Annotated in this window: 20 protein-coding genes (2 of these 20 cut by a window edge); 19 read left to right on the top strand and 1 reads right to left on the bottom strand. The window is 64.2% G+C overall.

What is annotated here, in order from left to right; translation table 11 throughout:
• The 5 genes from AABA84_RS32705 to AABA84_RS32685 all read left to right on the top strand — a co-directional run.
• On the top strand, positions 1-4,533 hold the 3' portion of the coding sequence (locus AABA84_RS32705; RefSeq protein ID WP_338314189.1) for a LuxR C-terminal-related transcriptional regulator. 63 nt of this gene lie to the left of the window's left edge; the window shows 4,533 of its 4,596 coding nt (coding positions 64-4,596); the start codon falls outside the window, past its left edge; it ends in the stop codon at positions 4,531-4,533.
• A gap of 1,259 nt (positions 4,534-5,792) precedes the next feature.
• Positions 5,793-7,937, top strand: coding sequence for a type I secretion system permease/ATPase (locus AABA84_RS32700; protein ID WP_212246908.1), 2,145 nt, complete (start codon positions 5,793-5,795; stop codon positions 7,935-7,937).
• A complete protein-coding gene (locus AABA84_RS32695) occupies positions 7,934-9,397 on the top strand; it encodes an HlyD family type I secretion periplasmic adaptor subunit (RefSeq protein WP_338309354.1) in 1,464 nt (487 codons plus the stop codon). The genes AABA84_RS32700 and AABA84_RS32695 overlap by 4 nt, the downstream gene beginning before the upstream one ends.
• Positions 9,398-9,406: 9 nt before the next feature.
• A complete protein-coding gene (locus AABA84_RS32690; RefSeq protein ID WP_212246857.1) occupies positions 9,407-9,814 on the top strand; it encodes a hypothetical protein in 408 nt (135 codons plus the stop codon).
• Entirely contained in the window at positions 9,811-10,182 is a 372-nt protein-coding gene (locus AABA84_RS32685) for a toxin-activating lysine-acyltransferase (RefSeq protein ID WP_338314188.1), read from the top strand. Before AABA84_RS32690 ends, AABA84_RS32685 begins: the two co-directional genes overlap by 4 nt.
• Positions 10,183-10,326: 144 nt before the next feature.
• On the opposite strand, the gene AABA84_RS32680 is transcribed toward AABA84_RS32685, so the two are convergent.
• Positions 10,327-10,725 (bottom strand): AHH domain-containing protein, encoded by a 399-nt coding sequence (locus tag AABA84_RS32680; protein ID WP_338314187.1) that lies wholly within the window; start codon positions 10,723-10,725, stop codon positions 10,327-10,329.
• Between the two features lie 283 nt (positions 10,726-11,008).
• Here AABA84_RS32680 and AABA84_RS32675 point away from each other — a divergent pair, with 283 nt between their 5' ends.
• The 14 genes from AABA84_RS32675 to AABA84_RS32610 all read left to right on the top strand — a co-directional run.
• Positions 11,009-11,623 carry a toxin-activating lysine-acyltransferase gene (locus AABA84_RS32675; RefSeq protein WP_338314186.1) on the top strand — a complete coding sequence of 205 codons (615 nt, stop codon included), beginning with the start codon at positions 11,009-11,011 and terminating at the stop codon, positions 11,621-11,623.
• A gap of 101 nt (positions 11,624-11,724) precedes the next feature.
• Positions 11,725-12,243, top strand: coding sequence for a hypothetical protein (locus AABA84_RS32670; RefSeq protein WP_212246851.1), 519 nt, complete (start codon positions 11,725-11,727; stop codon positions 12,241-12,243).
• Positions 12,244-12,841: 598 nt separating this feature from the next.
• Positions 12,842-45,208 carry a tandem-95 repeat protein gene (locus AABA84_RS32665; protein ID WP_338314185.1) on the top strand — a complete coding sequence of 10,789 codons (32,367 nt, stop codon included), beginning with the start codon at positions 12,842-12,844 and terminating at the stop codon, positions 45,206-45,208.
• A 1,029-nt stretch (positions 45,209-46,237) separates the two neighbouring features.
• Complete coding sequence (locus AABA84_RS32660; protein WP_152103146.1) at positions 46,238-47,122, top strand: AraC family transcriptional regulator; 885 nt, start codon at positions 46,238-46,240, stop codon at positions 47,120-47,122.
• Positions 47,123-47,322: 200 nt separating this feature from the next.
• Complete coding sequence (locus AABA84_RS32655; RefSeq protein WP_212246904.1) at positions 47,323-48,396, top strand: ABC transporter substrate-binding protein; 1,074 nt, start codon at positions 47,323-47,325, stop codon at positions 48,394-48,396.
• Between the two features lie 60 nt (positions 48,397-48,456).
• A complete protein-coding gene (locus AABA84_RS32650; RefSeq protein ID WP_212246849.1) occupies positions 48,457-49,281 on the top strand; it encodes an ATP-binding cassette domain-containing protein in 825 nt (274 codons plus the stop codon).
• A complete protein-coding gene (locus tag AABA84_RS32645) occupies positions 49,278-50,534 on the top strand; it encodes a sugar ABC transporter permease (protein ID WP_338314184.1) in 1,257 nt (418 codons plus the stop codon). The genes AABA84_RS32650 and AABA84_RS32645 overlap by 4 nt, the downstream gene beginning before the upstream one ends.
• Positions 50,535-50,561: 27 nt before the next feature.
• Entirely contained in the window at positions 50,562-51,290 is a 729-nt protein-coding gene (locus AABA84_RS32640) for an SDR family oxidoreductase (protein ID WP_212246845.1), read from the top strand.
• Positions 51,291-51,312: 22 nt separating this feature from the next.
• Positions 51,313-52,938 (top strand): FGGY-family carbohydrate kinase, encoded by a 1,626-nt coding sequence (locus AABA84_RS32635; RefSeq protein ID WP_212246902.1) that lies wholly within the window; start codon positions 51,313-51,315, stop codon positions 52,936-52,938.
• 166 nt (positions 52,939-53,104) lie between these two features.
• Positions 53,105-54,436 carry an extracellular solute-binding protein gene (locus AABA84_RS32630; RefSeq protein WP_212246843.1) on the top strand — a complete coding sequence of 444 codons (1,332 nt, stop codon included), beginning with the start codon at positions 53,105-53,107 and terminating at the stop codon, positions 54,434-54,436.
• On the top strand, positions 54,433-55,473 hold the full coding sequence (locus AABA84_RS32625) for an ABC transporter permease subunit (protein ID WP_212246840.1): 1,041 nt from the start codon (positions 54,433-54,435) through the stop codon (positions 55,471-55,473). Before AABA84_RS32630 ends, AABA84_RS32625 begins: the two co-directional genes overlap by 4 nt.
• Positions 55,474-55,477: 4 nt before the next feature.
• Positions 55,478-56,398 (top strand): ABC transporter permease subunit, encoded by a 921-nt coding sequence (locus tag AABA84_RS32620; protein WP_212246838.1) that lies wholly within the window; start codon positions 55,478-55,480, stop codon positions 56,396-56,398.
• A 9-nt stretch (positions 56,399-56,407) separates the two neighbouring features.
• Positions 56,408-57,169, top strand: coding sequence for a glycerophosphodiester phosphodiesterase family protein (locus AABA84_RS32615; protein ID WP_212246836.1), 762 nt, complete (start codon positions 56,408-56,410; stop codon positions 57,167-57,169).
• Positions 57,166-57,671, top strand: partial view of an alkaline phosphatase D family protein gene (locus tag AABA84_RS32610; protein WP_212246834.1) — the 5' end (the start) only. Its footprint extends 1,024 nt past the window's final position; 506 of the gene's 1,530 nt are visible here — the first part of the coding sequence; it begins with the start codon at positions 57,166-57,168; the stop codon falls past the right edge of the window. The genes AABA84_RS32615 and AABA84_RS32610 overlap by 4 nt, the downstream gene beginning before the upstream one ends.

Raw genomic sequence — 57,671 nt, 5'->3', positions numbered from 1 at the left:
AGACGGATCCGGCTTCTGATCGTAGATCGACAACCGATCGTTCTACAGGGGCTGAAGTCGGTACTCGGGGTACAGCAGGACTTCGACGTTGTCGCATCGTGCAGCGATGGGACAAGCTGCCTCGAAGCAATTCGGAATTTGACACCCGACGTCACGCTTGTTGCTGACAACCTGCCGGATCTGACGGTACCCGAGATCCTCGCGATTGCGAAAGCTGAGAATCTCTCCACGCGCTTGGTGCTGTTTACCGAATCCGAGGCAGATCGCGATCTAGCCGCCGCTATTGCTGCCGGCGCCTCCAGCGTAATCTCGAAGCACGCTTCCTCGGACACTATGCTGCGATTACTGCGCCTGATGACAGAGCGCAGCGTGTCGCGCGAGCAATCCGATCTCTTGCCAGCCGGCGAGGGAGCCGACCGCGGCGGCAAAGTTGAAACGATGCTGGAGCTGTTGACGCACCGGGAACGTCAAATTGTACGACTAGTCTCAGAAGGAATGTCAAACAAGGAGATTGCGCGCCAGCTAAACGTTTCCCCGGGGACAGTCAAAGTACACCTATACAACATATTTCAGAAGCTTGAAATTACCAATAGGACCGTGCTCGCTACCCTCGCGTTGTTGCAGCGACCGTCCGGCTTCGGCCTGCTTGCGCTGGCGTTTCTGGCGTTCGCAATTGCGGACGAACTCAAGGCGTCGGAAGCGAACGACGTGGATCCGGATGACGACAGCGTCGGTCGCGCGGGAGAGCATGCCGAATATGAGCCCTGGAAAAGAGCCATTCTCCGACACCTCGTGGTCTGGGAATCCGGCGAGACGCCCCCGCTCATCCAGAGGGACCTCTTTGCCAAGGCGAGCCTGGTCCCGAACCCGGCGGCGGCGATAGAAGCGCTCCGCACGGCTGAGCAATCCGTAGGCTCGAAACCGTGGAAAGACTACGGCCCAGTTGGATCGAGCACGCCCAATCCTCCTACGCCGTTGCTGCGGGGAACCAGCGACGCACAGATCGTTGGAGAACCGACCGCGGAACATCAATTCCCGCGGCTTGCTTCCACTCCGACGTTGATTCACGGAGGGTATGGCACCTTCGCCACTCTGACCGGTGCGTTGATCTACGCACTGAACGACCCCCATCTTGCCGTGCAATCGCATGAGCCAGGCAAGGCGCCGATCGACAGCCTCGTGGTGGTCACTGGCGAGAATGCGACCACAAAACTGGCCGCGATAACTGATGCTGATACCAATGGTGTGGACGGCTCGCCCCCGACCTTCCCTTTGCACGATTTGCGCCTGCCTGCCGCGCTTGTGACCACCGGCAACGAACGCGTCGCTGGAGAGGGCGCTTCGAACCAAATGAGTCATGGCGCTGCGGATGACAACCTGCAAGAACCTCTTGGCTCAATGGACCTTGGTCGCGATGCCGGTATTGGCGGAGATCGCCGCGATCAACCGATGGGCGGCAACGTTGGCGAAGACGTTGTTTATCGCTCCCCGATCGATTCCAATTCGACCTCTTCCCACTCTGGCTTCGATTTCGCATCTGGATCGAGCCGGATCAATCTTGCGGCTTTCGGAGCGCTTGCCTGGCTCCATATGACAGCAGCAAGCAAGTCTATACCGCCGCATACCCTCGCCTGGATCTACAATCCCGCAACCAACGAAACGATCGTCTACGTGAATCCGACCGATCGGATTCTTGATGTCGGCGACCGGGGCCTGCTGGAAATCCATCTGCAGGGGATTGTCTCCATTGCGGAGTCGGATTTCGTCGGCCAGCCGGAAGGCGCGGCTGTCGCGATCACCCTGGAGCAGCTCGAGGAAGCGCTGACATCGGCGACCGCAAGCGAAGCTGTTCTGAGTGCGGACGGTGCCCATACGGTTGTCGGGACGAGCGAGAGCGCGCTCGGGAGCGCGGCAGTTTGGAGCACTCTGACCGACAACGGCTTGACGTTCGGATTCGGGCAGGCTCGGACCGGCTCAGGGGGAGCGACCAGGTCCAGAACCTTCACTAGCGATTCGGTAGCTACAACGGATGAGAGCGATGTTGGGTCCGGCGGGTCGGCTCATGTATCACCGATCGCGCTTGCTCATAGCGCGACGGTCACGGCAGTTGAAAATCTCACATCGAAGAATGAACCGATCAATGGGGGTTCTGGCTCCAGCATCGCAGCGGGCGATAACTCACAGCACGCTTCGGAGCCAGAGTCTGCAAAGGCGGCAGCGGAGTTGACCGAAGCCGGCTTCGTACGGGGGAATGGCGTCGGCAATGACAATGAGCATCATCCCCCCGCTTCGGAGGCTTCGCGAGGGGCAGCGAAGACGGCAGACCCGGATGGCGTGGAACACGGTAATTCGGGGCACTCAGCCTCTGCAAAGCCGTCGGAAGTAGCCGACCCTGATGAGCCAGGCGTCGCAAAGGCCGGTAGCGCGGGCGGCGGTAAATCACAGCACGCTTCTGAGAAAGGGTCTGCAAAGGCGGCAGCGGAGTTGACCGAAGCTGGCTTGGTACGGGGGAATGGCGTCGGCAATGACAATGAGCATCATCCCCCCGCTTCGGAGGCTTCGCGAGGGGCAGCGAAGACGGCAGACCCGGATGGCGTGGAACACGGTAATTCGGGGCACTCAGCCTCTGCAAAGCCGTCGGAAGTAGCCGACCCTGGCGAGCCAGGCATCGCAAAGGCCGGTAGCCCGGGCGGCGGTAACTCACAGCACGCTTCGGAGAAAGGATCTGCAAAGGCGGCAGCCGATTTGACCGAAGCCGGCTTCGTACGGGGGAATGGCGTCGGCAATGACAACGAGCATCATCCTCCTGCTTCGGAGGCTTCGCGAGGGGCAGCGAAGACGGCAGAAGCGGATGGCGTGGAACACGGTAATTCGGGGCACTCAGCCTCTGCAAAGCCGTCGGAAGTAGCCGACCCTGGCGAGCCAGGCATCGCAAAGGCCGGTAGCCCGGGCGGCGGTAACTCACAGCACGCTTCGGAGAAAGGATCTGCAAAGGCGGCAGCAGACTTGACCGAAGCTGGCTTGGTACGGGGGAATGGCGTCGGCAATGACAACGAGCATCATCCCCACGCTTCGGAGGCTTCGCGAGGGGCAGCGAAGACGGCAGACGCGGATGGCGTGGAAAACGGTAATTCGGGGCACTCAACCTCTGCAAAGCCACCGGAAGTAGCCGAGCCTGGTGAGCCAGGCATCGCAAAGGCCGGTAGTGCGGGCGGCGGTAACTCACAGCACGCTTCTGAGAAAGGGTCTGCAAAGGCGGTCACGGCGTTGGCTGAAGCTGGTTCTATGCAAGAGCACAGTTTCGGCAACGACAACGAGCATCATTTCCCGGCTCCGGATGCTTCGCCAGGTTCAGCGAAGACGGCAGACGCGGAGGGCGTGGAACACGGCAATTCGGGGCACTCAACCTCTGCAAAGCCACCGGAAGTAGCCGAGCCTGGTGAGCCAGGCATCGCAACAGCCGGTAGCGAGGGCCGCGGTGACTCACAGCACGGGCCTCCAAAGGAGGCAGCCACAGAGCTGACTGAAGCCGGTTCTATGCAAGCGCACAGTTTCGGCAACGACAACGAGCATCATTTCCCGGCTCCGGATGCTTCGCCAGCTTCAGCGAAGACGGCAGAAGCCGATGGCGTGGAACGCGGCCATTCGGAGCACTCAACTCTTGCAGACGCACCTGAAGCAGCTGAGCTCGCTGAGCCGAACATCGCAACGGCCGGTAGCGAGGGCCGCGGTGACTCACAGCACGGGCCTCCAAAGGCGGCAGCCACAGAGCTGGCTGAAGCTGGTGCTATGCAAGAGCACAGTCTTGGCAACGACAACGAGCATCATTTCCCGGCTCCGGATGCCTCGCCAGCTTCAGCGAAGACGGCAGAAGCCGATGGCGTGGAACGCGGCCATTCGGGGCACTCAACTCTTGCAGACGCACCTGAAGCAGCTGAGGTCGATGAGCCGAGCATCGCAACGGCCGGTAGCGAGGGCCGCGGTGACTCACAGCACGTTTCAGAACCGGGGCCTGCAAAGGGGGTAGCCACAGAGTTGACTGAGGCTGGCCTCGCGCCGGGAAATGGCGCCGAGCATCACGTTCCGGTCTTGGATGTTGCGGGAGCGTCCGCCGGGGAAGAACCGGCCGTCGTGGAGCATGGCAACTCCGAGCACGATTTACATGGCTCTAAAGACGCACCCGAAGCAGCTGAGATGGTCGAACCGAGCGTCCCAAATGGCAGTGACTCCGGAAACTGGCCGCAGGCTGCGCAATCTGCTGCAACCGCGTTGGACCCCGTACACCCGGCCAAAGTTGCCTCCGAGATTGGCGGCGCGGAATTGGTGTTTCGCTTCGATAACAATGCGACTCCTCCCACATTCGGCGCGGTAGCTGAGGTTCCGCCCAGTCCGCACGTTTCGCCCGGTCAGGAAGAGGACCTCCACATCATCGGCAAATTGATCCCTAATGCACTGGACGAACACGCGGTCGCCCCTGTTCATAACGTTCCGCATCACGCCGTTGTACCCGCGCCTCATGACTTGCTGATTTGAAGCGTCCCATCGTTACAGATGTGGGAGCCCTCCGCGTCCACCGTCCTTGCGGCTCCGCTAATTTCGAATAGCGGCCCGGGAATCGATAGGGATCACATCAGCGGCTTCTTCGAGCCGTTCTTTACGACTAAGCAGATCGGCGAGGGCAGCACGGGGCTTGGCCTGGATCGGCTATGGCATCGTCCGCGAAGATGGCGGTGAGTTCCCTTGCAACGCACGAGCCGGAAGGCGGCGCGACCTTCTGACGTCAATTCTTACGCGCCGTTACCCCCTTGAGTCTCGGATCAATGGTTGAACGGACCGTTCTGCTGGGGCGATGGATGTTTATCTTTAGCCGGATAGCTGAGAGAGGCCGCTTCTTATGCTCACTCCATCGGATACTTGGGGCGAAGCCGTTGAATCTTAGGGGTCTTTGTTTTTCGTGGCCCCCATGATGGATTGGAGCGAGAGTTCATTTTTTTCAATTGGTTAGGAGGCCGCGTGTGCACGATGTGCGCACCGGGAGATCAAAGAAGATCTCGTTGCGGATCACGTGAGCAGGTGGCTCCCCGGCGGACCCCTGAGCACAATCGATGTTTCCAAAGCCGGGAGGAGAATGCTGGCGACCAGCAGTTGCAGAAGGTTGAAGGCGTCATCCTTCGTCGCGCATGCGCGTGGCTCTGCTGATCGAGCAAGAAGGAAAAGGTCTTTCAGTGTGGGGTGGCTTCCGTCGCGTTCTCGATTTCGCCAGCGTTGTGTCGGTGGCGGAGATCTGAGGGTGGTCGACGGGTTTCATCGTGTGTGTCGCGACCCCATTGACGAAAGGCACGGCGCACTTGGATAGGCAAGCTGACTCATAAATCAGCGACTGCCACGTTCGAGTCCTGGCGCGCTCGTCATCGCCAACGCATTCTACTTCCCTGCGAATACTCCCGACCTCAACGTCAATCGCGGGGCAGGCTCGTCCGACCTGACCGGCCGCGTTCGCTCGGCTGCGCCTCCACCATGCCGCTGGGATCGATCATATGGTTACCTCGACCTTCGTCGGGAGCCACGAACGAGGGCTTGGCTTGCCCATTGAACAACGTTAGATGTATGTAATTGTATCATCCGTGGTTAAGTTGTTGTCTCGATCTGCTGCGCATGTCGATGAATAGCCGAGGGACCAAGCAAGCTCTGCATAATGGTTCCAGGTTGGGATCCCGACTGTTCTGGCTGGGTGTGAAGTCTGGGTCATGACCATCGCAGTTGCGAAAGCGCCTAACGAGGCCGCCGACATAATGGGCGGCAATGAGCCTGATCTTCCGGCGTCGCTGCTTTCCTTCATTCTGGTAGCTAAATTCCTTGGTGTCCCGGCCGACGCTGGCCAGATCGCTCATGACCATGGCTCGCCGGGCGTGCGATATCAGCTTGAAGACCTCGCCCGGATCGCCAAGCGGCTGAAGATCGTCGCCAAGGTGAAGCCTGCGGCACCCGAGGAGCTTCACAAGGTTCCTTTGCCTGCGCTGGCCGAACTGGAGGGCGGCGAGGCCGTCGTTCTGCTTAAGGTCGACCAGCAGCCGGCCGGATCGCGCTTCCTGATCCAGCGCGGCGATGGCGGACGTCCCGAAGTGTTGTCGGCGGACGATTTCTGCGGTCGGTACGCCGGGCGGCTGCTCCTCATGACGACGCGTGAGCTGATGGCGGGGGCGACGCGGCCCTTCGACATCAGCTGGTTCATTCCTGCGCTGGTGAAATATCGCGGGCCGCTGCGCGACGTGCTGATCGGGTCCTTCTTCCTGCAGCTGATGGGACTGATTTCGCCCATCTTCTTCCAGCTCGTCATCGACAAGGTGCTCGTCCATCAATCGCTGACGACGCTCGACGTGCTGGCGGTGGGGCTCTCGGCGGTGCTGATCTTCGAGACCGGATTGTCGGCGCTGCGCAACTGGCTGTTTGCTCACACCACCAATCGCGTCGACAGCGAGCTTTCGGCGCAGCTGTTCCGGCACCTGCTCAACCTGCCGCTGTCGTATTTCGAGGCACGCCGCGTCGGCGACAGCGTTGCCCGCGTGCGCGAGCTCGATCGTATCAGGGAATTCCTGACCTCGAACGCCGTCACCGTCGTGATCGATCTCTTCTTCACCATCGTCTTCTTCGGCGTCATGTACGCCTATAGTCCGCTCTTGACCCTGATCGTCACGCTGTCGATTCCTCTCTATGTCGCGATCTCGGTAATCGTGACGCCGGCGCTGCGCGCCCGTCTCGACGAGAAGTTCAAGCGCGGCGCGGAGAACCAGTCCTTCCTCGTCGAAAGCGTCACGGGCATCGGCACGCTGAAGGCGATGGCGGTCGAGCCGCAGATGCGGGCGAAATGGGAGAAGCAGTTCGCGGGCTACACCAGCACCGGATTTCAGGTCGCAACGCTCGCCAACTGGGGCAGCCATCTGATCCAGCTGGTGTCCAAGCTGACCACGGTTGCGATCCTGTTCTTCGGCGCCAAGGCGGTCATCGCCGGCGACCTCTCGGTCGGATCGCTGGTTGCCTTCAACATGCTCTCCGGGCGCGTCGCGCAACCGATCCTGCGCCTGTCCCAGCTCTGGCAGGATTTTCAGCAGGTGCGCATCTCGGTCGACCGGCTCGGCGACGTCTTGAACGCGCCGGCCGAGCCCGATCACAATCCCAACCGGGCGAGCCTTCCGCCGATCAAGGGCGCGGTGAACTTCGACCGGGTTCGTTTCCGCTATCGTCCCGATGCGCCGGAGGCTTTGCGGGGCGTCACGCTCGCGATCGAGCCGGGCGAGATGATCGGCATCGTCGGCCCCTCCGGCTCGGGCAAGTCGACGCTGACCAAGCTGGTGCAGCGCCTTTACGTTCCGGAGCAGGGCAGGGTGCTGGTCGACGGCGTCGATCTCGCGCTGGTCGACCCCGCATGGCTGCGCCGGCAGATCGGCGTCGTGCTGCAGGAGAACATCCTGTTCAACCGCTCGGTACGCGAGAACATTGCGCTGGCCGATACCACGATGCCGATGGAGCGGGTCATCGCCGCCGCTCAGCTCGCCGGCGCTCACGAGTTCGTCCTCGGGCTCTCGCACGGCTACGACACGGTGATCGACGAGCGGGGCGGCAATCTCTCGGGCGGGCAGCGCCAGCGGCTCGCGATCGCAAGGGCGCTGATCGGAAATCCGCGCATCCTGATCCTCGACGAGGCGACCAGCGCGCTGGATGCCGAGAGCGAGGAGATTATCCAGCACAATCTCGCCGGCATCGCCCGCGGCCGCACCGTCATCATCATCGCGCACCGCCTCTCCGCGGTGCGGCAGTGCGACCGGATCGTCACCGTCGAGGCCGGCGAGATCACCGAAACCGGCGACCACCAGACGCTGCTGCGCTCGGGCGGCCGCTATGCCCAGCTCTACACAAAGCAGATGGGGCGCAGCACGTGACGGCATGGGTCGCCGCGCGCTTTCCGACGGTCGCCAGGCACTGGGCCGTGCTGCGGGCGAGCTGGAGCATGCAGAACGAGGCCGACCGCAACCGGCGGCCGCTGTCCGATCACGAGTTCCTGCCGGCCGCCCTCGAGATCATGGAGAAGCCGCCGAGCCCGGGGCTGCGCATGCTGCTGCTGATGACCTGCGGCTTCTTCACGGCCGCGCTGGTCTGGTCCGTCATCGGCACGGTCGACGTCGTGGCGGTGGCGAGCGGGAAGATCATTCCGTCGAGCAAGGTCAAGACCATCCAGCCGATGGAGATCGGCTCGGTGCGCGCCATCCACGTCTCCAACGGCCAGCACGTCGAGGAGGGGCAGCTTCTGGTCGAGCTCGACCCGACGCTCGCGACCGCCGACGAGGCGCAGGCGCGCCAGAACCTGCAGGCTTCGAGGCTGATCCAGGCCCGCAACGCGGCCCTGCTCGCTTATCTCGATGGCCGGCCGACCGGCTTCGTCGCGCCGGACGAGGCGCCGGCGGCGATGGTCGCGGTGGAGGAGCAATATGTCCGCGCCAGCATCGCCGAATACGAGGCGCAGGTCGCCAGCCTCCAGCAGCAGATCGCGCAGCGCGCGGCCGAGCTGACCTCCGCCGAGGTCGAGATCAACAAGCTGCGCCTCACGCTCCCGCTCGTCGATCAATCGCTCGAGGCGCGCCGGCAGCTCACCGAGCAGGGCAATTTCGCGCGGCTGCGGCTGCTCGAATACGAGCAGCAACGCATCGAGCACGTCCAGAACGTCGACGTGCAACTCGCCAATGTGACGCGGGCGCGCGCCGCGATGACGGCGCTCGAAGCCGAGATCCGCAAGCTGCGCGAGACGTTCGGCAAGACCGCCGTCACCGAGATGGTCCAGGCCCGCGACAAGGCGCAGCTCGCCGCCGAGGATCTGCGCAAGACCACGCGGCGGCGTGAGTTGCTGGCGTTGCGTGCGCCCGTCGCCGGGACGGTGCAGCAGCTCGTGGTCGCGACGATCGGTGGCGTGGTGCAGCCGGCCCAGCCCTTGATGACGGTGGTGCCCGACGGCGCCGAGATCGAGGTCGAAGCCCAGGTCCTCAACAAGGACATCGGCTTCGTCCGCGAGGGCCAGCCGGTCCGGGTCAAGCTGGAGGCGTTTCCCTTCACCGATTACGGCCTGGTGCCGGGTATCGTCGAGAGCATCAGCCGCGATGCGATCGACCTGTCGCAATCGAACGGCCAGCCGCAGCGCGACGACAAGGGCCGGCCGGTCCAGCCCGGCCTCGTCTACGCAGCGCGCATCCGCCTGCTGCAGACCAGCATCCGCATCCGCGACCGCCAGCAGACGCTCGGCCCCGGCCTGTCCGTGCAGGCCGAGATCAAGACCGGCGAGCGGCGCATCATCCAATATCTGCTGTCGCCGATCACGCAATCACTCGATGAGGCCGGGAGGGAGCGGTGAGGGGACTGCATGATGATCAGATTTGATCGGGACCTACGACGTGCGACGCATTTGGAAAGTGGTCTGGCGGTTCAGTGGGTGCGCGACGAGCCTCCTATGGAGCGCTCGACCCACTTCAAGTTGATTGTCGACGGGATCGAAGTGCCGTTTGTCGCTTCCTACGACTACGGCGAGGACAAGATCAAGAAGGCACATCCGGATATTGGCGCGCTGGAGCTCGACCGCCTTTCCACATCGCTGTGGGAGAAGAATTACAGGGCAACCAGTATCAACGCTAACTTTAACAAGCAGATATTCGTTGAGGTCTGGCGAGACTTGGTTTCGCAAGGCCACAGCAGCTATCGCATCTCGACCTATTACACCGAGATTCGGTTGGCCGGTTCCAACGGCAAAACCGAATGGGAGTGTCAAGGATGAGACGTCGAGGGCAAGGTCGAGGAGACCGCCGGCATCGCGATCTGGGCAGTGTCTCCGACGAGGTCGACGCCAAGATCCGCGAGCTTATCCAGGCTCGCGTGTTTCCGGTGCGCCTCAAGGCCGAGGACTGGGCCAGCGGCGAGACCACCTGGCTGCTCGACGTCATCGCTCCCTCGCAGAAAGTCGCCACCGCCGTGCTCGCGAATTTCAAGCAGGTGGTGAAGGACAAGCCGGTGCGGATCCACCCGATCGTGAGCCAACTGTCTGTCCGTTGCGATTGGTATCTATTGACAAGTGTGGAGAAGGGAACTCGGAGGCTTTCAAGAGTTCGCCCGGGGTCGCTCAGCGCAAAGTGGCGAGGCCCGTAGCAAGCGAGCGACGGCCGCAAACGAAGCTGTGGCGTCACCGTTTCGTCGTACGACAAGGCTCGGCGGCCCGCCGTTGATGAGCCGGTCGAGCCATTCGATCACCGCGCATATTCAGCGACGGATACAAGGCCGCCATGCTCATGCTCAACGGGAGTTGTGTGCACTGTCACCCGCAATTCTTGCAATTCGTTCTGGATCGTTGACTCCGAGGAGCTCGTTGTTTAGGCGGCGCTCCAGAACATTCAAATACTTGTTGGATTGTGGCGCGTTCTGATCGTAGAACAGTCCATCGAAAGCATCGACATGATTTCCGAAGTGCTCTGCCGTGCCGAGTACTGCGCCACCACGATTGCCCTCCGGCAAAAGAACGCCGTTGAGGCTGCTATTCTGATTGAAGTCCGCGCCTAGGTTTTGCGTAATCCAGCCGAGAGCCCTGGTCCAAAACTTATCACCTATAATGTGTGCCCCTTGAAATCCGTTGGTGTTGTTCGGATTGCGCGGAGTTATCAGGTCTTGAGACCTGTTGGACGCTGAATGTAACATTTTTTGGGCATATCGCGATTTCGTCTTGAAGTTGTATGCGGGTTAACGTTCTATGAACGCCGAAGGAGGGCAGTGGGGCTGCTTCCGATGATCTGCGACAGAATTATACATCCGATTTCCGTGCCGATCGTTGGTGCAGCCGGAGCGGGTGGTGTGCAGGTGACCGGTCTTTTTGCGTCGGCAGACACGCGGCCCGGACAGGGCTGCGGGCCGCCACGGCAGGCTCACTTCCTCATGATCGCAATACGCCCATTGGGCGGATCGAAATTTGGGAGCGAGACCTATGGCAAAGAGCGCGAACGAGACGGCGGCCGCCGGCAAGCCGGCATTGAACGGGATCAAGGGCGGGGCTGCGGCCGGGCCGACTGAAGAGAAAGAGCGCGCGCTCGATCCGCAAGTGCTGGCGCAGATCGCCGCGTTCAAGATGCGGATCCAGGCCGGCGTCGGCGAGGTCGTCCTCGCCATGCTCAACCTGCCGCGCTACCGCAACCAGACCCTGGCCGACGTCATGCACCTCGTCGTTGAGCCGATGACCCGCGACCGCATCGCCATCGCCAAGGCCGGTGGCGAGGGCAAGGTGGAGGAGACTGCCGGCATCGCGATCTGGGCCAGCGTCTCCGACGAGGTCGACGCCAAGATCCGCGAGCAGATCCAGGCGCGCGTATTCCCGGTCCGCCTCAAGGCCGAGGACTGGAACAGCGGCGAGACCACCTGGCTGCTCGACGTCATCGCCCCCTCGCAGAAGGTCGCCACCGCCGTGCTCGCCAATTTCAAGCAGGTGGTGAAGGACAAGCCGGTGCGGATCCATCCGATCGTGAGCCAGCTGGTCGATCCCGGCGTGCTGGAAAAGATGAAGGTACGGCCGGTGGGGGAGACTGATAAGGCCAAAGGCGAATGAACCTCGGCCGGAGCCCCGGTGCGATGGAACAAGCAACGAAATATTCTAGAACAAGAAGTGGCAAGCGGTTGTGCCCACGATCGCTCCTTCGGAGAAACGTAATGCGGCTCGCCTTTCCTCGCATCAACAGTTTCCAGACCGACGACGGCACGGCGTCAATCACGTTTTTGAAAGTCAACATGGATCGAGAGACGGGGGGCCTTGACTACCTGTTCAGGTTCAAGACGCCGACCGGCGATTTTGAAGTGCATGCGACGGTTGCAATTACAACGAGCTTTGCAGCTGCGGATGAGTTTGCCAAAGGCGGAGCCAGCCTTTGGTCCTTGGACCCAACGGAGGTGAGAGAGTACGTCGAGAAATACGCCGGCGAGCACGGAAACTCGTTTGTAGTACGTATTTTCGAGGTGCCCTCCGACACGAGCGACAGCACCATCCGGATTCTGAGGGACGAGTTTTGCAGGCTGTTCCTCGACTACTGGTCTTCATACAAATACAGCAACTCAGATGAGACGAGTGATCCCGTCGGGTTCTATCCTGACAAGATTCAATTTGTGCCGTACGACCTCGACGAAAAATTCCGCGTGACTTTGCTTGCCGGAAAAGGGGGGCGCCATGACTGACATTCGTGGTTATCCCAATCCCCTTTTGCAAGCCTTTTCGGATAAGTATGGTCTAGGCGTTACCTTCGACGCGAACGGTGTTCCTTCCTTTAACGGAACCAAGGTCTCGCTCGCTACTTTTGAAGATTTTTTCAAGAGCGCTCTAACTGACGAGAAGAATCTCTATCGCCTGAATGCAGATGGAAGCCTGACGCGACCAACACTTAAAGTCTTCTACGACGGACGAACCAATGGAGTGTTCAATAGCGTAATTGCGAATGACTTTGTGGAACGCGCTGGATCGGGCGCTGTTTCGCTTGATCGCACAAAGCTCGGTCAGTTTCTCTTTCGTTCTAATCTCCAAAATGTCATTGACGGTCCATTCGACTCTCTGACCTACAATCAACAATTGTCGGCAAAGTACGCTAGTACCCTTCCGGTTCAGAAGAACGTGATGTTCCTGCCGGAACGGACCGACATGTCGGTGCCGTCCATTGCGCGGGATATCGAGCTGCCTGCTGCCCTTGAGGCGTCTGCAGACAACGCAACGTTTGACGGTGTGACGAAGAAGCAAATTCTCGATGCCTCGGCGGGAGCCCCGGAGGGAGTCGCCAAGAGGTTGGCGAACTTCAGTTCGGTCGCCGATTCCTATTACAATTCGGTCCGGCAGTTCGAGCCGCGTCTCTACACCTCCGACATTCTTGATCCGATAACGGGCCGAAAGATTCTTGGCGGCTTCGTGGCGGAGCCGCTGTTCTACGACAAGCTCGCCGGCGGCAGCGTAAATCTTGCGTCGATCGACTCGAATTTGATTTCGCTGGGCAAGGTACTGAAGGAATTTGCAGCAGGAGAACAGGGCTTCTGGAAGACGATGCGGTCGCTCGCAACGACTGCGTTCGACAAGCTTGGAACCGACCTCACGGCGTTCTATAACAAGGCGAATCCGGTATTCGAAAAATCGGTCCAGCTCCTTGCCGATGCGATCCTCGGCGCGGCAGAAAAATCGACCGCAGCCATCGACTTCGCAACCACGACCGTCGCGCAAACCTGGAGCAAGGCGCTCGAGATCGCTTCCACGGCAGCTGAAGGCGCGCAGGCTGCGGCCGAAACGGTCACCAAAAATCTCGCGCGTTGGCAGAACGCGTTCTTCGACGTCTTTTCGACTTATTTCGATGGGCTTCCCGAAGAACTTGTCAGGGTGGGCAAGTCGGTTCTGGGATATTACAAGGCGGCATGGAACGATGTCGTCGGGCTGATCCACTACGACGGCAACCCCGCAAGCTACGCGATGAGGCTGACGGGAGTTGCTGCCGGTGCGCTGCTCGCGGTTTTTGACGGCATTGCCGAGTACAAGAAAGCTGGCGGGTTCACGGCTCCGTTCTTTGCCTGGGCGGCGAAGACGGCTCTTATCACGGCGGTTGCGATTCCCGTCATTGGCGCGCTGTCGAGCCTGGCGATCTCGACCGCACCGGTTTGGGGCACCGTTGGCGTCGTCGCGTTCACAGGCGCTGGCCTTTATCTGGGCGTGCGGGCCGTCGCGACCAATCTCGTCGAGGCGTACGCCGACCAGCCGAATTCGATCCTCTATAAATCCGCCTCGACGGTCCTCGGCTATATGAAGACCTTCGAGGGGACCGCGGCCTCCTATTTGAAGCAGGCGGTGAGTTCTCTGCCATCGGCGACCCAAGCCCAGGAGCTTCTGGCCGGCATCACTAAGATCGCCATGGATACCTTTCAGATCGTCGGTACTGGCGGTGCGGGCTACACATACAACGAGAAGAACGCCGCGCTATGGGGATATGACGACGCTGTTCTGCTCGGCGGCGATCCCAATGACTGGCTCTTTCACTCCGGCTTCGGGTTCGCATCCGGAGGAAAAGGCGACGATGTCCTTGTCGGCGTATTCCCGAAGGTTCTCAATGCCGGAGAGAAGATTGGATCCCCTCTGGCAGATGGCCAGCCGGACACGCGGAAGGTTGCGCAAAGCGAATTGACCCTTGTCCTTGACGGTGGGGAAGGAAAGGATTGGGTTATCGCTGCAGGTGGACAGAAGGCGACGACTGCCGGCGGTCTTGGCCGCGACTGGATCTACAACACCTCAAACGGCGGCATCATCTGGGGCGACACCGTCGGCGGGACTTACGAAAAGCCCGTTCTCGATGCTCAGGGCAATCCCATCCTCAATCCGGACGGAACGCCCAAGACGACACCGTCCAAGGTCGAGGACACCGCCGCCAACGCCGACAACATCTGGTACTCGGCGAACACCATCGTCAAGGACGCGCAGCACCATGACGTGCTCAAGTTCTATGGTCTGACCCTAACCGGTGGCAATGCCGAAGGCGGCATTGCGGGTCTCGCGGCATTCGGCGGCGTCGGTGCCGTCGTCGGCTACACCAACTTTCTGACAACGGCTGCTGCAAACGGCGGCAAATACGATCCGGCGAAGTCGATCTATTTCGATCATTTGCTGCCGTGGATGACCTATGCGTTCCGACCCAATGCCCGCGGCGGGTTGGACATGTACGTCACCAACCAGTTCGATCAGTTGTTCACGGCGGTGTTCGGCGGCACCGCGAGCGACGCCTACAAGGCGCAGCAGGCGCTGGATGCGCAAGGCATCCTGAAGGGCTGGATGAAGATCGAGAACTTCGATCTCGTCGGCAGTTACATCGGATTCCAGCAGGCAGAGCTCACCGGCCAGGGCACTTTCGGCATGGTGTTTAAGGCGCCCAATCCGATCGCCGATCTGATGACGCTGCTCGAGCCGCTGCTCGGGGTGTACGGCATTGCCATTGCCGCTCAATATGGCGGCAATACCCTGATCGATCAGGCCGTGACCCTTGGCGCCGCCGCGGCGCGGTTCGCGAAGGGCATGAAATGGGCGGACGGTGCCGATCCGCTGGTGATCGATCTCAATGGCAACGGTATCGAGACAACCGACCTCGGAGTCAGCCAGGTCTATTTCGACGTTGACCACGACCTGTTCGCCGAGCGCACCGGCTGGCTCAGCGGGAACGACGGCTTCCTGGTCCGCGACCTCAACGGCAATGGCGGGATCGACGACGTCTCGGAGATGTTCGGCGGGGTCGGGCAGTCCGGCTTTGCGCAGCTCGCCACTCTGGATTCTAACGGCGACGGCAAGATCACGGCCGCTGATGTGTTGTGGTCCGAACTCAGGGTATGGCAGGACCTCGATGGCGACGGCATCACCGACGCCGGCGAGCTGAAGACGCTCGATCAGCTCGGCATCATCAGCATCGATCTCGGCGCCACCGCGATCGACATCACCACGCCCGACGGCGCGCACCTGACCGGCGTCGGCGACATCACCTTCCAGAGCGGTGCCGTCAGGCACATGTACGACGCCATCCTGGCCTCGAACGACACCGACACCAAATATGCCGGCGAGGCCGGCCATGCGGCCTGGCAGTCGGGCTCGACGCTCGACGTCAAGGGCTTTGGGCGGGTGACCAACCTCGCGGTCGCCGCCGCCAACGACATCGCGTTCGGCGAGCTCGTGACCTCGACGGCGGCGGCGATGACGATTCCAAAGCTGCGCACGCTGGTGGCGCAGGTCGGCGACGTGCTTGGCGCCTGGGGCGAGGCGCTGGAGCAGACGCGCGAGCTGACGCCGGTGCTGGTCGGCACGGATGCCGCCGGCAAGGCCGTGCTGCTCGACCGCGGCGTCTATGTCGAGGACGCCCAGGGCGGCTACTGGACGCTCGCCTCCGGCGCGCCGGTGCTGAACGCGCAGGGCCAGCCGGTCGCGCGCGCCACCATGCAGGACGTGCTGGCGCAGGCGGCCGCGTCCGGCGCGACCTGGCGCGTGGAGCAGACCTGGTCGCCGTCCGACCGCGACGCTGCGCTGACGGATCGCGATGCCGCGCCCTATCTGATGAGCGTCGTCAACGGGCGCGCCGTCATCCTCGACTACGGCATCAAGCAGGCCGACGGCAGCTGGAAGCTCGCTTCCGATGCCGCCACCAGCTACGCCAGCAAGGACGCCATCCTCGCGCTCGCCCATCCCACCGGCACCGAGTGGCGGACCGAGCAACTCGGCTTCAACCCCTACGCCAACCTTCCCGTCGACAAGATCGGCGTGCGCTTCACCGACGGCATCGCCGTCGACTACACCGTCAAGGTGACCGACCAGGACGGCACCTTCTATGTCTGGGCGCGCAATCTCGACCGTGCGCTGCAGCTGGAGTGGAAGACCGGCGATTCCCGGGAATTCAACCTGCGCAACTACGCGATCGACTTCGCCACGCTCGACGAGGTGAATTCGACCGACGATTCCACCTACCGCGTCGAGATGCTGACGCCGGCGCAATTCCACTTCGCGACCTCGCTCAGTGGCATCGACTTCCGCCCGGAAATGCTGACGGCGCAGCTCGACAATGCGACCGGGCACATCGCCTATGCGGTCGGCCCCGGCGGCAGCGCCAATCTGTCGACCGATCCGGCGCATTACGTCTCCGGCATCGCGACCATGATCGACATGCTGCAGCCGGTCATGACCGAGTACATCGCGACCTCGCGCCGCTATGCGGTCCGCATCGCGATGCAGGGCGGCCTGAAGGACTTCTTCCGGGGGCTCACCTACGATCTCGCCTCCGACAGCTACAAGCCGACCACCAACCGCGAGCTCGTCCCGATGTTCGAGGCGATCTTCGCCGGCGCGCCGGCGGCCAACACGGATGATGCCGTGTTCGACTACCTCGCGCAGTGGAACGGCATCCTGGCGCAGGTCTATCCGGACTATCATCCCTCCGGCGAAGGCAATCTCGGCGGCTCTACGCTCGCGGTCAACCAGGCCTTCATCATGCAGATGATGCTACCGGCGTTCGAGACCGTCGGTGTCGATCTCGACATCCGCGGCGTCGCGCACGCGCTCGGGATCAGCGACGAGCGCATCATCACCCACACGGCCGGCGACACCATCGTCAACGGCACCGATTCCACCGACTATTTCTACATGACCGCGGGGAACCAGACCCTGCGCGGCGGCAAAGGCGCCGACTACTATTTCGTCGGGCGCAATTCCGGCGACGATGTCATCGACGACAAGGATTTTGGCGACAGCGACGAGCTGCGTCTCACCGACGTGCTGTCGACCGACGTCAAGGCGATCCGCGACGGCGAAGATTTGATCCTGCAGATCCGCGGCCGCACCAACACCATCCGCCTGACCGACCAGTTCCTCGGCGAGAACAACGCGCTGCTGAGCAACGGCAAGCGGGCCGATTCCGGCGTCAGCGCCATCGTGTTCGCCGACGGCGTGGCCTGGGACCGCTTCCGCATGTCGATGGAGGTGCTCGACCGGGAGCGTGCCGCGGGCCAGTTCAACGACAGCCTGATGGGCTCGGGCTCGGCCGACATCCTCTGGGGCGGCAAGGGCAACGACTACATGAGCGGCGGCGCCGGCGGGGACATCTACGTCTTCCAGGCCGGCGACGGGCAGGACGTCATCGACGACCTCGGCAATTTCTCCTTCGGGCCGGTCAAGGCCGGCGTCGACGTGCTCAGCTTCAAGGGCGGCATCAAGCTCGAGAATTTGAAGCTGATCCGCGACGGCGAAAGCCCCGATCTGCAGATCGTCTTCCTCGACGATAACGGCAATCCGACCGGCGACACGCTGGTCATCAAGGGCCAGTTCGCCGGCATCAGGACCGGCCTCGGCCTGTTCTCCGACGCGCTCGGCAGCAGCGACGGGCTCGACTATGTCGCGCCGAACCTGATCGAGCGTTTCGTCTTCGACGACGGCTCCAGCCTCGATTTCACGCAGATTGTGCAGAAGGTGCTGGAGAACGCCAAGACCGCGAACGACGATGCGATCTACGGCATGATCAATGCCAACACGCTCGACGGCGGCGCCGGCAACGACTTCCTGTCCGGCAAGGAGGGCGACGACACCTACATCTTCGGCCGCGGCTACGGCCGCGACGTCGTCCTCGACAACGCCATTCCCGGCCTGTTCGATCCGCCGCAGCACGACAAGCTGCAATTCGTCGACGAGATCCGCTGGACCGACCTCGACTTCCTGCGCGACGGCGCGAGCGACACGCTGCGCATGCGCATCAAGGGCACGACCGACGAAATCGTGCTGCAGGACTTCCTCGCCACCGTTCCGATCCTCGGCTTCATCAACGTCATCGAGGACATCAAGTTCGGCGACGGCACGGTCTGGACCGGCTTCAAGCTGGCCCAGCACTACATCGACATCGCCAAGACCGCCGGCAACGACACCATCTACGGCTATGACGAACTGTCCGACTCGATCGACGGCGGCGCCGGCGACGACCGTCTCGTCGGCTTCGGCGGCAACGACGTCTATTACGTCGCGCTCGGGGAGGGTAACGACACCATCCTCGACAGCTCGGGCAACGATCAGCTCGTGCTCTCCGGCATCGCCTCGACCGACGTCGACTTCTCCCGCACCGCGCTCGACCTGATCATCACCGTCCGCGCCACCGGCCAGCGCTTCGTGCTGGAGAACCAGTATGTCCGCGACGACGGCCAGACCTACGCGGTCGAGAGCCTGGTCTTCACCGACCGCACGGTGTCGTTCCTCGACGTCAATCCGGAGGACATCGATCTTGTCGGCACCAACGGCGACGAGACCATCACCGGCTCGAATTTCGCCGAAACGCTCGACGGACGCGGCGGCAACGACACGCTGGTCGGCGGCGACGGCGGCGACACCTACAAGTTCGACGCCGGCTACGGCCAGGACGTCATCGTCGACCGCCGCGTGCGCGCGAGCTGGTCGGACCGGCGCGGCGTGCACGTGCCGGTGGACGACGTCGTCCAGTTCGGCGGCGGCATCACCCGCGACAACGTCGTCTTCACCAAGGACGGCGACGACCTCCTGATCTCGATCACGGGCCGCACCGACACGCTGCGCATCCGGAACCAGTTCCGCGACGCCGAGGACGGCGTCGAGCTGTTCCGCTTCTTCGACGGCTCGACCATCAAGATCTCGGACGTCGAGCAATTGCTCCAGATCGCCGGGGGCAACCGGGGCGACAACATCATCACGGGCCTGCTCGAGCAGGAGAACGTGCTGGACGGGCGGCAGGGCGACGACACGCTCTACGGCGGCAACCGCGCCGACGCCTATGCGTTCTCCGCCGGTTACGGTTTCGATCGCATCATCGAGCGGCCGGACACGGCGGGCATCGTCGATCGCGTGGTGTTCGGCGCCTCCGTGCGTTTCGAGGACATCGTGGTCAGCCGCAACGGCAACGATCTCGTCATCGATCTCGGCAGCGGCCTCGATGTCCTGACCATCGTCAACGGCCTGTCGACCAGCCGCGTCGAGCAGTTCGAGTTCGCCGACGGGCGGATTCTGTCCATTGAGGCCATCATCGACCGCATGCTGACCGGCACTGCCGGCGACGACCACCTGATCGGCTTCGACAACCGCAACGACACGCTGTCGGGCGGGGCCGGCCAGGACGCGCTCGAGGGCGGCTTCGGCAACGACACCTATAAATTCGGCATTGGTGACGGCAGCGACAGCGTTGACGACGCCGGCGGCGTCGACAAGGTCGTGTTCGGCGAAGGCATCACGCCCGACCTCGTCCATTTCAGCAACATCGACGGCGATCTGCTGATCTCGATCGGAGACGGCGTCGACCGGCTCGCCATCCTGTCCGGCTATAGCGCAAGGCCGGTCGAGAGCTTCGTCTTCGCCGACGGCACGACGCTGTCGATCGAGGACGTGCGCGGCATCATCCGCGACGGCCTGTCGAACGCCAGCCAGGACCTCGTCGACCTGCGCGAGTTGCCGGCCGCCAGCACGCTGCATCCCGGCGCCGGCCATGACCGCCTGATCCTGGCCCAGGATTCGCGCGTCGTCATCGGCGCCTCGGAAGGTATCGACAGCGTCGAGATGCCCCCCGGCGTGACCAGCGCGACCATCGTGCTCGAAGCGTACGCCTCGAGCGATGCCGTGGTCAGGCTCGTCGCGACCGACTCGACCGACCTCATCGTCTCCTTCTCGTCGGGAAGCCAGCTGATCGTCAGGGGCGCGCTCGGCAATGGCAGCCTGCCGAACATCGAATTCGCCAACGGCGTCACCTGGAACGGGACCGCGCTGGTGCAGGCGGCCATCGCCGGGCAGGCGAGCGCGGGAAGCGACATCATCATCGGCAGCGGCCGCGCGGACGTCATTGCCGGCGGCGCGGGAGACGACCTCCTGAGCGGCGGGGCAGGTGACGACACCTACAATTTCACGCGCGGCGACGGCCGCGACGTGATCGACGACAGCTCCGGCAATGACACGCTGGCCATCACCGGCTATCGACCCGACGAACTGCGCGTCTCCCAGATCGACCCGGCGCGCAACGAGCTGGTGCTGTCCTTTGCCGATTCGACCGACCAGATCGTGCTGCGCTACGTCTGGGGGTGGAACGGCGTCGACGCGGTCCGTTTCAGCGACGGCACATCGTTCACGCTCGACCAGCTCCGCGATATGGCGGCCGACGTCGGGACCTGGCAGGACGACCGCATCGTCGGCTCCGCGCGCAGCGAGACGTTCAGCGGCGGGACGGGCGACGACGTGATCGTCGGCGGCGGCGGTGACGACGTCTACCGGTTCGGACGCGGCGACGGGCAGGATCGTATCGAGAGCAACGGTTCGGCCGACGGCAAGGGAACGCTCGTGTTCGGCGCTGGTATCGCGCTGGAGGACATCGTCACCACGCGGGATGCCGACGGCAACATCGTGCTGTCGATCAGCGGCACCGACGACCGCGTCACGCTGGTCGATCCGGCCGGCGACATCGATCCGGTGGTTGCGAAGATCGTCTTTGCCGACGGCCGCAGCCTCAGCTACCGGGCGCTTGCCGCCGCGATCGCATCGACCGACGGTGACGACCACGTCATCGTTCCCTCCGATCTCGCCAATCCCGACATCGGCTCGGTGATCTCCGGCGGTCTCGGCAACGATCACCTCGAAGGCGGAAGGGGCGCCGACGTCATCACCGGCGGCAAGGGCGACGATCTGCTGGAGGGCGGCAGCGGCGCCGATCTCTATTATTTCGCGCGCGGCGACGGGCAGGACACGATCGCCGATGTCGAGATCACTGATGCGTCCAAGGTCGACAAGGTCCATTTCGCGGCCGGTATCCTGCCGAGCGATATCCGCTTCCTCTCGGTCGGTCCGAACGACCTCGTGATCGGCCTCGTCGGCAGCGACGACCGCCTGACGCTCAAGGACATGTTCCGCGCGGGGAACGGCGCGACCGACTATGGGGTCGAGCTGTTCGAATTCGCCGACGGCACGGTCTGGCAGCTCGCCGACATCGTCTCGCACGCCGCGGCATCGACCGGTGCAGGCGCCGACACGATTGATTTCGGTCCGCAGCTCGACGTCGCGATCACGCTCGATGGCGGCGCGGGGGACGATGTGCTCGCCGGTGGTATCGGCGACACCACCTACGTCTTCGGCCGCGGCTATGGCCGCGACACGATCCGCGAGGCGGCGAACGCAACCGGCTCCAGCGACACGCTGCGCCTGAACAGCGGGATCGTGCCGAGCGATGTCGTCGTCATCAGGGACGGCAACGACATCGTGCTGCGCTTCGTCGGCAGCGACGACCGGCTGACGATCGTCGGCCAAGCCACGGCGAGCGCGCCGCCGATCGACGTCGTACGGTTCAACGACGGCACGCAATGGAGTGCTGCGACGCTGCTCTCGCGCGCGCTCACGCCCGACGCGGCCGAGCACGTGCTGCATCCGAGCAATCCGTCGGCCGATCCGTTCGCCGACCCGGTCTTCGCCGGCGGGGGTTCGGGACCCGGGGGTGGAGGATCACAGGGATCCTCGACCATCGGCCTTGCCCGCTACGATTCCGTCTCGCGGCCCGTCACCGGCCTTGCCGCGGTCGGTTCGGCCACGGACCTCGGCAACGGCACCTATCAATTGACGCCGGAGGCCGGTAGCAGGGCCGGCGCCGTCTGGGGCAGCATCGACCTCTCGCAGAACGTGGTCTGGACCACGAAGATGTTCTTCGGTGCCAACGAGGGCGGTGCCGACGGCTTGTCCTTTGCCGTCCAGAACAAGAGCGCGGGCGAGCTGACGGGGTCTGGCGGCGGCGGGATGGGCACGCTGGTCTCCGGCTCGTTCGGCATCATTTTCGATACCTGGGGGCAGGCGACCGACTTCAGCCAGTTCGTCGTCAACGGCCAGACCGGCGACGACAATTTCGACCCGCGGCACGACTTCAGCCAGCTCGAGGACGCCGCCTGGCACGATGTCGTCATCAGCTGGGACGCAGCGAGCAAGACCTTCAGCTACAGCGTCGACGGAACGCCGATCGGGCGCAAGACCTATGATGTCGTCGGCAGCCTGTTCGGCGGCGATGGCGACGTCTGGTACGGCTTCGGCGCGGCCACGGGCGGGGCGACCAACGATCAGCGGGTCCAGATCCTCTCGGTGACCACCCTGCAAGGGGCCGGTGTCGACCCGTCGACGGTCGGGACCGTCGAGCAGATCGGCTCGGGCCTGTTCGCGCGCGAGCTCGCCGGTGCAGCCGCACAGAACAGATATGACGTTTTTGTGCCGCTTTCGCGTTGGGGCGATCGTGTCGACGTCGTCACCAACTTCAGGAGCGGCGATGCCGGCGACAGTCTCAACATCGCCATTGGCGAGGGATTGTCCGGGACGCTGCTGGCGCGTGCGGTCGGCTCCGACACGCTGATCTATTTCGCAGAGCAGGGAACGCAGCGTTTTGCCGACGCGCGGCTGCTGTTGCGACTGGACAACGTCTCGCCGGCGAGCCTCACCAGCGTCAATTTCGCCGGCGCCGCCTTCACGGTGGTTGCCAACCAGACATTGACCGCCACCGGCGCGGTCCCCGTTCAAGGCGGTTGGGGCGACGACACGCTCAACGGAGACAATTCGGCCAACACGCTGTCGGGCGGCGCGGGCAACGACACGGTCGCGGATGCTCGTGACGGCAACGATATCCTGACCGGCGGGACCGGCAATGACTGGCTGCGCGGCGGCGGCGGCAACGACACCTATGTGTTCAACCGGGGTGACGGTCAGGACATCATCAGCGATTGGAACTACGGGACCGACACGATCCAGTTCGGTGCCGGCATCACGGCCGCCGACGTCGTGGTGACGCAAGGCAACAGCGGCCAGGATCTCATCGTCACCATTGTGGGGACCGACGACAGGATCACGATCGAGCGCGGCCTCAGTGCCGATTTCAACAGGATCGAACAGCTGCGGTTTGCCGACGGCAGCACGCTCAGCTACACGCAGATGGTCGATCGCTCGCTGACGCCGACGATCGGCAACGACACGTTTGCGGGGGACCAGTTTGCCAACACGCTCTCGGGTGGGGTCGGCAACGACACGATCCTGGACGCTCGCGAAGGCGACGACACCCTCATTGGCGGGGCCGGTAACGATTGGCTGCGCGGCGGCAGCGGCAACGACACCTATATCTTCAACCGGGGTGACGGTCAGGACGTCATCAGCGATTGGAATTATGGGAATGACACCATTCAGCTCGGCGCCGGCATCACGGCCGCCGACGTGGTGGTGACGCAAGGCAATGGCGGTCAGGACCTCATCATCGCCATCGCGGGAACCGAAGACAGGATCACGATCGAGCGCGGCGTCAGCGCCGATTTCAACCGGATCGAACAGCTGCGCTTCGGCGACGGCAGCACCCTCAGCTACGCGCAGCTGCTCGACCGCTCGCTGACGCCGACCAGCGGCGACGACACGTTTGCCGGGGACCAGTTCGCCAATACGATATCAGGGGGGGCCGGCAACGATACGATCCTCGATGGTCGCGACGGCGACGATATCCTGATCGGCGGCACCGGCAACGACTGGCTGCGTGGCGGCAACGGCAACGACACCTATGTGTTCAACCGGGGCGACGGCCAGGACGTCATCAGCGACTGGAATTATGGCAACGACACGATTCTGTTCGGGGCCGGAATCACCGCCGCCGACCTCTCGTTGACGCGCGCCAGCAACGGCCAGGATCTGATCATTGCCATCGCGGGGACCGAGGACCGGATCACGATCCAGCGAGGCCTCGATACCGACTGGAGCCGGATCGAGCAGCTGCGCTTCGCCGACGGCAGCACGCTCAACTACACCGACATGCTCGCGTTGGCCGACGCCAATGACCGGAGCGGATTGACCCAGATCGGGGCGGTGCTCGGCAACGGCATCGTCGGGACCGATGCTGCCGAACTCCTCAACGCGTCAGCCTATGCGACTGGCGCCATATTGGATGGTCGCGGCGGCTACGATCAGTTGACGGGCAGCGCTTACAATGACGTCCTGACCGGCGGCGCCGGCAACGATTTGCTGACGGGCGGCGCCGGCGCGGACACCTACCGGTTCTCCGCGGGCTTCGGCCAGGACACGATCGAGGAATCGACCTCGAACGGCAGCAACAACGTCATCGTGTTCGATTCCTCGCTCTCGATCGATGATTTCGTGCTGGAAGCCTATGTTTCGACCGACGGCAACGGCAATTCCGATTTCGGTCAGGCCCGGCTGCGCTTCACCGGCAGCGACGACCGGATCACGATCGCCGATCTCGATACGATCCAGCAGATCCGTTTCGCCGACGGCACCGTGCTCGACAGGCAGCAGATGTTGGCCCGCGCGGTCAGCCTCTCCAGCAACGACAGATCCATCTCGCCGTCGGATATCCCGACTCCGATCCCGCTGAGCGGATCTGCGAAGGACGACCTGCTAGAAGGCCATGGCACCGACGATACGCTCCTCGGCGGCGCAGGTAACGACCGCCTCTATGGCGGCGACGGCGCTGACGTCCTGAGCGGCGGGACCGGCAATGATCTCCTGTCCGGTGGCGCTGGAGCCGACGTCTATCGGTTCTCGGCGGGCTTCGGTCACGACACGATCGACACCGGCGACACCGGGCTCGACTGGATCGAATTCGATTCCAGCCTGACGCCTGATGACATCGAGCTGCTGCGTCCCTATGACCGGTACGAGGGCGGCGGTCTCACCGACGACTTGCTCGTGCACGTGAAAGGCACCGAGGACGTCATCGAAGTCCGCTATACGCTGAGCACGGACCCCTACCAGAGCATTGCCGGCATCCGCTTCGCGGATGGGACGACCTGGACGCTGGCCGACATCATCAACGCCGCGGTGCCGGCGCCGGGCATCAACGTGCAGGGCGCGATCTCGGACGATACGCTGATCGGCACGGCGTACAACGATTCCCTCAATGGGGGTGGCGGCAACGATACGCTGATCGGCGGTGCCGGCGACGATTTCCTGTGGGGCGCGGAAGGCGACGACATCTTGGACGGCGGCGCAGGCAGCGATCTCCTGATCGGCGATGCCGGCTCGGACATTTATCGCTTCTCCAGCGGTTTCGGCAACGATGTCATCAATGATGTCCGCGACGCCGGCGCGACGAACGCGATCGTTTTCGATTCGACCGTCGCGGTCTCCGACATTGCCGTCTACTTCTCGCAGTACGGCGATTTGATCCTGAGATCAGTCAACTCGGACGATTCCATTACCATCGGCAGCGCCTATGCCGATGATACCGTTGGTGTCGATGAGGTCCGTTTCGACGACGGGACGATCTGGACCCGCGACCAGCTCGTTGCCGCCGCCGTGGCACTGCCGGGCAGCGTGATCCAGGGCGACGCGACCGATCAGACGCTGACCGGCACCTCCTTGGACGACCGTATCGACGGCGATGCCGGCAACGAAACCATCATCGGTGGCGTCGGCAACGATATCCTGAACGGTGGAGACGGCGCCGACATCCTGATCGGCGGTGCTGGCCACGACGAAATGGACGGAGGATACGGTAACGACGTCTATCGCTTCTCGGCCGGATTCGGCTCGGACACGGTTTACGTCACGCCGTACTATGCGGACGACACCGACGTCATCGAGTTCGACGCGACGATTGCGGCTGCGGATGTCCGTCTCACTTTCGAAGGAGATGGTTACCCGCCGAGCATGCTGCTGACGATCGACGGCAGCACCGACCAGATCATGCTGAACGGGCTGCATGCGTCCACGGAGATCCATTTCGCCGACGGCACGATCTGGACATATGACGACATGGCCGCGCTCGCCGCGCCGTGGCTGGGCGTCAACCTGCAGGGCGACCAGGGCACCGACGTTTTCGGAACCAGCGGCTCGGACAAGCTCGAGCCCAATTACGGCGTCGCGTCCACCCTCAAGGGCTTTGCCGGCGACGACATCCTCAACGGCTCCACCGGTGACGATATCCTGGACGGCGGCACCGGCGACGACCAGATGCAGGGCAACCAGGGAGCCGACACCTACCGCTTCTCGGCCGGTTTCGGCCAGGACCAGATCTACGAGTGGGGCGCCGAGGTCAACCACATCGTCTTCGACTCCTCTATCTCGTCCAGCGACATCATCATCGAGCACGAGTCCGGTTATAACGGCGACATTACCTATGCCGACGTGATCTTGCGCGTTGCGGGGACTGAAAACCGTATTACGTGGGGTGGCGGCTTCGGCTCCGGTGATTTCGACGTCCGGTTTGCCGACGGCACCGTCTGGAATTCCAACGATATCAGGGCGCGCTGGAGTCAGATCGAGCATCCGTATCAAGGCGGCACGCCGTTGGTCGGAGGCGCGACCAACGACAGCATGTACGGCTCGGTCGGCGCTGACATCATCGAAGGGCGCGGCGGCAACGACTATCTGGACGGCAATTCCGGTGGCGACATCCTGGTCGGAGGGACCGGGTCCGATCAGCTGTATGGCGGCGTCGGCAGCGATGTCTACCGCTTCTCTGCCGGCTTTGGCGAGGACTGGATCCACGACTCCGTGTACGGCGCGGACGTCAATGTCATCGAGTTCGACGCGACGATCGACCCGGCGCAGGTGAGCGTCCTGTCGGACGCCCCCGATCTCATGAGCAACTACTATCTGTCCATTGCCGGTACCGAGGATCGCGTCTGGGTCTCGCGCTACGCCCATGACGCCGTGATCTCGCAGGTCCGTTTTGCCAACGGCACGGTGTGGAGCGCCGCCGACATCGAGGCGCGGTTGACTTATTCGAACCGGCCGACGCTCGTGAGTTCGGCCGGTGGCGCGCAGATGGTCGGTACCGCCGGCAGCGACAACCTGACCGGCACGGCTGGCGCCGACGACATCAACGGCGGCGGATCGGTCCAATGGCAGCCGGTGGGCGCCAACCTGATCGTCAACGGCAGCTTCGAGCAGCTTGCCGCGGATGCCAGCCCGCAAAGCTGGGGCTATTCGGCAACGAATTTGCCGGGCTGGACCCGGATCAACAGCACGCAGCCGGGGACGACGCCGGGCATCGAGCAGATGACATCCGGCTACAATGGCGTCACTGCAACCAATGGCAGTTATTGGCTTGATCTCGACGGGACAGGCACTGGCGGCGGCAACAGTAACGTGCAGATCGCACAGGACGTGACGGGTCTCACCGAGGGCGAGACGCTCCTGGTGCAGTTCGACCACGCCAACCGCACCTGGGACTGGAACGGCTCGTTCGACGTGCTGTGGAACGGCACGGTGGTCGCCAGCTTCAACAATACCGGCACGGCGATGGTGCGCTCCAGCGTGCTGGTGACGGCAGCCGCCGGCACCAACCAACTCAGCTTCCGCGGCACCGGCAATCAGGACGGCGTCGGCGCCTCGCTCGACAATGTGAGCCTCACGCGTACGCAAGCCGTTCCGAGCTCGGCGATCGGCAACGACGTCCTGTCCGGCCTCGATGGCGACGATCTCGTCCGGGGCGGTGCCGGAGACGATGTGATCTCCGGAGGCAACGGCAACGACACACTCAACGGCAATGGCGGCAACGACACCATCAACGGCGATGCCGGCAATGACATCCTGATCGGCGGCAAGGGTATCGACAATCTGGTCGACGGCCAGGGCAACGACGTCTACCGCTTCGCAGCCGGCGACGGTCAGGACACCATCACCGACGCAAACGGAACCGACCGGATCGAATTCGGCGCCGGCATCAACCCGGCCGACGTCAAGGTCGCGCTGGTCGGCAATTCCTCGACGCTCGTCGTCACATTCCGCAACAGCGACGACCGCATCACCATCAACAACGGCTCGGCCAGCGACGGCAGGGCCATCGAGGCATTCACCTTTGCCGACGGCACCGTGTGGACCTTCGCCGACATCGCGGCGCGCTGGAAGACGCCGACTGCGGGTGCGGACCTTATTCTCGGCACCGCGAACGGCGAGACCCTCGCGGGCGGGGCGGGCAACGACAGCCTGATCGCCTTCGGCGCAGCCACGCTGCTCGGCGAAGCCGGCGACGACACCCTGACCGGAGCGAACGGCGCCGATATCCTGGTCGGCGGCACCGGCAACGACACGCTGAATGGCGGACAAGGCGACGACGTCTACCGTTGGGGCCGCGGCGACGGCAGCGACACGCTCACCGATACCGGCGGGACCGACCGCGTCGAGATCGGCGCCGGCGTCGCGCCTGGCGACATCAAGGTCACCTCGCCGGACGGACGCAGCTTCGTCCTGCGGATTCGCGACACCGGCGAGGAGCTCAAGCTCACCGATGTGATCGCGAATACGGGCAACGTCATCGAGAGCATTGCCTTCGCCGACGGCACCGTCTGGACGATGAACGATCTGAGGGATCAGTCGTACATCGGCGAGGACGCCGCCGACACCATGACCGGAACCAGCGACGCGAACCGCCTCGACGGGCGCGGCGGCAACGACAATCTCTCCGGCCTCGGCGGCAACGACGTGCTGCTCGGCGGCGCCGGCGACGACACGCTCAATGGCGGGACGGGAGACGATCGTCTGGTCGGCGGTCTCGGCAACGATGCGCTGTCGGGCGGCGCCGGTGCCGATACCTACGTGTTCGCCGCTGGTGACGGCAACGACACGATCACCGACGGCGGCGATGCAACGAGCGATACGTTGCGGATCGAAGGCTATAGCCTGTCGCAGATCCGCTTCGGCGCGGTCGGTCAGGATCTGATCATCCGCTTCGCCGGAAGCGCCGATCGCATCATCGTCCGCAACGGCCTCGGCAGCAGCGTCAGCGATCTCGTCGACGCCTTCGAGATTGCGGCCGACGGTGTCACGCTGTCGCTTGCCGACGTGCGCGGCCGTCTGGTCGAGGACGTCGCCGTCAGCGGCGAGTTCCTGGTCGGCGGTGCCGGCGATGACGTGCTCACCGGCGGCACCGGCGACGACTATCTCAAGGGCGGCGAGGGGGCCGACATCCTGTCGGGCGGTGCCGGCAACGATCAGTTCGGCGACATTTCCGCCGACAGCTCCGTCGACACGCTGACCGGCGGCGCCGGGCGCGACACCTATTACTACCTGCCGGTCCGGCAGGGTGCGGCGGCCATCGTCGCCGACGTCATCACCGATTTCCAGGCAGGCGCCGGCGGCGACGTCATCCGCCTGATGACCAGCAATCCCAATCCGTTCGAGGGCGGCAACATCTTCCTGACGCAATCGGGCAGCGATGCAGTCGTCATGATGCGGGCGACGTCGGGGCCCGACCAGGAGCTGGTACGCCTGCTCGGCGTCGACGCCACGACGCTGACCTCGGCCAATTTCGACGGCGTTCCGATCGCGATCGACAATTCGATCAGCATCAATGATGACGATGCCGGCCACGTCCTCAACGGCAGCGCCCTCGATGACCGCATTTTCGGCAATGGCGGCAACGACGTCATCAGCGGCTTCGGCGGCAATGACCGGCTGGCCGGTGGCGCGGACAACGATTTGATCGATGGCGGCCTCGGCAACGACCTGATCGCGGGCCAGGAAGGCAACGACCAGATCGTCGGCGGCGGCGGCAGCGACATCATGTCGGGCGGCTCCGGCGATGACGTCATCACCGGTTATGGCGACGGCAGCTTCGCGACCGACACGGATGTGTTCGAGGGCGGCCAAGGCGATGATCAGCTGGCCGGCGGCACCGGCACGGACGTCTACCGCTTCGCGCGCGGCGACGGCCGCGACACCATCTCCGACCTCGGCGGCACCGATCGTCTGGAATTCGCCGCTGGAATCGCGGCGGCCGACGTCAGCGTCGTGCAGATCGGACGCGACGTAGAATTGCGCATCAACAACGAGGGTGGTCGGATTCGCGTGACCGGCGCGCTCGACGGCGCCAGCGCCATCGAGACGATCGCCTTTGCCGACGGCACCAATTGGACCTGGAACGACGTGCTGACGCGATCCCTGCAGGGATCGAGCGGTGACGACGTGCTTGCGGTTCCCGCGAGCTTCCAGGGTAATCTCGTCACCCTCGACGGCAAGGCGGGGAACGACACCCTGCAAGGCAGCGCGGGAGCCGACACGCTGATCGGCGGCACCGGCAATGATGTGCTGCAGGGCGCGGGCGGCGACGACACCTATGTGTTCGCCCGCGGCGATGGTCAGGACGTCATTCTCGACGCATCCGGCACCAACACGCTGAGCTTCGCGGCAGGTATCCTGTCGAGCGATATCCGCGTCGTGCGCGGCGCGGCCAATCTGGTGCTGGAAATCATCGGTACCGGTGATCGCGTCGATCTCGGCTCTCCGGCGACGGCGGACATGGGCGTCTCCCGCGTCACCTTCGCCGACGGCACGGTCTGGACCGCATCGACCCTAATCGCGCTCGCCCGCACGGCGACGGGCGGCAACGACGTCATTCGCGGCGACGATCTCGACAATACGCTCGCCGGGGGCGCCGGCGATGATCTGCTGATCGGCAATGGCGGGGCTGACGACCTCGACGGCGGCACCGGAAACGATCGCCTCGAAGGCGGTGCCGGCGACGACACCTACCGGTTCGCGGCCCATGGCGGCCACGACCGCATCGCCGATACGGCCGGCAACGACACGCTGCTGCTGGCGGCAGATATCGTCCCTGACGACATCACGGTGTCGCAGAGCGAGGACGGCGCTGATTTCACGCTGATCGTCAAGTCGACCGGCGCGCGCATCACCATCGAAGGCGCGCTCGGCGCAGGCGGCATCGAATCGATCCGCTTTGCCGACGGCACGGTGTGGGGAGCCAGCGACCTGATCGCACGCGCGCCGAGCTTTGCCGACGATTTTCTGACCGGCGATGCCGGCAACAACGTCATGGTCGGTGGTCTCGGCAACGATCATTTGTCCGGCGGTGCCGGCAACGACACCTACCGCTTCGCCCGCGGCGACGGCAGCGACGTCATCAACGACAAGGCGTCGTCCGCGGCCGACCGGCTCGAGATCAGCGGCTACTCCGCCGCCGAGATCAGCTTCCACCGCATCGCCGCCGACAGCGACGATGTCGCGATCCGCTTTGCCGGAACGACCGACCAGATCGTTATCGTCGATGCGCTCGCCGCCAACTCCGCCGGGGTCGAGACGATCGCACTCGCCGACGGCACGCAGTACACCGTCGCCGATATGAAGCTGGCGATCCTCGCCAGCCTCACCACCGACGGCAACGACATCATCATCGGCACCGACGGCGCCGACACGTTGATGGGCGGCAAGGGCAACGACCTCATCGACGGCGGTTACGGCAACGACACCTATCTCTATCGCCGCGGCGACGGCGACGACCGCATCAACGCGGTCGGCAAGGGCACCGACGTCCTGAGCCTGACCGACTACAACGTCGCGGACGTCGTCTCCGCGGTCCGCGCCGGTCCCGACAGCAACGATCTCGTGCTCTCCTTCGCAGGCGCGGGCGATCGCGTGGTGCTGATCGACGCCCTCAGTCCGTCCAACAATCCGGCGTTCGGCCTGTCGGTCCGTTTCGCCGACGGCACGGTCTGGAATCGCGACGCGATGCGGGCCCGCGCGCTGTCGGATATCGACGGCAGCGGCAATGACAATGTCTACGGCTTCGACGGCAACGACACCTTCGCCGCGCGGGCGGGCAACGATCTGCTCTCGGGCGCAGCCGGCGACGATCTCTATCAGTTCAGGCGCGGGGCTGGTAACGACACGGTCGTCGATTCCGGAACGGGTGGCACCGACCGGATCCAGATTGCGGACTTCACCTCGGCCGAAGCCCATGTCGAGCAGCTCTATCGCGGCTCGGATGCCGTCGTCATCCGCTTCACCGGCAACAGCGCCGACAGCGTGACCGTGTTCGATGCGCTCTCGGCCGATGCCAAGGGCATCGAGAGCTACGTCTTCGCCGACGGCGTGGTCTGGACCAAGGAGACCCTGCGGGAGCTGCTGGGCAACCGTGCTCCGACGGCCCTCGGCGACGGCTTCTTCTCGGTCACCACCGGCGTCGAGCTCGTCATCAAGGCGACCGATCTGCTCCGCAACGATTTCGACGCGGACGGCGATGCGCTGACGATCGTCGGGGTCGATGCCGGCACTTCCGGCGTTGCCACCATCGATGGCCAGGGCAACATCCACTACACCGCGACCAACGGATACTACGGCTCCGCCTCGATCAGCTACACGATTTCCGACGGCCACAACGGCTTTGCCACGGCTTCGGTCGATCTCAAGGTGCGCCCGGTCGCAACGGCCTATCCGGATACGGGCTTCACCGTCGCCGAGGACGGCTCGCTGGTGATCCGCGTCGAGCGGCTCTTGGCCAACGACCTCGACGGCGACCGCATGATCGTCGGCCAGGTCTATCAAGCCGTCAACGGGACGGTGGCGCTGGCCAGCGACGGCAACATCACCTTCACGCCGAACGCCGATTTCAACGGCACCGCCGAGTTCAGCTACGTCGCGAACACGCCCGAAGGCGGCCGGGCCGAAGCCAAGGTGACGATCCAGGTCACCGCAGTGAACGATGCGCCGGTGGCGCATGACGATGTTGTCGATGCGACGCCCGAAAGCACGGGCTTCACGCTCGATCCGAGCACGCTGAGCGCCAACGACAGCGACATCGATCACGACGGGCTCTCGGTGCAGTCGGTGATCTCCAATGCGGACGTCACCGTGACGATCGGCGACGATGGCCTGATCCATGTGACCCCGCGCGCCTATTTCTGGGGCAACGCTCACTTCGACTACGTCGTCGCCGATCCCAGCGGGGCGACCTCGACGGGCCGGGTTAGCTTCACCGTGACGCCCGTCAACGATCCGCCGGAGCTGCACGACGACCGGTTCGAGACCACCGACAACGGCGACCCGATCCGCGAGGACAACCCGATCGTGATCGGCGCCGACCGGCTGCTCGCCAACGACATCGAGCACGACGGCGAGACCATGACGCTCACCGCCGTCCGCAACAGCCATGGCGGCAACGCCGTGCTGCTCGAGAACAACACCGTCCTGTTCACGCCGACGCCCAATTTCAACGGCGATGCCTGGTTCGAATATCAGGTCGACGACGGTCACGGTGGAACCGCCTGGGCCCGCGCGACGCTGGCCTATCAGCCGGTCAACGACCTGCCGGATGCCCGCAACGACAGCTATACCGACCAGAGCCTGCCGATCCTGCGCGGCACGGAAGACCATTCGATCGAGATCCCGATCATCGACCTGCTCAAGAACGACAGCGACATCGAAGGCTTCGCGGTGCAGTTCGAGAGTGCCGGCAACGCGGTGCATGGCGACATCGAGGTCACCGACCACGGCACGATCATCTTCACGCCGGATGCCGATTTCTGGGGCGAGGCGTCGTTCAGCTATCTCGTCCGCGACAACGAAGGCGCGGTCGACGGCGCTACCGTCACGATGTGGTTCGAGAACGTCGGCGACGCGCCGCCGGTCGCGCATCGCGATGTCATCTATGTCAACGAGGATATCCCGACCGTCATTCCGATTTCGGCACTGCTTGCCAACGACACGGACGTGGACCGCGATCCGCTCCGCTTCCTGGGCTGGCGGCTGTCGACGACGCTGGATGCGCTGGTGTTCGGCGGCGATGCCGGCCAGAAGCTGAACGGTACCATCGAGTTCGATGCCGACGGCAACCTGGTGTTCACGCCGAACCGGGACGCGAGCCAGAGCTCCGGTTTCGTCTACGGGGTGACCGACGACGCCGACGGCTCGGCGGAAGGCTATGTCGACATCATCATCGTCCCGACCAACGACGATCCGACCGTCGGCCAGGACGAAGGCTTCGTCACGCCGCTCGATGCGCCGCTGGTGCTGCGCGTCACCGATCTCTTGAAGAACGACTACGACATCGAGCAGGCCGATCATGACGGCGACGGCGTGATCGACGACGACCTCGACAACCCGAACCGGGCCCGCCCGACCTTCGTCGGCGTCGACGGCGTCTACGATGCCGATGCGCTCGCGCTCGGCCAGCGCGTGCCGCGCGGCACGGCCGAGGTGGTCGACTGGAACGGCGAGAAGTTCATCGTCGTGCACTTCGCGGCCGGCTTCACCGGCCAGGTCGCGGTCGAGTACCGCATCGCCGACACCGACGGCGCGACCGACACCGGCTTTGCGATGGCGTCGGTGGCCGACAGCTATAACGGCCTGCTGCGTGGGACGGCGAAGGCCGACTACCTCGTCGGCACCGAGGGCGCGGATCTGATCCAGGCGCTCGGCGGCAACGACTTCGTGCTGGGCGGCGGCGGCAACGACCGGATCGAGGCCGGCACCGGCGACGATCAGATCGATGCAGGGGCCGGCGACGACTGGATCGACGCGGGCGACGGCGCCGACCGCATCACGGGCGGCGACGGCTACGACACCGTCAGCTTCGAGAATTCCGATTTCCTCGTGCGCGCCGACCTCGAGTCGCGTGTCGGCCAGGGCGGCTATGCGCAAGGCGACACCTATATCGGCGTCGAGGCGCTGATCGGTTCGCAATATGCCGATCAGCTCGGCGGCGATGCCGCCGACAACCGGCTCGAAGGACGTGACGGCAACGACATCCTGGAGGGCCGCGGCGGCAACGACACCCTGCTCGGCGGCGCGGGCGACGACGTCCTGACCGGCGGGGCGGGGGCCGATGTGCTCGACGGTGGCCTCGGCAACAACACGGCCGATTACAGTTTCGGTGCGACCGGCGTGTCGATCTCGCTGGCGTCAGGCACCGCCCATGGCGGCGACGCCGAGGGCGACGTCCTGACCAATATCCAGAACCTGGCCGGGACCGACGCCGACGACACGCTGGAAGGCGATTTGCTCGCCAACATCCTGTCGGGCGGTCGCGGCGACGATATTCTGATCGGCAATGCCGGCGACGACACCCTGATCGGCGGCCGCGGTGCGGACCAGCTGATCGGCGGCGACGGCATCGATACGGCGGACTACACGCTGTCGACGGAAGGGGTCACCGTCGACATGGCCAATGGTGCCGCCGGCGGTGGCGATGCGCTCGGCGATACCTTCTCCGGGATCGAGATCGTCCAGGGCTCGTATCAGGACGATACGATCAGAGGTGACGCCGGCGACAACCGCATCCGCGGCGGCCGCGGCGCCGATATCATCGACGGACGCGGCGGCTTCGACATCGCCGATTACAGCCGTGCCGACGAGGGCGTCGCGGTCAATCTGGCGACCGGCCTCGGCACCGCCGGCGAGGCGGCCGGCGATCAGCTCACCTCGATCGAGATGCTGGTCGGATCGCTTTGGAACGACCAGCTCACCGGCAGCGCCGGCGACGACTGGTTCCAGGGTCTTCGCGGCAACGATGCGATCGCCGGCGGGGCCGGCTCGGATACCTATGTGTTCGGCTTCGACGACGGCCAGGACGTCATCACCGAGCAGGGTGCGGAGACCGACACCGACCGCCTGGTGCTGTCGTCGGCGATCGCGCCGAAGGACGTCTCCGTCATCCGCGAGGGCAACGACCTCCTGCTCGAATTCGAGCGGCAGGATGGCTTCCTGATCGACACCGTGCGCGTCACGGACCACTTCCTCGGCGCGCAGAGCGGCATCGAGGAGATCGTGTTCTCTAACGGAACGGTCTGGGATCGCGACCGCATCGATCAGCTCCAGCAGCTCGGCCGCTTCAATGCCGCCGACGACATCGTGCATCTCGGCGTCGAGGATGAACCGGTCGTGATCGATCCGGCGACCCTGTTCGCCAACGACGCTGACAGCGCGGTCAACCTGACGCTCGCCGGCGTCGGCAATGCCGTGAACGGCACCGTGCATGTGCGCGAGGACGGGAAGATCGAGTTCTTGGGCGCGCCGAACTACAACGGCGATGCCTTCTTCAACTACACCGTCCGCGACCAGTTCGGCCGCGAGTCCACGGCCCGGGTCGAGGTCGATCTCGCACCGGTCAACGACGCGCCGACGGCGGTGGATGATGCGCTGGTCTATGGCGTCGAGGACCAGATCCTGCGGATCCGGATCGACACGCTGCTCGCCAACGATTTCGACGTCGATGGCGACGCCGGTCTGGAAGGGCTTCACATCGTTTCGATCGCGCCGCTGACCAACACGTCCGGACAGGCGATCGACAGCTACAAGGATCCCGACTACAGGTTCGAGGGCAGCAACGTGACCGCCCGGCTGGATGGCGACTACATCCAGTTCAAGCTGCGTCCGGACTATTTCGGCGCGGCAGGGTTCGTCTACACGCTGGCCGACGCCAGCGGCGCGACCTCGACCGCCAAGGTCGAAATCTCGATCTCGCCCGTCAACGACGCGCCGCGCGATCGCGACACCTATCGCTGGATCCGTCTCGGACAGGATACCACCGTCACGGTCGCTGACCTCTTGGCCAACACCTACGACATCGAGGGCGACGGCTTCACCTTCGTCGGCCTGCATGGCGGTCTCGACAACAACCCCGCCAACAATGGCAGCCTGGTGTTCGACCAGGCAACCGGCACCATCACCTTCACGCCGGCCTCGCTCGGGCAGGCGAGCATCGAATATGACGTGATCGACGCGCGCGGCGCGGCGGCGACCTTGACCTATGACTTCAAGGTCAAGCCGCTCAACGATCCGCCGAAGGCCTACAACGACTATGGCTACCGGACGCTCGAGGACCAGATCCTCGTGATCGACCCGGCGACGATCCTGGCCAACGACACCGACGAGAACGGCGACACGCTGGTGCTCGACAGCATCGCCCGGTTCGCCGATGGCGGTAAGGTGCGCCTGCGCGACGACGGCATGATCGAATTCCGGCCGACGCCGGACTACAACGGCACCGCCGGCTTCCAGTACACGATCAGCGACGGCCATGGCGGCACCTCGTCCGCCTATGTCGCGATCACGGTCTTGCCGCGCAACGAAGCTCCGATCCTGCGCAACGACTATGTCAGCGGCCTGGAAGACGGTCCGCTGTTCGTGATCCCCGGCGAGGCGTTCGGCAACGACATCGACGCGGACGGCGACGTGCTGTTCTTCAAGCGCTCCACCGTGCTCGGCGTGGTCGACCACCGCTATCTGTCGGTCGGCTACAACGTCAGCGCGGCCCTGGCCGACGGCTCGGCCCTGCCGTCCTGGCTGCAGTTCGATCCCGCCACCATGCGGTTCACGGGATCGCCGCCGGCCGGAATGGACCCGCTCTCCGTCGACGTCTGGGTGAGCGACCCCTCGAATGGGCGGATCTTCAATACGCGGTTCGAGCTGACGGCCGGCGAGATCTCGGGCGGCTTCGACGCCAGAACCGATGTCCTGAGGGGTTACGAGATCCGCTCCGCCTTCGCGGTCGACTACGAATTCGATGCGTCCGATCTTGGCGCGGACACGACCGTTACCGCCAAGCTCGCCGATGGCTCCGTGCTGCCGTCCTGGCTCAGCTTCAACGCCCAGACGCTGCAGTTCTCGGGAACGCCGCCCGAGGGGACGACGGATCCGATCAACGTCCAGCTGACCTTCACGCATTCGGCCGCAGGCGGCGGCAGTCCAAAGACCTTCACCGACAGCATGACGCTGGATCCGGCCACGCTGCCGGCCGGCGTCACCTATGACAGCCAGATCGCGCTGCTCGACACCAAGAGCGGGACAGTTTCGGCCTCGATCATCGGCGGCCGCCCGTTGCCGGATTGGCTGTCCTTCGACGCGGCGACGCGCACGGTCAGCCCGAGCGGCTTCGCGCCGGACGCGGATGCGCAGCTGGCGCGCCTGCAGGTCGTGTTCACGCCGGCGCCGCGCGTGCTTCCCGACGGGACCTATGCGTCGAGCAACCGGGGCTTCACGCTGGAATTCGTCGTCGATCCGCACGGCGATCTCGCGGGCCAGATGACGGCGATCAACCAGGCGCTGGAAGGCGATGCCTATTTCGCGGGCCAGGGCCTGTTCGCGCTCGACCTGAAGGGCGCCGGTGCGATCACCGCGACCCGCGAGAGCGGCGCGCCGCTGCCGGACTGGCTGAGCTTCGACCCCGCCACCTTCACCTTCTCCGGCATGCCGCCGGCGAACTGGGTCGGCGCCGTACCTGTCCGCCTCGATATCGCTGCCGGCAACGGCCATCCGGCGATGTCGATCATCACCGAAGCCGTGGTCGACGACACCTTCAAGATTGCGCCGTTCCCGGCCTCCACGGTCGTCTCGCCCGGGCAGATCAACGTCGCGGTTCCCACCGACTTCAACGGCACGGTGGTGCTGAGCTATGACGCCACCGACGAGAAGGGCGGCGTCTCCGGCAATCCCGCGCTGATCTTCTACGACGTGAAGCCGACGCGCGAGCGGCCGGACACAGCGGTCGACAATCTGACGGGGCGCGAGGGCCAGTCCACGCGCTTCGCGGTGACCGACCTGCTGCGCAACGACTTCGATCGCGACCGCGATGCGTTGCGGATTCTGTCGCTGGGGCAGCCGGCCAACGGCTCGCTGGTCATTGAGCTCGCCCATGCCAATATCGCGCCGCCCGCCAGCCTCGGCCAGCTCGACGGTGCGGTCTGGAGCGCGACGCTCGCGGACGGCTCCGCACTGCCGGGCTGGCTCACGATCGACAGCGCGACCGGCGCGCTCTCAGGCGACGTCCCGCTCGCGTTCGCCTCGAGCCTAGACATCCGTTTCACCCGGACGCTGGGCGGCGATAGTCAGAGCGCGACCTTGAGCCAGCGCTTCGACGGCAATTTCGGGGCCTTCGCGGTGTATACGCCGGCGGATGCCTTCTCCGGCGATGACGGCTTCAGCTATGTCGTGACCGACGACCGCGAAGGTCCTTCGACCGGCTCGGCCATCGTGCACGTCGCCGCCGTCAACGATCCGCCGACCACGGTCGAGGATAATGTTGCGGCGATCGAGGATACGCCGCTTCTGATCGACCCGGCGACGCTGCTCGCCAACGACTACGACGTCGACAACAACCCGATCCGCTTCGTGGACGTCGCCAATGCCACGCATGGCACCGTCAGCTTCGACGGCACCCATATCGTGTTCACGCCCGACCACAATTTCGAGGGCGTCGCGACGTTCGAGTACGTCGTGACCGACGACACCAACGGATCGAGCACCGGCAAGGTCAAGGTCAACGTCGCCTCGACCAACCACGCGCCGGTCGCCGCGACCGACGTGTTCGCGACCGAGGAGGACACGCCGTTCGAGTTCACGACGGCCGACCTGCTCGGCAACGACAGCGATGCCGACGGCGACACCATCACGTTCCAGTCGCTGTCGCGCAGCGCCGGCAATGGCCGTATCGTCGAGCTGCCCGACGGACGCTGGCAGTTCGTGCCGAACGAGAACATCAGCGGCGCGGTCAATTTCAGCTACACGATCTCCGACGGGCGCAAGACCTCGACCGGGACCGTCACGTTCAACGTCGCTGCCGTGAACGATGCGCCGATCGCCAATCCGGACGGAGCAGGGACGGCCAACGATCCCCTGGGTCTGTTCAGGACGACCCAGGACCAGGCCATCACGATCGACTTCGCCGCGCTGATCGCCAACGACCGCGACGTCGAAGGCGACAGCTTCGAAATCGTCGAGATCTTCGATGGCGACCAGGGCACGGTGGTTCGCGTCGGTTCGACCGCGGTCTTCACGCCGAACGCCGGCTATATCGGCGATGCCGGCTTCCACTATCGCGTCACCGACAGTCATGGCGCCTCCAGCGTCGGCTTTGCGACGCTGCTGGTCGCGCCCAACGTGCCGCTGCCGATTCCGGTGTCGGATGCCGGCTTCGAGGTGCTCGAAGACGGTTTCATCGACATCGATCCCCTCGCGCTGATGGCGAACGACTTTGCGCCTGAAGGATCGACCTTGACCTTCGTCGGGCTCGAAGGCGCCGAGTTGCTCGCGAACGGAAAGTATCGTGTGACGCCGGCCGCCAACTTCAACGGCGAGCTGGTTCTGCACTATTCCATCAAGAACGAGCAGGATTTCGCGGTCTCGACCACCGTCACGATCAACGTGCTGCCGGTGGCCGACGCCCCGGTCGCGCGTCCTGACACGCTCGAGATGCGCGAGGATTCCCCACTGACGCTGTTTGCGAGCCAGCTGCTGGCCAACGACAGCGATGCCGACCAGCAGGCGTTCGTGCTGACCCGGATCGTCGCGACCTCGGGCGTGACGGTCACCGATCTCGGCTTCGGCCAGCTCCAGATCACGCCGAACACCGATTTCAACGGATCGGCCTGGTTCGACTACGAGATCGAGGATTCGACTGGCCTCGCCGCGACGACACGGGTCAATATCAACGTAGCGGCGGTCAACGACGCACCCGTCATCTCCGCGGTTCCCGTGCTCAAGGGGATCGAGGATCAGCGCTTCAGCGTGACCTTGCCGGCCGGCTTCGTCAGCGACGTCGACGGTGACGCGCTGCTGGTCGAAATCCGGGGCAAGGGCGGCACGGCGCTGCCGGCCTGGCTGCAATACGACCCGCAGACGCGCCTGCTGAGCGGCGATCCGCCCGCCAATTTCAACGGGGCGATCCAGCTCGAGATCGCGGCGTCCGACGGCACCGCGCAGACCGTGCGGGAGCTGCTGGTTTCGATCGCCCCGGCCAACGACGCGCCGGTGCTGTCCGTGCCGCTGGCCGATGTGACCTCGTCCGAGGATGCGCCGCTGTCGATCGCGATCCCGGCCGGCAGCTTCACCGATCCCAATGGCGATCCACTGACCTATTCGGCGACGTTGGCCGACGGCAGCGTGCTGCCGTCATGGCTCGGCTTCGACGGCACGAATTTCACCGGCACGCCCCCGGCGAACTTCAACGGCGGTTTCGATATCCTGGTCACGGCCAGCGACGGCGCGCGCGCGGCGAGCGACGTCTTCCGCGTGACCATCACGCCGGTCAACGATGCGCCGGTCGTGGCGCAGTCGCTGGCCGACGTGTCGTCGCCGGAGGATTCTCCGGTCTCGATCGCGATCCCGGCCGGCAGCTTTGCGGATGTCGACGGCGATACGCTGACCTATGCCGCGACGCTGGCCGACGGCAGCGCGCTGCCGTCCTGGCTCAGCTTCGACGGCACGACCTTCACCGGCACCCCGCCGTCGAACTACAACGGCGCGATCGACATCAAGGTCGTCGCCAGCGACGGCTCGCTCACCGCGAGCGACGTGTTCCGCCTGACCATCACGCCGGTGAACGATGCGCCGGTGCTGGTGCAGCCGCTGGCCGATATCGTCTCACCGAAGAACGTCCGTGTCACGATCCCGGTCCCGGCCGGCAGCTTCGTCGATCTCGACGGCGACACGCTGACCCTGACGGCGACGCTGGCCGACGGCAGCGCGCTGCCCTCGTGGCTGGCCTTCGACGGCGCGACCTTCAACGGCACGCCGCCCACCAATTACACCGGCGCGATCGACATCAAGGTCACGGCGAGCGACGGGTCGCTCACGGCGAGCGACGTGTTCCGCCTGACGATCGCGTCGGTGAACAACGCGCCCGTGGTCGCGATCCCGTTGCCCGACGTCTCCTCGCCGGAAGACACCGCTGTCTCGGTCGCGATTCCGGCCGGCAGCTTCACCGACGTCAACGGCAACCGGCTCACCTACACAGCGCTCCTCTCCAGCGGGGCTGCACTGCCGACCTGGCTTTCCTTCGATGGCACCACCTTTACCGGCACGCCGCCGGCCAATTTCAACGGCACGGTCAGCCTCAAGGTCACGGCCAGCGACGGCGCGTTGTCGGCCAGCGACATCTTCGTGCTGACGATTACACCGGTGAACGACGCGCCGGTGCTGTCGGTGCCGCTGTCCGACATCAGCTCGGCTGAAGATGCCGCGGTGTCGTACACGATCCCCACCGGGCGCTTCACCGACGTCGACGGCAATCCGTTGACCTATTCGGCGACCTTGGCAGACGGCAGCCCGCTGCCGTCCTGGCTGACGCTGACCGGCGCCAAGTTCGCCGGCACGCCGCCGCTGAACTTCAACGGTGCCATCGACATCCGGGTCACCGCGAGCGACGGGTCGCTCTCGGCCAGCGACGTCTTCACGCTGACGATCACACCGAAGAACGACGCGCCGGTGCTGTCCGTGCCGCTGCCCGACGTGACATCGCCGGAAGACACGCCGCTGTCGATCGCGCTTCCACCCGGCAGCTTCACCGATGTCGACGGCGATACGCTGACCTACACGGCGACGCTCTCCACCGGCGCTGCGCTGCCGGCCTGGCTGAGCTTCGACGGCACGAATTTCACCGGCACGCCGCCGGCGAACTACAACGGCACGCTCAACATCAAGGTCACGGCGCGTGACGGTGCACTGTCCGTCAGCGACACCTTTGCGCTGACCATCACGCCTGTGAACGACGCGCCGGTGGTTTCGGTGCCGCTGTCCGACGTCAATTCGCCGGAAGATACCGCGATCTCCTACACGATCCCGGCCAGCCGCTTCACCGATGTCGACGGCAACGCGTTGACCTATTCGGCGACCTTGGCGGACGGCGGTCCGCTGCCGTCCTGGCTGACGCTGACCGGCACCAAGTTCGCCGGCACGCCGCCGCTCAACTTCAACGGCGCCATCGACATCAAGGTCACTGCCAGCGACGGCTCGCTCTCGGCGAGCGACGTCTTTACCCTCAACATCACGCCGAAGAACGATGCGCCGGTGCTGGCCGCGGCGCTGCCCGACGTGACGTCGCCGGAAGATACGCCGCTGGCGATTACGATCCCGCCCGGCAGCTTCACCGATGTCGACGGCGATACGCTGACCTATACGGCGACGCTTTCCACCGGCGCTGCGCTGCCGGCCTGGCTGAGCTTCGACGGCACCACCTTCACCGGCACGCCGCCGGCGAACTACAACGGCGCGCTCAGCATCAAGGTCACCGCCCGCGACAGCGCGCTGTCGGCGAGCGATATCTTTACGCTGACCATCACGCCGGTGAACGACGCCCCGGTGGTCTCGGTGCCGCTATCCGACGTCAACTCGGCCGAGGACGCCGCGGTCTCGTTCACGATCCCGACCGGCCGCTTCACCGATCCTGACGGCAATACGCTCACCTATACCGCCACGCTGGCGGATGGGAGCCCGCTGCCGTCCTGGCTGACGCTGACCGGCACCAGGTTCGCCGGCACCCCGCCGCTCAACTTCAATGGCGCGATCGACATCCTGGTCACCGCCAGCGATGGCTCGCTCACGGCCAGCGACGTGTTCACCCTGACGATCACGCCCGTCAACGACAAGCCGGTCGCGGCCAATGACGGTCCGTTCTCGGTCACCCATGGCGATACGCTCGCCATCGCGCGCGCAAGCCTGCTCGCCAACGACGTCGATATCGACGGCGACAATCTGACCATCGTCTCGGTCGGCGCGCCGCCCAAGGGCACCGTCGTGATCGACGGGCAGGGCGTCAGCTATACGCCCGATTTCGGCTACGAGGGGACGGACAGCTTCACCTATACGATCAGCGATGGCGTCGCGACGGCGACGGCCACGGTCAGCCTCACCATCTCGAACGCCTTCGAGGGCTGGGTGGTGGGGACTGCCAGCGCCGAGACGCTGGTCGGCGACGCGGTCGCTCCGAACAGCATCTATGGCGCCGGTGGAAACGACGTCATCACTGGAGGCGCTGCCGCGGACCGTCTGGCCGGCGGCATCGGCAACGACACGCTCAACGGCAATGACGGCGATGACTCGTTCTGGGGCATGGCCGGCAATGACACGATCAATGGCGGCAACGGCACCGACACCGCCTACTATAACGGTGTGATGTCGACCTATTCGATCGTCACGTCGGCGGGGTCGGTTCAGGTCACCGACAATTCCACGGCCAATGGCAGCGACGGCGTCGATACGCTCACCAGCATCGAAAGGCTCATCTTCCGCAACGGCGAGACGGTCACGCTGGCAGCGCCGATCATCCTCGATCTCGACGGCCTGGGCGTGGAAACCACGACGGCCAGCCAGTCCTCGGCGAGATTCGACATCGATGGCAACGGAACGGCTGACGACACCAGCTGGATCGGGACCATGGAAGCTTTCCTTTTCCTCGACCGCGATCGCAACGGAATCGTGAGCGGCATCTCGGAGCTGAGCTTCGCCGACGATGTGGCGGGCGCCCGCTCCGATCTCGAAGGGTTGCGTGCCTTCGACAGCAACCGCGACGGAATGCTGTCGGCCGACGACATTCGCTTCTCCGACTTCAATCTCTGGCAGGACCGCAATGGTGACGGGAGGGCCCAGGACGGCGAGATCCTGTCGCTGGCGACCGCGGGCGTGCGCTCGATCAATCTGACGGCATCGGCGACGGAAGGGTCCTGGGAGTTCGGCAGCACCGTGGTCGTCAATCGCGGCAGTTACACCCGGACCGATGGGCACACGATGGACTATGTCGATGCCGCATTGACGCAGGCGACGGCGCCGCAACAGCTCGCCGCCGCCGACGCGAACGCCGCAAGCTCGGCCCAAACGCTGGCCTCGGCGCTCGGGATCCTGTCCGCAAATCCCGCGCCCTCGATCGGCGAGCAGTTCTGGCGCGCGATGGATGCGATGACGGGGCCGGCGTTCCCGGATAAGTCGGACGCGGCTGGCCCGTCGCGCCCTGGAGCCAACGAGGACAGTTGGGTCGGGCGTGTGGCGAGAGGCGAGGGGGCGACGGATCAATCGCCCGCGCTGCTGGCGCTGATGCGGCAGGAGATGTCCGCGTTCGGCACCAATGCGGGCGCCGCCGACCTTGCCTGGCGCAAGGACGCGGCCACGCATCCGATGGATTTCTTCGCCTGACGACGCTGTCGACCGTCGGGCGAAACTGCAATCGGAGGGAAGGTCAGCTGAACTGGCTGCGCTTGCCTTGCCGGATCGTGGGAGCAGGTAAGGCTTCAAGAGCGGACTGCCAGCGCCTGTCTGTCTCGAGTTTTCCGGTCGCTTAGGTCCTGGTGCGGCCAACGAGGGAATTCCCTCATACTCGGTTGCCGGGATGAGTATAATCTCGCCTGAGATGCCGCCTTATCGTCACCATGCTTTTGAATCTCGTCGTATGATTTTGTCTGATTTTGTCGAGCAGCCCTATTGGAGCTCTGTTCAATGTAAGCCGGCTGCTCACCATCTGTTGATGTGTTGGATGAACTGTGCTGCGGCGGGATGAAGCTTCTTCCAGTTGCGGCAGTTGTGATCGGTATTGCTCTCTCTTGAGGGCGCGATCCTCAAGCAGATTGCTCGAAAGTGCGATCTTGAGGATGATGTCAGGAATCGCTAGGAGGTGCAGGTAATACCTTCAAACGGCACGTCATCTCGAATAGGTAAGTCATTAAAATATCGAGACTATCGCTTTTCCGTGGCACCCATGATGGATCGGACCGAGAAGTCAAGTTTTTCAATTGGTTAGACGGCTGCGTGTGCGCGGCGTGTGCACCGAGAGGATCCATAAAAATCCACTCATGATCATTTGTGTGAGCGTACGTTTTGAAGAGCACGGCCGCGGTTGTCGCAGCTCATTCCGTGGGGTGAATGCGAGTGGCAACAGTTAGCTCAATCACCGTAAGCCTTCCGCGCAATCGTGACCTGCTGTGCGCAACCGCCGCGCGTGTGCGAGACCGCACTTTCGGTCGAGCCGGTGTTGTGAGGCGCCGGACCCGGTTACGGGGCCGCTGTGAGCTGCACATCAAAAAAGTATCAGTTGCACATTGAAATCGTGGTGGCGGGCCCGGGTACCGGTCGCTACGATCCCTAACGAGAGGAAGCGCTGAGCAAATTCAGCCGACAAGGGAACAGGGGCGGATCATCAAAAACCGCACCGGCCCGAAGGGAGCGGATATGGAACCGGACCTGGAAGTTGTCCAGATACGGCGCGGCGAGTCGTTCAAGGCGTGGTCGCACGGCTACCCATTCCACACGGTCCGCTGGCATTTCCATCCAGAATACGAGCTGCACCAGGTCGTGGCGACCAGCGGTCGGTATTTCGTCGGCGACTTCATCGGCGAATTCGAACCGGGCAATCTCGTTCTTACCGGCCCCAACCTGCCGCACAATTGGGTGAGCGATCTGCCGGCGGAGACCACCATTCCGCTGCGGGGACGCGTCCTCCAGTTCAGCGAAGAATTCATCGGCGACCTGATAAAGGTCATGCCTGAGCTTTCGGGCCTTGCCTCGCTGCTGGAATTCTCCCGCCGCGGCGCGCTTTTCACCCGCAGCACAAGCGAAGCGGTCGCCCCACTCATGGAGGAGATCGCGACGGCGAACGGTGTGCGCCGGATCGAGCTGTTCCTGATGATCCTGGGAACGCTCTCCCGCGCTCGAAGCGCGCGTCCGCTCTCGAGCCCGAACTATTTGCCTGACCCCTCGGGATACATGTCCGCGGGGATGAACAAGGCGCTCGCCTTCATCCGGCAGAACCTGACGCAGCCTTTCGGTGAAGCCGAGCTTGCGGCCATCGCCGGCCAATCGCAGAGCGCGTTTTCGCGCTCCTTCCGCCGGCACACGGGCATGTCGCTGGTGCAATACGTCAAGCGGCTGCGCATCAATCTCGCCTGCCAGATCTTGATGAGCGACGAGCAGGCGTCGATCACCGACATCTGCTTCGAGGTCGGCTTCAACAATCTCTCCAATTTCAACCGGCAGTTTTTGGCCGAGAAAGGCATGCCGCCTTCGCGCTTCAGGCGATTGCTCGCGCAGAACATCAATACGGCACGCGCGGCCTAGCCGGCGAAAAAGCAAAGGAGGAGACCACTACGGGAAGAATGACGCGGGCATGCCGATGGCAGCCCGCGACAGGAATCGCTTGTCCAGGAATTCCGCGCGGCTTCGGAGCACCGGCACTCATCGCCGCCGGGGACGGGAGCCGCGAAGGCCCGTCTTCAAGGATCAACCACAGCACTCTAGTTCTGGAAAGGAAAGTCCGAATGAAAAGGTTCTCCCCGAAACATACGGGCACACTCGCCCTGGCCCTGTCGCTGCTTGGCACAACGGCCATGTTCTCGCAGGCCGCAGAGGTGAAGGACGCGACCGTTGCCTTCCTTATGCCGGATCAGGCGTCCACCCGCTACGAACAACATGACTATCCGGGCTTCGCTGCGGAGATGAAGAAGCTCTGCGCAAGTTGCAAGGTGATCTATCAGAACGCCAGTGCTGATGCCACACGGCAGCAACAGCAGTTCAACTCGGTCATCTCGCAGGGCGCCAAGGTGATTGTGCTCGACCCCGTCGACTCGACCGCCGCCGCCTCCCTGGTCAAGATGGCACAGTCGCAGGGCATCAAGGTCATTGCCTATGACCGGCCGGTCCCGGACGCCAAGGTCGATTTCTACGTCTCCTTCGATAACGAAGCCATCGGCAAGGCCATCTCCGAATCGCTCATCAAGCATCTGAAGGCCGCCAACGTCGCGGCGAAGGAAGGTGAGGGCGTGCTTGAGATCAATGGATCGCCGACCGATGCCGCCGCGGGGCTCATCAAGAAGGGCATTCACGCCGGTCTCGACAAGAGCGGCTATCCAATTCTCGCCGAATACGACACGCCGGACTGGGCGCCGCCGAAGGCGCAGCAATGGGCGAGCGGCCAGGTCACCCGCTTTGGCAAGAAGATTCTCGGCGTCGTGGCGGCCAATGACGGCACCGGCGGCGGCGCAATTGCCGCCTTCAAGGCCGCTGGCGTCGATCCAGTGCCGCCGGTGACGGGCAACGATGCGACGATCGCCGCGCTTCAGCTCGTCATCGCCGGCGATCAGTACAACACGATCTCAAAGCCCAGTGAGATCGTGGCCGCCGCGGCGGCCCAGGCCGCGGTGAAGTTCCTCTCCGGCGAGACACCCAAGGCGGAAACCACGCTCTTCAATGCGCCATCGAAGCTGTTCGTGCCGGCGGTCGTCACTCAGGAGAACCTGAAGGCGGAGATCATCGACAAGAAGATCCAGACGGCCGATCAACTCTGCACGGGCCGCTATGCCGCCGGCTGTAAGAAGCTCGGCATCACGCAGTAACTGCGTCCGTCCCGGCCGCTCGCGGCGGCCGGGACGAACGACGAGAGGACGGACTGGCACATGACCCCGATCTCGGATGTCGATCACGCGCAGGGTGGACCGCGCAAGCCGGTCTTGAGTCTTCGCGGAATTTCCAAGCATTTCGGCGCCGTGTCCGCCCTGACCAGCGTCGATCTCGACGTGCATGCCGGCGAGGTCGTGGCGCTCGTGGGCGACAACGGTGCTGGAAAATCCACGCTGGTGAAGATCCTTGCCGGCGTGCACCAGCCCAGCTCTGGAACGATCGCCTTCGGCGGCGAGCATGTCATCCTATCCGATCCCGCCGCGGCGCTCGGTCTTGGTATCGCCACCGTGTTCCAGGACCTTGCGCTCTGCGAGAATCTTGATGTGGTCGCAAATATCTTCCTCGGCCGCGAGCTCAATCCGATGCGGCTCGACGAGGTCTCGATGGAGCTCCGCGCCTGGACGCTGCTCAACGAATTGTCGGCGCGGATCCCGAGCGTGCGTGAGCCGGTTGCTTCGCTCTCCGGCGGACAGCGCCAGACCGTGGCGATCGCGCGTTCACTGCTGACCGAGCCGAAGCTCATCCTGCTCGACGAGCCCACCGCCGCGCTCGGCGTCGCCCAAACCGCCGAGGTGCTCGACCTCGTCGAGCGCGTCCGCGCCCGCGGCCTCGGCGTCATCATGATCAGCCACAACATGGAGGACGTCCGCGCGGTCGCGGACCGGATCGTGGTGCTGCGCCTCGGCCGCAACAACGGCGAGTTCGAGCCCGACGCTTCCAACCAGGATCTCGTCACCGCGATCACCGGTGCGGACGAAAACTCGGTCTCGCGCCGCGCCAGCCGGCGCCGGGCCCATCAGTCGCCGGAGCTTGGGCGATGACCGACGACACGCAACAGGTTTCGACCGCGTGCCTGCACGACCGCAGCGACGAGCGGGTCAGGCACGCGGACACGCTCGGCAATACGATCAGCGCCTTTGTGGACCGCGTGCGGTCGGGCGACCTCGGTTCGCTGCCGGTGGTCGTCGGGCTCATCGTCATCTGCACGGCGTTCGAGAGTCTCAATCCTGTTTTTCTGGCGCCTAACAATCTGGTCAATTTGCTGTTCGATTGTTCGACGGTGGGGGTGATCTCGCTGGGCATCGTCTGTATCCTGATGGTCGGCGAGATCGACCTCTCGGTCGGTTCGGTGAGCGGGTTCGCTTCAGCGCTCGTCGGCGTGCTTTGGGTCGGTCAGGATTGGCCCGTCGCTGTGGCGATCGTCACGGCGTTGGTGCTGGGCGCTGCCATCGGCGCGCTCTACGCATTTCTGTTCAATCGCCTGGGGATGCCGAGCTTCGTCTCGACCCTGGCCGGCCTGCTGGGTTGGCTCGGCCTGCAGCTGTATCTGCTCGGCTCCTCGGGCTCGATCAACCTTCCGTACGGATCTCCACTGGTCAATTTCGGGCAGATGCTCGTCATGCCGCCAATCGTGTCCTACGTGCTGGCGGCGGTTGCGAGCCTTGTGATGTTCGTGACCAGCTATCGCACAGCGATGCGCCGGCGGCAGGCGGGGCTATCGGCCAGTTCGCTCGGCCGCATGGTGCTGAAGGCGCTGTTGGTCACCGTCATGCTCGAATTCGTCGTCTATTATCTCAATCTCGGCCGCGGCATTCCGTGGATGTTCGGTCTGTTTGTCGGCCTGTGCGTGGTCATGAACTACGCGTTGACGCGGACCAAATGGGGCCGCTCGATGTCTGCCGTCGGCGGCAATCGCGAGGCGGCCCGCCGGGCCGGCATCAACGTTCGCCGGGTCTATCTGACCGCGTTCGTGCTTTGCTCCACGCTGGCGGCGGCCGGCGGCATTCTTGCCGCGGCGCGGCTGGCATCTTCCAGCCAGCAGGCCGGGACCGGGGATGTGAACCTCAACGCGATCGCCGCCGCGGTCATCGGTGGCACGAGCCTGTTCGGCGGTCGAGGGACCGCCTATTCCGCTCTGCTCGGCGTGATCGTCATCCAATCCATCGCGAGCGGCCTGACGCTGCTCGATCTCTCCTCGTCGCTACGGTACATGATTACGGGCGCGGTCCTTGCCATTGCGGTCATTGTCGATTCGCTGGCACGGCGCTCGCGTCTCTCCCATGGCCGAGCTTGAATAACTCGAACAAGAAAAGGACAAGCCTTGGCCCAGGAACTTGCAGGAAAAGTTGCCGCGATCACCGGAGCCGCATCGGGCATCGGTCTCGAATGCGCCAGAGCTTTGATCGGCGCGGGCGCGCGGGTGGTGCTGATCGATCGGGCGGAGGAGGCGCTGAGCAAAGCCTGCGTGGAGCTGGGCGATCAGGCGATTCCGTTACGCATCGACCTCACCGATCCCGAGAGCGTGCGAGCCGTGATGCCGCAGGTGCTGGAGAAGGCGGGCCAGCTGGACATCTTCCATGCGAATGCAGGTGCCTATGTCGGCGGTGAGGTGCTTGGCGGCGATCCCGACGCCTGGGACCGCATGCTCAATTTGAACATCAATGCGCTGTTCCGGTCGATCCATGCGGTGCTGCCGCATATGGTCGAACGCAAAAGCGGCGACATCATCGTCACCAGTTCGATCGCAGGTCTCGTCCCCGTCGTCTGGGAGCCGATCTATACCGCCTCCAAGCACGCAGTGCAGGCTTTCGTGCATACGCTGCGCCGCCAGGTCGCCAAACACGGTTTGCGCGTCGGCGCCGTTGCACCCGGTCCGGTCGTGACCGCGCTCATCAAAGACTGGCCCAAAGAGAAGATCGAGGAAGAAATGGCGGCAGGCGGCTTGATGCAGCCGGTGGAGGTCGCAGAGGCGGTGCTTTTCATGTTGACGCGTCCGAGGAACGTCACCATCCGCGACCTCGTCATTCTGCCGCAGAGCAACGATCTGTAGCATTCTCCGATTGGCGATCCAGATGACCAAACAATCCGATGACCGCCATTTTCTTGGCATCGATGTCGGCACCGGCAGCGCGCGGGCCGGCGTGTTCGATCGCTCGGGCAAGCTCCTTGCGAGTGACAACGCTCCCATCGCACTTTGGCGGGAGGCAGGCGACATCGTCGAGCACTCGAGCGAGGACATCTGGCGTGCCGTATGCCGCAGCGTGCGCGGCGCGGTGGCGCAGGCCGGCATCGCGCCGAACTGCATCGCCGGCATCGGCTTCGACGCGACCTGCTCGCTGGTGGTGCTGGGCGAAGGGGGCGCGCCGCTGCCCGTCGGGCCGTCCGGCGATCCTGCTCGCAATGTCATCGTATGGATGGATCACCGCGCCGCCGATCAGGCTCGCCGGATCAACCAGACAAGCGAGACGGTTCTCGACTATATCGGCGGAACGATCTCCCCCGAGATGGAGACGCCGAAACTGTTGTGGCTCGCCGAAAACATGCCCGATACGTTTTCCCGTGCGTGGCAATTCATGGACTTGACCGATTTTCTCACCTGGCGTGCGACGGGGAGCCTGTCTCGCTCCATCTGTACCGTGACGTGCAAGTGGACCTATCTGGGCCACGAAAACCGCTGGGACGATCAATTCTTCCGCAGGGTCGGCCTCGGCGTGCTAGCGGACGAGCAGTTCCGCAGGATCGGCACCGAGATCGTGCCCGGCGGAACGAGGCTTGCGGCGGGCCTGACGGCGGAGGCTGCGGCCGATCTCGGACTCGCGACGGGTACGCCGGTCGCTGCCGGCCTCATCGATGCACATGCCGGCGGTGTTGGTACGGTGGGCGCGCGCGGCACGGCGGGCACGGTGCTGACGCGCATGGCCTATGTGTTCGGAACGTCCGCCTGTACCATGACGACCACGCCGGATCCGTCCTTCGTCCCCGGCGTGTGGGGACCCTATTTCTCCGCCATGGTGCCCGGGCTTTGGCTCAATGAAGGCGGGCAGTCGGCCGCCGGCGCTGCCATCGAGCATCTGTTGCAGATGCATCCGCATTCCGCGCAAGCGACGCAGGCGGCACGCCAGAAGCAGCAGACGCTTGCCGATTGGCTCGCTTCGGAAACCGAATCGCGCGGCGGTGACGGAATGATTCCGCAATTGGTCGGCGAGGTTCATGTCGTCCCCGAGTTCCTCGGTAATCGCGCGCCGTTCGCGGACCCCGAAGCGCGTGCGCTGATTGCCGGGCTCGATATGCGCTCGGATCTGGAGAGCCTGCTGGCGCTTTATCTTGCCGGCCTGTGCGGTCTCGGTTGCGGGGCCAGGCAGATCGTTCGCGCCCAGCAGGACAAGGGCATCGCGGTCGATACGATCGTGGTCAGCGGGGGCGCCGCAAAGAGCCGCCTTGTGCGGCAGGTCCTCGCCGATATGACGGGTTTGACGGTGGCTGCGTCGGCATCCCCGGAGGCCGTCCTGCTCGGCTCCGCGATGCTTGGATCAGTTGCATCGGGCAACCATGCCAATCTCGGCGAGGCGATGGAGGCGATGTCGGTTCTGGGAGACATCTCTCGACCCCAGGCCGCTCTCGCAGACTGGGCCGATCGGCGCTTTCGAGCCTTCGAAGCGCTGCAGAAGGTCGGCCGGGCAATTCGAAGCGCTTCATAGCCCCTTTGCCACCGGATCCCGCGTCCCCAGGCACGGGTCGCCTTCTACGCCGGCACTGCCCGAAGGAGAGGGGGCTCGACCCTCTTTCATGATCTCGACACATATGTCATGATAGAAATACAAATGTATAAGACGGGCAGTTTTGCCCGGCGAGGGAGGGCTGCCCATGGGTAGGAAAGTCGCATTCATTGCGGCCTTGTTCGGCGCGTTGGCATTGGTTGGTCCGGCGCAGGCGCGGGTCGAGGTCCAGTGGTGGCACGCCATGAGTGGCGTCCTCGGCGATCGGCTCAATGAGCTGGTCGAGAAGTTCAACAAGTCGCAGGACAAGTATACGGTCGTCGCGGTCGCCAAGGGGAACTATGACGAGGTGACCAACGGGGTGATCGCCGCCTATCGCGCCAAGCGGCCGCCGGAGATGGTGCAGATCGCCGAGCGCGGTTACATGACGATGCTGCTTTCAGGGGCCATTGTCCCCGTGCAGGATTTGGTGGAGCAGAAAGGTTACAAGATCGACTTCTCGGACTTCATCAAACCCGTCGCAAGCTTCTGGAGCTACAAGGGCCGGATGTCGGCGATGCCCTTCAACTCGTCGACGCCGATCTTCTGGTACAACAAGGATCACTTCCAGAAGGCCGGCTTCGACAAGCCGGCCGACACCTGGCAGGAGCTGGAGAAGCAGCTCTACACCATCAAGTCCAAGGGGATCAGCGAGTGCGGCACGGTCCTGCCAGGCGATTTCTACTGGAGCCTGCTCGAGAACTACAGCGCCATCAACAATCAGCCCTACGGTACGCTAGCGAACGGCTTCGACGGGCTCGGCACCGAGTTCGTCTACAACAAGACGAAGGTGGTGTCGCAAGTCGCGCGGCTCAAGAAATGGCTCGATGACGGCGTGATGCAGATCGCGGGTCAGGGCTTCAGTCCGGAACAATTGTTCACGTCGGGGCGGTGCTCGACCTTCGTCAATTCGACCGCGTCGCACGGCAACATCGAGCGCAATGCGACCATCAATTGGAGCGCCACCTTCCTGCCGCACGAGAGCGACATCAATCCGCCTCTCAACAGCACGATCGGGGGTGGGGCCATCTGGGTCATGAAGGGCCACACGCCGGAGCGATACGAGGCCGTCGCGGCTTTCCTGGACTTCGTCGCGCAACCGGAGACTCAGGTCTGGTGGCACGGCGCCACCGGCTATGTTCCCGCCACCAATCGGGCCTATGAGCTCGCGCGCGAGCGGGGCTATTACAAGGATCATCCGACCCGGGAGATCGCGGTGCTGCAGCTTTCGCGCGGCACGCCGAACGAGAACTCGCGCGGCTTCCGCTTCGGCAATTTCGTGCAGACCATGCTGGCTCAGCGCCAGGAGGTCGAGGCGGTGTTCGCCGGTCAGAAGCAGCCGCAGCAGGCGATGGATGACGCAGTCAAGCGGGGTAACGAGATCTTGCGGCAGTTCGAGAAGCTCAATGCCGGCAAGACTCCGGAAACCGAGCGTCCATGACGCTGCGCCTGTCGATCCCCTGGCGTGATGCGCGCGCGCCCGTGCTTCAGCGAAAGCACGGGAGCGGTGGGTCCAAGGCCGTCGCCGCCGGATCCGCCGGCGGCGCGCGCGCCTCAGGCAAGGCGCGGCGGCGCGAGCAGGAAGCGGGACTGAAGCGCGCCAATTTCGGCGAGGGTCCCGGCCTGCCGACGCTGCTGTTGCTGCCGCAATTGCTGATCCTGCTGTTCTTCTTCTTCATCCCCTCGCTGCGGGCGCTGACGCAATCCGTTCTGCTCAGTGATCCCTTCGGCAACAACGTCCAGTTCGTGTGGTTCGACAATTTCAAGTCGCTGCTCGCGAGCAGCGACTATCGGCAGTCGATCGCAGTGACGTTCTGGTTCACGGTGATGCAGAACGTGCTCACATTGGGAAGCGCGCTCGTGCTCGCCTTCGCGACCGACAGGATCGTGCGGGGGCGTTCGGCCTATCGCACCATCATCCTGTTGCCGTATGCCATCGCGCCCGCGATCGCCGGCATCCTGTGGGCCTTCCTGTTCAATCCGGCGGTCGGCCCGCTCGCGCAGGTGCTGCACGGCTTCGGCATTGCGTGGGACCCCAACCTCAACCCGACCGATGCGCTGATCCTGGTGACGCTCGCCGCGTCATGGAAGCACATCTGCTACGACTACATCTTCCTCGTCGTGGGCTTGCTCGCGGTGCCGGTGTCGCTGATGGAGGCTGCCGCCGTGGACGGGGCGGGGCCGATCCGCCGCTTCGTCTCGATCGCGCTGCCGATGCTCGGGCCCACCATCTTCTTCCTCACGGTGATGAATTTCATCTATGGCTTCTTCGAAACCTTCGCCATCATCGATGCCGTAACCAAAGGCGGCCCGGCCGGTGCAACCAACATTCTGGTCTACAAGGTCTTCGTCGACGGCTTCGTCAATCTCGATCTCGGCTCTTCGGCTGCACAGTCGGTTCTCTTGATGAGCTTTGCGCTGATCTGCACGCTGCTGCAATTCCGCTACTTCGACCGCAAGGTCAATTACGGGGTCTAGCCGCATGGTGGAACGCTCACCGGTCCTTAACATGCTCTGCCACGCGATCCTGATCGCGGGCGCACTGACGGTCTGCATACCCCTGTATTTCGCGTTCGTGGCCGGCTCGCTCACGGTGGCCGAGGTGCAGAAGGTGCCGTTGCCATGGCTGCCGGGAGGCCAGTTCTTCGACAATCTGCAACTGGCCTGGAGCAAGGGCAATTTCAGCCGCACCTTCTTCAATTCAGTCGTCGTGGCGCTCGGCATCACGGCTGGCAAGATCGCGGTCTCGCTGCTCTCGGCGTTCGCGATCACCTACTTTCGGTTCCGCTATCGGATGCTCGCGTTCTGGCTCATCTTCATGTCGCTGATGCTGCCGATCGAGGTTCGGATCGTGCCGACCTTCGAGGCCGTGGCCAATGCAGCGCTGCCGCTGCAATGGCTCTTGGATACGCTGCGTGTCGCCGATCTCTGGCACTGGATCAGCGGGCACGAGGTCGCGATCGCGCTCGAATGGAACATGGTCAACACCTATCCGGGGCTGATCCTTCCGCTGATCGCCTCGGCCACCGCCACGTTCCTTTTTCGCCAATTCTTCCTGACGATCCCGGAGGAGCTGTGCGAGGCGGCGAGGCTGGATGGCGCCTCGCCGCTGCACTTCTTCTGGAGCATCCTGCTGCCGCTGTCAGTTCCGAACATGGTGGCGCTCGCCATCATCCTGTTCCTGTTCGGCTGGAATCAATATCTCTGGCCTTTGCTGTTCACGACCGATAAGGACATGGCAACGGCGGTCATTGCGTTGAAGGGCCTGATTCCCCGCTCCGACAGCGAGCCAGCCTGGAACATCGCCATGAGTGGTGCGCTCCTCACGATGTTGCCGCCGGTGTTGGTCGTCCTGCTGTTGCAACGCTGGTTCATCAAGGGTCTTGTCGACAGCAGCAAATAGGGACTGATCATGGTTTTCATCGCCGGGCATCGCGGCGGACGCAATCTTTGGCCAGAGAACAGCCTGACGGGCTTCCGCAATGTGTGCAGGGAAGGGGTCGACGCAGTCGAGTTCGACGTCCATCAGAGCACGGACGGCGGTGTCGTCGTGATCCATGATCCGCTGCTCGACCGCACCACATTCGAGAGCGGACCGGTGGGCGAGCGCAGCCTGCAGCGCTTGACGGCGATGCGTCTTCGTGATGCGGGCGATGAGTGCATTCCGACCTTGGACGAGGTGCTCGACGTGTTCAGCGACACCACGCTTGAGCTCCACATCGAGATCAAGACGGATGCGCTTGGCAATTCCTATTCGGGCCTCGAAGCGAGGCTGATCGACCAGATCAAGCGCCGGGGCCTGGAACGGCGTGCAATCATCACCTGCTTCGTGCCCGGCGTGATCGAGACCGTGCTCCGGCTGTGGCCGGAGGCGCGGGTGCTCGTTTCGCTCGACCGTCGTTCGGCGGAGATGATGGGCGGAATTGAGCCTGCGCTGACGCGATTGGCCGCCATTCCCGGCTGCATTGTCGCGGTCGAAAAATCACTCCTGGGGCTCGCGTTGCCGCTCGCCCTCAAGGTGCTCGGATCCGAGCGCCTTGGCGCATGGGTGACTAACGAGCCGGAGGATATCGCCTATTGGCTCTCGCAACCGGTGCGGCAGATCACGACCGATCGGCCGGATATCGCCGTGAGCATTCGCCGCAGGCTCGAAACGATGCCGGCGCGCCCATGATTCCCCGCCGCCGCTTTCTCGTGGGATCGCTGGCGAGCGCCGCCTTGGCTGCACCCGCCGGGTTCGTGCGGGGAGCGCCGGTTTCGTTCAGCGCGGATCCGTTCACGCTCGGTGTTGCGTCCGGATGCCCGCGGGAGGATCGCGTCATCCTGTGGACCCGCCTTGCGCCGCAGCCGCTCGACGGCGGCGGCATGCGGGACGCCACTGTGGACGTCGAATGGCAGGTTGCTGACGACGAGGCCTTCTCGCACATCGCCTCCCGCGGCGTCGTGCGGACGACCGCGGAGCTTGCGCATTCCGTGCATGCCGAGGCGACGGGGCTGCGGCCAGACCGCGTCTACTGGTATCGCTTCCGTGCCGGCCCGGCGCTCAGCCCGGTCGGACGCACCCGAACCGCGCCCGCCAGGGCGGCGCGGCCTCTACGTTTTGCTTTCGCATCCTGCCAGCAATACGAGCAGGGCTACTTTACCGCCTACCGCGACATCGCCGCGCGTGATCTCGA

Origin of the sequence: Bradyrhizobium sp. TM239 (assembly GCF_036247985.1) — a bacterium.
GTDB classification, from domain to species: domain Bacteria; phylum Pseudomonadota; class Alphaproteobacteria; order Rhizobiales; family Xanthobacteraceae; genus Bradyrhizobium; species Bradyrhizobium ottawaense.
Note: the sequence above shows the minus strand (reverse complement) of the source record. Positions and strands in the feature narration are given on the sequence as shown.

Bases quoted from the DNA above. Each gene is read 5' to 3' on its own strand.
- AABA84_RS32615 (WP_212246836.1), top strand. From the start codon at position 56,408: ATGGTTTTCATCGCCGGGCATCGCGGCGGACGCAATCTTTGGCCAGAG.
- AABA84_RS32690 (WP_212246857.1), top strand. From the start codon at position 9,407: ATGATGATCAGATTTGATCGGGACCTACGACGTGCGACGCATTTGGAA.
- AABA84_RS32685 (WP_338314188.1), top strand. From the start codon at position 9,811: ATGAGACGTCGAGGGCAAGGTCGAGGAGACCGCCGGCATCGCGATCTG.
- AABA84_RS32650 (WP_212246849.1), top strand. From the start codon at position 48,457: ATGACCCCGATCTCGGATGTCGATCACGCGCAGGGTGGACCGCGCAAG.
- AABA84_RS32700 (WP_212246908.1), top strand. From the start codon at position 5,793: ATGGGCGGCAATGAGCCTGATCTTCCGGCGTCGCTGCTTTCCTTCATT.
- AABA84_RS32625 (WP_212246840.1), top strand. From the start codon at position 54,433: ATGACGCTGCGCCTGTCGATCCCCTGGCGTGATGCGCGCGCGCCCGTG.
- AABA84_RS32645 (WP_338314184.1), top strand. From the start codon at position 49,278: ATGACCGACGACACGCAACAGGTTTCGACCGCGTGCCTGCACGACCGC.
- AABA84_RS32630 (WP_212246843.1), top strand. From the start codon at position 53,105: ATGGGTAGGAAAGTCGCATTCATTGCGGCCTTGTTCGGCGCGTTGGCA.
- AABA84_RS32620 (WP_212246838.1), top strand. From the start codon at position 55,478: ATGGTGGAACGCTCACCGGTCCTTAACATGCTCTGCCACGCGATCCTG.
- AABA84_RS32680 (WP_338314187.1), bottom strand. From the start codon at position 10,725: ATGTTACATTCAGCGTCCAACAGGTCTCAAGACCTGATAACTCCGCGC.
- AABA84_RS32660 (WP_152103146.1), top strand. From the start codon at position 46,238: ATGGAACCGGACCTGGAAGTTGTCCAGATACGGCGCGGCGAGTCGTTC.
- AABA84_RS32655 (WP_212246904.1), top strand. From the start codon at position 47,323: ATGAAAAGGTTCTCCCCGAAACATACGGGCACACTCGCCCTGGCCCTG.
- AABA84_RS32675 (WP_338314186.1), top strand. From the start codon at position 11,009: ATGGCAAAGAGCGCGAACGAGACGGCGGCCGCCGGCAAGCCGGCATTG.
- AABA84_RS32670 (WP_212246851.1), top strand. From the start codon at position 11,725: ATGCGGCTCGCCTTTCCTCGCATCAACAGTTTCCAGACCGACGACGGC.
- AABA84_RS32635 (WP_212246902.1), top strand. From the start codon at position 51,313: ATGACCAAACAATCCGATGACCGCCATTTTCTTGGCATCGATGTCGGC.